Annotated in this window: 46 protein-coding genes and 1 pseudogene (2 of these 47 running past the window's edge); 24 read left to right on the top strand and 23 right to left on the bottom strand. The window is 71.5% G+C overall.

Annotation, left to right across the window (positions count from 1 at the left end; all coding sequences use genetic code 11):
* A protein-coding gene (locus tag ACFPA8_RS20580; protein WP_386450711.1) for a DNA polymerase ligase N-terminal domain-containing protein crosses the window boundary here: on the bottom strand, window positions 1-208 show its beginning. The gene continues 386 nt to the left of window position 1, outside the view; 208 of the gene's 594 nt are visible here — the first part of the coding sequence; its start codon is at window positions 206-208; the stop codon falls past the left edge of the window.
* 393 nt (window positions 209-601) lie between these two features.
* Here ACFPA8_RS20580 and ACFPA8_RS20575 point away from each other — a divergent pair, with 393 nt between their 5' ends.
* A complete protein-coding gene (locus ACFPA8_RS20575) occupies window positions 602-1426 on the top strand; it encodes an LLM class F420-dependent oxidoreductase (RefSeq protein ID WP_386450651.1) in 825 nt (274 codons plus the stop codon).
* Window positions 1427-1438: 12 nt separating this feature from the next.
* A complete protein-coding gene (locus ACFPA8_RS20570; RefSeq protein WP_386450649.1) occupies window positions 1439-1891 on the top strand; it encodes a TIGR03668 family PPOX class F420-dependent oxidoreductase in 453 nt (150 codons plus the stop codon).
* 307 nt (window positions 1892-2198) lie between these two features.
* On the opposite strand, the gene ACFPA8_RS20565 is transcribed toward ACFPA8_RS20570, so the two are convergent.
* Both ACFPA8_RS20565 and ACFPA8_RS20560 read right to left on the bottom strand, forming a co-directional pair.
* Window positions 2199-2747 (bottom strand): hypothetical protein, encoded by a 549-nt coding sequence (locus tag ACFPA8_RS20565; RefSeq protein ID WP_386450647.1) that lies wholly within the window; start codon window positions 2745-2747, stop codon window positions 2199-2201.
* 213 nt (window positions 2748-2960) lie between these two features.
* The gene (locus ACFPA8_RS20560) at window positions 2961-3503 is read right to left on the bottom strand and encodes a TetR/AcrR family transcriptional regulator (protein WP_386450709.1); all 543 of its coding nucleotides are present in this window, start codon (window positions 3501-3503) and stop codon (window positions 2961-2963) included.
* A gap of 197 nt (window positions 3504-3700) precedes the next feature.
* On the opposite strand from ACFPA8_RS20560, the gene ACFPA8_RS20555 reads away from it, so the two are divergent.
* Together ACFPA8_RS20555 and ACFPA8_RS20550 are read left to right on the top strand one after the other, a co-directional pair.
* A complete protein-coding gene (locus ACFPA8_RS20555; RefSeq protein WP_386450645.1) occupies window positions 3701-4645 on the top strand; it encodes an SDR family NAD(P)-dependent oxidoreductase in 945 nt (314 codons plus the stop codon).
* A gap of 287 nt (window positions 4646-4932) precedes the next feature.
* A complete protein-coding gene (locus tag ACFPA8_RS20550; protein WP_386450643.1) occupies window positions 4933-5526 on the top strand; it encodes an NlpC/P60 family protein in 594 nt (197 codons plus the stop codon).
* 152 nt (window positions 5527-5678) lie between these two features.
* Here the strand turns inward: ACFPA8_RS20550 and ACFPA8_RS20545 are convergent, their stop codons facing one another.
* The 4 genes from ACFPA8_RS20545 to ACFPA8_RS20530 all read right to left on the bottom strand — a co-directional run bounded on the left by ACFPA8_RS20545 (window position 5679) and on the right by ACFPA8_RS20530 (window position 10354).
* Window positions 5679-6536 (bottom strand): carbohydrate ABC transporter permease, encoded by an 858-nt coding sequence (locus ACFPA8_RS20545; RefSeq protein WP_386450641.1) that lies wholly within the window; start codon window positions 6534-6536, stop codon window positions 5679-5681.
* 160 nt (window positions 6537-6696) lie between these two features.
* Window positions 6697-7872 carry a carbohydrate ABC transporter permease gene (locus ACFPA8_RS20540; RefSeq protein WP_386450639.1) on the bottom strand — a complete coding sequence of 392 codons (1176 nt, stop codon included), beginning with the start codon at window positions 7870-7872 and terminating at the stop codon, window positions 6697-6699.
* 6 nt (window positions 7873-7878) lie between these two features.
* Window positions 7879-9126, bottom strand: a complete 1248-nt coding sequence (locus tag ACFPA8_RS20535; RefSeq protein ID WP_386450637.1) for a sugar ABC transporter substrate-binding protein — start codon at window positions 9124-9126, stop codon at window positions 7879-7881.
* Window positions 9127-9265: 139 nt separating this feature from the next.
* Window positions 9266-10354: a LacI family DNA-binding transcriptional regulator gene (locus ACFPA8_RS20530; protein WP_386450635.1), complete on the bottom strand. Its 1089-nt coding sequence runs from the start codon at window positions 10352-10354 to the stop codon at window positions 9266-9268.
* A gap of 128 nt (window positions 10355-10482) precedes the next feature.
* Between ACFPA8_RS20530 and ACFPA8_RS20525 the strand changes: the two genes are divergently transcribed.
* Complete coding sequence (locus ACFPA8_RS20525) at window positions 10483-12678, top strand: amylo-alpha-1,6-glucosidase (protein WP_386450633.1); 2196 nt, start codon at window positions 10483-10485, stop codon at window positions 12676-12678.
* Between the two features lie 110 nt (window positions 12679-12788).
* Window positions 12789-13007: a hypothetical protein gene (locus ACFPA8_RS20520; RefSeq protein WP_386450631.1), complete on the top strand. Its 219-nt coding sequence runs from the start codon at window positions 12789-12791 to the stop codon at window positions 13005-13007.
* Window positions 13008-13041: 34 nt separating this feature from the next.
* Here ACFPA8_RS20520 and ACFPA8_RS20515 read toward each other — a convergent pair whose 3' ends face one another.
* Complete coding sequence (locus ACFPA8_RS20515; RefSeq protein WP_386450629.1) at window positions 13042-13740, bottom strand: response regulator; 699 nt, start codon at window positions 13738-13740, stop codon at window positions 13042-13044.
* Window positions 13737-18194 (bottom strand): HAMP domain-containing protein, encoded by a 4458-nt coding sequence (locus ACFPA8_RS20510; RefSeq protein WP_386450627.1) that lies wholly within the window; start codon window positions 18192-18194, stop codon window positions 13737-13739. The genes ACFPA8_RS20515 and ACFPA8_RS20510 overlap by 4 nt, the downstream gene beginning before the upstream one ends.
* A gap of 81 nt (window positions 18195-18275) precedes the next feature.
* Here ACFPA8_RS20510 and ACFPA8_RS20505 point away from each other — a divergent pair, with 81 nt between their 5' ends.
* Together ACFPA8_RS20505 and ACFPA8_RS20500 are read left to right on the top strand one after the other, a co-directional pair.
* A complete protein-coding gene (locus ACFPA8_RS20505) occupies window positions 18276-20123 on the top strand; it encodes a SpoIIE family protein phosphatase (protein ID WP_386450707.1) in 1848 nt (615 codons plus the stop codon).
* Between the two features lie 388 nt (window positions 20124-20511).
* Complete coding sequence (locus tag ACFPA8_RS20500) at window positions 20512-22152, top strand: AMP-binding protein (RefSeq protein WP_386450626.1); 1641 nt, start codon at window positions 20512-20514, stop codon at window positions 22150-22152.
* 18 nt (window positions 22153-22170) lie between these two features.
* On the opposite strand, the gene ACFPA8_RS20495 is transcribed toward ACFPA8_RS20500, so the two are convergent.
* Window positions 22171-23421 (bottom strand): amidase, encoded by a 1251-nt coding sequence (locus ACFPA8_RS20495; protein WP_386450624.1) that lies wholly within the window; start codon window positions 23419-23421, stop codon window positions 22171-22173.
* 310 nt (window positions 23422-23731) lie between these two features.
* Here ACFPA8_RS20495 and ACFPA8_RS20490 point away from each other — a divergent pair, with 310 nt between their 5' ends.
* From ACFPA8_RS20490 to ACFPA8_RS20475, 4 genes are all read left to right on the top strand, one after another.
* Window positions 23732-25255 (top strand): mannitol dehydrogenase family protein, encoded by a 1524-nt coding sequence (locus ACFPA8_RS20490; RefSeq protein ID WP_386450623.1) that lies wholly within the window; start codon window positions 23732-23734, stop codon window positions 25253-25255.
* 100 nt (window positions 25256-25355) lie between these two features.
* Complete coding sequence (locus ACFPA8_RS20485; RefSeq protein WP_386450621.1) at window positions 25356-26633, top strand: alpha-hydroxy acid oxidase; 1278 nt, start codon at window positions 25356-25358, stop codon at window positions 26631-26633.
* Window positions 26634-26815: 182 nt separating this feature from the next.
* Complete coding sequence (locus tag ACFPA8_RS20480; RefSeq protein ID WP_386450620.1) at window positions 26816-27541, top strand: creatininase family protein; 726 nt, start codon at window positions 26816-26818, stop codon at window positions 27539-27541.
* Window positions 27538-28461: a RibD family protein gene (locus ACFPA8_RS20475; protein ID WP_386450618.1), complete on the top strand. Its 924-nt coding sequence runs from the start codon at window positions 27538-27540 to the stop codon at window positions 28459-28461. The genes ACFPA8_RS20480 and ACFPA8_RS20475 overlap by 4 nt, the downstream gene beginning before the upstream one ends.
* A 105-nt stretch (window positions 28462-28566) precedes the next feature.
* Here the strand turns inward: ACFPA8_RS20475 and ACFPA8_RS20470 are convergent.
* The 5 genes and pseudogenes from ACFPA8_RS20470 to ACFPA8_RS20450 form a co-directional block, all read right to left on the bottom strand.
* Window positions 28567-29397, bottom strand: a pseudogene (locus ACFPA8_RS20470) (lysylphosphatidylglycerol synthase transmembrane domain-containing protein); the annotation flags it as partial.
* Window positions 29394-30260, bottom strand: a complete 867-nt coding sequence (locus ACFPA8_RS20465; RefSeq protein WP_386450617.1) for a class I SAM-dependent methyltransferase — start codon at window positions 30258-30260, stop codon at window positions 29394-29396. The pseudogene ACFPA8_RS20470 and the gene ACFPA8_RS20465, both read right to left, overlap by 4 nt.
* Window positions 30257-31381 (bottom strand): glycosyltransferase family 4 protein, encoded by a 1125-nt coding sequence (locus ACFPA8_RS20460; RefSeq protein ID WP_386450705.1) that lies wholly within the window; start codon window positions 31379-31381, stop codon window positions 30257-30259. Before ACFPA8_RS20460 ends, ACFPA8_RS20465 begins: the two co-directional genes overlap by 4 nt.
* A 56-nt stretch (window positions 31382-31437) precedes the next feature.
* Complete coding sequence (locus ACFPA8_RS20455) at window positions 31438-31836, bottom strand: 6-pyruvoyl trahydropterin synthase family protein (protein ID WP_386450616.1); 399 nt, start codon at window positions 31834-31836, stop codon at window positions 31438-31440.
* A gap of 88 nt (window positions 31837-31924) precedes the next feature.
* A complete protein-coding gene (locus tag ACFPA8_RS20450) occupies window positions 31925-32911 on the bottom strand; it encodes a zinc-dependent alcohol dehydrogenase (RefSeq protein WP_386450614.1) in 987 nt (328 codons plus the stop codon).
* Between the two features lie 107 nt (window positions 32912-33018).
* Between ACFPA8_RS20450 and ACFPA8_RS20445 the strand changes: the two genes are divergently transcribed.
* Both ACFPA8_RS20445 and ACFPA8_RS20440 read left to right on the top strand, forming a co-directional pair.
* Window positions 33019-33786, top strand: a complete 768-nt coding sequence (locus tag ACFPA8_RS20445) for a CDP-alcohol phosphatidyltransferase family protein (RefSeq protein ID WP_386450613.1) — start codon at window positions 33019-33021, stop codon at window positions 33784-33786.
* A 108-nt stretch (window positions 33787-33894) separates the two neighbouring features.
* The gene (locus ACFPA8_RS20440) at window positions 33895-34548 is read left to right on the top strand and encodes a GTP cyclohydrolase II (RefSeq protein WP_386450611.1); all 654 of its coding nucleotides are present in this window, start codon (window positions 33895-33897) and stop codon (window positions 34546-34548) included.
* 471 nt (window positions 34549-35019) lie between these two features.
* Here ACFPA8_RS20440 and ACFPA8_RS20435 read toward each other — a convergent pair whose 3' ends face one another.
* Both ACFPA8_RS20435 and ACFPA8_RS20430 read right to left on the bottom strand, forming a co-directional pair.
* Entirely contained in the window at window positions 35020-37245 is a 2226-nt protein-coding gene (locus ACFPA8_RS20435; RefSeq protein ID WP_386450609.1) for an NADP-dependent isocitrate dehydrogenase, read from the bottom strand.
* Window positions 37246-37557: 312 nt separating this feature from the next.
* Window positions 37558-37779, bottom strand: a complete 222-nt coding sequence (locus ACFPA8_RS20430; protein WP_386450607.1) for a hypothetical protein — start codon at window positions 37777-37779, stop codon at window positions 37558-37560.
* A gap of 176 nt (window positions 37780-37955) precedes the next feature.
* On the opposite strand from ACFPA8_RS20430, the gene ACFPA8_RS20425 reads away from it, so the two are divergent.
* On the top strand, window positions 37956-38153 hold the full coding sequence (locus ACFPA8_RS20425) for an SDR family NAD(P)-dependent oxidoreductase (protein ID WP_386450605.1): 198 nt from the start codon (window positions 37956-37958) through the stop codon (window positions 38151-38153).
* 123 nt (window positions 38154-38276) lie between these two features.
* Here ACFPA8_RS20425 and ACFPA8_RS20420 read toward each other — a convergent pair whose 3' ends face one another.
* Window positions 38277-39368, bottom strand: coding sequence for a chitinase (locus ACFPA8_RS20420; protein ID WP_386450603.1), 1092 nt, complete (start codon window positions 39366-39368; stop codon window positions 38277-38279).
* Between the two features lie 235 nt (window positions 39369-39603).
* Between ACFPA8_RS20420 and ACFPA8_RS20415 the strand changes: the two genes are divergently transcribed.
* Complete coding sequence (locus tag ACFPA8_RS20415; protein ID WP_386450602.1) at window positions 39604-40458, top strand: SAM-dependent methyltransferase; 855 nt, start codon at window positions 39604-39606, stop codon at window positions 40456-40458.
* A 99-nt stretch (window positions 40459-40557) separates the two neighbouring features.
* On the opposite strand, the gene ACFPA8_RS20410 is transcribed toward ACFPA8_RS20415, so the two are convergent.
* Window positions 40558-41436 carry an SAM-dependent methyltransferase gene (locus ACFPA8_RS20410; RefSeq protein WP_386450600.1) on the bottom strand — a complete coding sequence of 293 codons (879 nt, stop codon included), beginning with the start codon at window positions 41434-41436 and terminating at the stop codon, window positions 40558-40560.
* Window positions 41437-42114: 678 nt separating this feature from the next.
* Here ACFPA8_RS20410 and ACFPA8_RS20405 point away from each other — a divergent pair.
* Window positions 42115-43137 (top strand): ricin-type beta-trefoil lectin domain protein, encoded by a 1023-nt coding sequence (locus tag ACFPA8_RS20405; RefSeq protein ID WP_386450598.1) that lies wholly within the window; start codon window positions 42115-42117, stop codon window positions 43135-43137.
* 111 nt (window positions 43138-43248) lie between these two features.
* Here the strand turns inward: ACFPA8_RS20405 and ACFPA8_RS20400 are convergent, their stop codons facing one another.
* A complete protein-coding gene (locus ACFPA8_RS20400) occupies window positions 43249-43893 on the bottom strand; it encodes a TetR/AcrR family transcriptional regulator (protein WP_465270240.1) in 645 nt (214 codons plus the stop codon).
* A gap of 386 nt (window positions 43894-44279) precedes the next feature.
* On the opposite strand from ACFPA8_RS20400, the gene ACFPA8_RS20395 reads away from it, so the two are divergent.
* On the top strand, window positions 44280-45521 hold the full coding sequence (locus ACFPA8_RS20395) for a YncE family protein (RefSeq protein WP_386450703.1): 1242 nt from the start codon (window positions 44280-44282) through the stop codon (window positions 45519-45521).
* A gap of 107 nt (window positions 45522-45628) precedes the next feature.
* On the opposite strand, the gene abc-f is transcribed toward ACFPA8_RS20395, so the two are convergent.
* Entirely contained in the window at window positions 45629-47302 is a 1674-nt protein-coding gene (abc-f, locus tag ACFPA8_RS20390) for a ribosomal protection-like ABC-F family protein (RefSeq protein ID WP_386450594.1), read from the bottom strand.
* A 536-nt stretch (window positions 47303-47838) separates the two neighbouring features.
* Window positions 47839-48510, bottom strand: a complete 672-nt coding sequence (locus ACFPA8_RS20385; RefSeq protein ID WP_386450592.1) for a ScbR family autoregulator-binding transcription factor — start codon at window positions 48508-48510, stop codon at window positions 47839-47841.
* Between the two features lie 198 nt (window positions 48511-48708).
* Between ACFPA8_RS20385 and ACFPA8_RS20380 the strand changes: the two genes are divergently transcribed.
* Window positions 48709-49563, top strand: coding sequence for an NAD(P)H-binding protein (locus tag ACFPA8_RS20380; RefSeq protein WP_386450590.1), 855 nt, complete (start codon window positions 48709-48711; stop codon window positions 49561-49563).
* Between the two features lie 91 nt (window positions 49564-49654).
* On the opposite strand, the gene ACFPA8_RS20375 is transcribed toward ACFPA8_RS20380, so the two are convergent.
* Window positions 49655-50641 (bottom strand): ScbA/BarX family gamma-butyrolactone biosynthesis protein, encoded by a 987-nt coding sequence (locus tag ACFPA8_RS20375; protein ID WP_386450588.1) that lies wholly within the window; start codon window positions 50639-50641, stop codon window positions 49655-49657.
* 1284 nt (window positions 50642-51925) lie between these two features.
* On the opposite strand from ACFPA8_RS20375, the gene ACFPA8_RS20370 reads away from it, so the two are divergent.
* From ACFPA8_RS20370 to ACFPA8_RS20350, 5 genes are all read left to right on the top strand, one after another.
* Entirely contained in the window at window positions 51926-52564 is a 639-nt protein-coding gene (locus tag ACFPA8_RS20370; protein WP_386450586.1) for a ScbR family autoregulator-binding transcription factor, read from the top strand.
* Window positions 52565-52994: 430 nt separating this feature from the next.
* Window positions 52995-53825, top strand: a complete 831-nt coding sequence (locus ACFPA8_RS20365; RefSeq protein WP_386450584.1) for an AfsR/SARP family transcriptional regulator — start codon at window positions 52995-52997, stop codon at window positions 53823-53825.
* 104 nt (window positions 53826-53929) lie between these two features.
* On the top strand, window positions 53930-54802 hold the full coding sequence (locus ACFPA8_RS20360) for a 4'-phosphopantetheinyl transferase family protein (RefSeq protein ID WP_386450582.1): 873 nt from the start codon (window positions 53930-53932) through the stop codon (window positions 54800-54802).
* A gap of 193 nt (window positions 54803-54995) precedes the next feature.
* Window positions 54996-56165 carry an N-methyl-L-tryptophan oxidase gene (gene solA / locus ACFPA8_RS20355; RefSeq protein WP_386450580.1) on the top strand — a complete coding sequence of 390 codons (1170 nt, stop codon included), beginning with the start codon at window positions 54996-54998 and terminating at the stop codon, window positions 56163-56165.
* A gap of 291 nt (window positions 56166-56456) precedes the next feature.
* Window positions 56457-57053: the 5' portion of a Vgb family protein gene (locus ACFPA8_RS20350; RefSeq protein ID WP_465270241.1), read on the top strand. The gene runs 300 nt beyond the window's last position; only the first 597 of its 897 coding nucleotides appear in the window; it begins with the start codon at window positions 56457-56459; the stop codon falls past the right edge of the window.

The raw sequence follows: 57053 nt of genomic DNA, 5'->3' as shown, positions 1-57053 counted from the left end.
CCAGCCTCTTCTCTCGCGGATCGGGCGAGGGCCCCTTGGGGACCGACCACGACTTGAGGACGCCGTCGACCTCCAGCCGGAAGTCGAAGTGCATGGTGCTCGCGTCGTGGATCTGGACGACGAAGGAGGCCGCGCCGTCGGGTGCGGCACCCTCACCGCGGGGCTCGGCCGTCCTGCCGAAGTGCCGCTTCGCGCGGTAACGCGTCAGCGCGGCGTCCTGCCCGCCGCCGCTCCCGCCCTGCCGGCCGCCCTGGCCCTTCTCGCCGGCCGAGGCCGCCTGGCCTCCCTTGCCGGCCGGGCGGGCCCTGCTCCTGCCTCCCCCGGCGTTCGGGCCGGTTCCCCCGGCGTTCGGGCCGGTTCCGCTGGTGCTCTTCCGGGTCCTGTCGCTCACCGCCAGCTCCTTCCGGCAGACGGACACACAGGCCGGGTGCCCACCGGAGCCGTGCACCCACATCGGCGGGAACACCTGCGTCCCCGGAGGTGCTGTCATGAAGGCCGCGACAGCGGGTACCTCCGCCTCCGGGGCTGCGGCTGCCGCGGACCCGCGCGGCCCGGGAGCCCCGTTCGCGGGCCCGAAGCACTCTGCCGAGAAGGAGCCACTGTGAAGTTCGGCGTATCGACCTTCATCACCGATCAGGGAATCCGTCCCGCGCCCCTGGGCCGTGCCGTGGAGGAGCGCGGATTCGACTCGCTGCTCATCGCCGAGCACACCCACATCCCGGTGGAGCGCCGCTCGCCCTATCCGGGTGGCGGCGACCTGCCCGAGATGTACTACCGCACGCTCGACCCCTTCGTCGCGCTGAGCGCCGCGGCGTCCGTCACGGAGCGGATCCTGCTGGGAACGGGCATCGCACTGGTGGCGCAGCGGGACCCCATCGTCACCGCGAAGGAAGTGGCCTCTCTCGACCTGGTCTCCGGTGGCCGTGCAGTCTTCGGCGTCGGCGTCGGCTGGAACCGGGAGGAGATGGAGAACCACGGGGCCGACCCCACCACCCGTGGCCGCATGGTCAACGAGCGGCTGCGGGCGATGCGCGAGCTGTGGACCAAGGAGAAGGCCGAATTCCACGGGGAGTTCGTCGACTTCGACCCCGTCTACTCATGGCCGAAGCCCGTGCAGGAGCCGCACCCGCCGATCTACGTGGGCGGCGCCGAGGGCGCCTTCCCGCGCATCGCGGAGCTGGGTGACGCCTGGCTCGCCAACAGGACGACGCCCGAGAAGCTGGCCCCGAAGATCGAGCAGCTGCGCAGCACGGCCGGCCGCGACGTGCCGGTGACGGTGTACGCCGCGAGCGACGACGCCGCGACCGTCGAGGGTTTCAGGGACCTGGGCGTCGAACGGCTGCTGCTCTACCTGCCCACGCTTCCCGAGAGCGAGTCGCTGAAGACGCTGGACCAACTCGCCGCCGTCGCCGACCGGTTCCGCTGAGAAGCCGCGGCGATGCCGAAGATGACGGGCGGCGAGGCACGGGCCTGCTTCGCCAGGGCGCGCGTCGCCACCCTCGCGACGGCCGACGTCTCGGGACGCCCGCACCTCGTCCCCGTCGTCTTCGCCCTGACCGGCGACACCCTCGCCTTCGCCGTGGACCACAAGCCCAAGCGGTCGGCACGGCTGAAACGGCTGGAGAACATCCGCGCCAACCAGGCGCTGTGCCTTCTCGTCGACGCGTACGACGAGGACTGGGACCGCCTGTGGTGGGCACGGGCGGACGGGACGGGCCGCGTGCTGCCGGCAGCCGGGAGTTCCGGGCAGTCCGGGCAGTCCGGGCGGTACGTGGCGCTGCTCGCCGAGAAGTACCGGGAGCAGTACGCCGGGCGTCCGCCGCGGGGACCCGTCGTCGAGATCACCGTCGAGCGGTGGTCCGGCTGGCGGGCGGGGGCGGCGGACGCGTAGGAGCGGATCGGCGCCCGTGCCCGGCTGATGACGACCGGGGCGCGCGCCGGCTCTCCTGCCCGTCCTCGAACTCCTCCACGACTTGCGGCGGTTGGTGAAGGTGCGCCCAGAAACCGCCGTCAGCGCGGGGGTGTTGACCAGTGCTGCTCGCGGAACCGACGAACTCACGCTCCGCGGACTCGAAGCAGGCGCCGCTGTTCAGCTGGTCGTGCAGCGCGGAGAGGCGGTCGAGGCCCCTGTCGGCTCGTTCCGGCAGGTGAGACGGGACGGCGCGGAGACCGGGCCGCGAGCAGCCGCCGCCGGCGGCTCAGGACTTCTCGAGGACGGCCCCGGCCACCTGGAGGTGGAGGTCCTCCAGCGTCTCCAGCTGCCGCCGCGCCCGGTGGAGCAGCTCCGTCAGCCGGTCCGCACCCAGTCCGCCCGTCCGATCCGTGCCCGAGGCCCGCAGCGCCTGCCACATCAGCCGCTTCGCCTCGACGCCCGCGCGCAGCGACTCCAGTTCGACGAGGCTGCTCAACGGCGCCCGGCGTACGAGAAATCCGTTCGTCTTGGCGCGGCCCGCCTTCTCCACCGCCCACCCGATGCCGATCTTGTACCGGCGTACGGGAATCCCGAGGTCGTCCATGATCCGCAGCAGTTCGGCGCGGTCCTGCGCGATCTCGTCGGCCATGCGCACCAGGGCGGCGCCCGCGGGGGTCTGCGCATGCTGCTTCGCCACCCGCCGAGCCAGTTCGCTGCCGCTGGTTGCACCCATCAGGTGGTCGTTGAGGTAGATGGCCAGCGGTTCCCTCATCACGACGGCGGACCGGGAGGCCCCGGTGTCCGCTCGCCGGGTGGCGCTCGCTGCATGCGTCATGAATGGCTCCCGTCAGGGTGTGCCGTGTACGAAGCCCGGCTCGTCCGGCCCGGCGGGCGCCCGGTCCGCGCACCGGGAACATCCGCTGCGCGCACGGGCGGAGGTGGCGCCGGGCACGTACGGCCTGCCGCGTAGGCCGTCTTCTTCTTCAAGGCTCGCACCCGCGGACGATCTGTCAATTCGGGCACGGCCCCGGAGCGACGGGCCGTGACCTCAGCGGGCGCCCGGTGCCCCGTGCCGCAGCCCGTCCATGAGGAGGTCCAGAACGCGGCGGGCCCCCTCACGCTGAGCGGGCTCGCCCGCAGCGAGGCTGACGCCGCTCAGGCTGGTGAGGACGTCCTCCGGGACGACGTCCTGCCGGACGGTTCCCGCCGCGGAACCCGCGTCGAGCAGCGCCGAGATCGCCGATGTGAGGCCCGCGAGCCCTTCCATGCTCCGGGCATGGTGACGTCCGCCGCGGCCCCCGGACGCCATGAGTGCGCGCAGAGCGTCGGCCATGCCGCCCCTTGCGGCCATGCAGTCCACGAACCGGTCCATCCAGGCACGCATCGCCGCTTCGGGGGGCAGTGTCGCGAGCAGTTGCCCGGCGGCCTCGCACAGCAGGGCCATCTCGTCGCGGCAGGTGGCCTCCACGAGGGCGTACCGGGTGGGGAAGTGGCGGTAGAGGGTGCCGATGCCCACGCCGGCTTCTCTGGCGATCGCCTCCAGCGTCACGTACGGGCCGTCCTGCGTGAACGCCCTGACGGCCGCCTCCAGCAGCCGGTCGTGGTTGCGCTGCGCGTCTGCGCGCAGGGGACGGGAAGGGGTGGCAGGCAGGGCTTCTCCTCATCGGCGGGGCACCTTGATGAGCGCGGAGCGCTCCGGTGAAGTGGTCGTAGTGGAGGCTCCTCCGTTTCGGATCGTACGAGGGCGGGTCTCCCACTCCGCACCGACGCGCGAGACGGGATCAGACCATGACCGACACCGCTCCCATCAGCACGCCCTTCACCGCCGACTCCACCGCCGAGGAGGTCATCGACGGCATCGACCTGACGGGTGCGCGGGCCGTCGTCACCGGCGGGTCCTCCGGCATCGGCACCGAGACCGCCCGTGCGCTGGCCGGTGCAGGGGCCGAGGTGACGCTCGCCGTGCGGGACACGGCGGCGGGGAGGGCCACGGCCGAGGACATCGGCGCGAGCACGGGCAACACGCGAGGACGTGTGGCACCGCTGGACCTCGCCGACCGCAAGTCGGTCGCCGCGTTCCTCTCCGAGTGGGAAGGCCCCCTGCACATCCTGGTGAACAACGCAGGCGTCATGGCCTCGCCGGAGACACGCACCCCGGAGGGCTGGGAGCTGCAGTTCGCCACGAACCACCTGGGGCACTTCGCGCTGACCGTGGGGCTGCACCGGGCACTGGCGGCGGCCGGCGGAGCGCGGGTCGTGTCCGTCAGTTCGAGTGCTCACCTGCGCTCGCCCGTCGTCTTCGAGGACATCCACTTCCGTGAGCGTCCCTACGACCCGTGGCAGGCCTACGGGCAGTCCAAGACCGCCAACGTGCTCTTCGCCGTGGAGGCGTGGAGGCGCTGGCAGAGCGACGGCATCGCAGTCAACGCGCTGATGCCGGGGGCGATTCCGACCCGGCTGCAACGGCACGTCGGCGAAGGGGAACTCGAGCGTCTCCGGGCCGAGGCGGGCGCGGAGGCCCCGGCGCTGAAGACCCCCGGGCAGGGAGCGGCGACCTCCGTGCTCCTGGCGACGTCCTCGCTGCTGGAGGGCGTGGGCGGCCGGTACTTCGAGGACTGCAACGAGGCGCCGCCCGGTGAACCGGGCGCCCGTCGGGGTGTCGCGCCGTACGCCCTGGAGCCGGAGGCGGCCGAGCGTCTGTGGGAGGTGTCCGTCGAGACGCTGTCCGTCTGACGGGCGGGACTCACGGCGCCCCCGGGGTGTGCGGCCCCCGGGGGCGCAACAGGTGTGAAGCCCTTCACCTTCAATGGGCCGACCTGCGGAGTCCGCGGCGGAAGCCTGTCGGAAGAAGAAGCCACTTCTGCCTCGATGCCCGGACTCCGCTTGTGCGCATCGCGTGAAGGTCCAACTCCGGGGCGGGCGTGCGCGAGGAGGGCGGCACCAGGATGTGCCTGCTTCCGGGACTTGCCCGGCAGGGCACGTCCGAAGCAATGCCAGACCCCCCACATGAAGGAAGTGACATGTCAATCACGTCCCTCAGCCGGCGCGCGCGCATATCGCTGGCCGCTGTGGCCGCCGGCAGCGCTGCCGTACTGGGCTTCGCGGTTCTGCCGTCCACCGCCACGGCCACCATCGCGGACAAGCCCTCGGTCTCGGCCAAGAGCGAGAAGAGCGCCAAGGCCGATGCCGTCACGCGGGCCCAGATGCTGGAGCGTGCAGCCACCTGGCTGACCGCCAACAACGGTGCGCAGGTGCCGTACAGCCAGACCGAGACCTGGTCGGACGGGTACCGGCAGGACTGCTCCGGCTACGTCTCGATGACGCTGGGGCTGTGGAAGTCCGGACCCAACACCGTCGAACTGGCGAGCAACCGGGACCTGACCACTCCCATCAACCTGGGTGACCTCAAGCCCGGCGACCTGCTCATCGACGCCGACGGATCGAACACCACGCGCCACGTGGTGATCTTCGAGAAGTGGACCGACGACTCGCACACCGCCTACTCCGCCTTCGAGCAGCGCGGCGGCCACGGCACGGACCACCGGGTGCTCGACTACGGCCTGGAGTCCGGCAGCGAGTACAAGCCCTACCGTCCGACGAACCTGACGGACTGACGCAACGCGGGCCGCGCACAGGCCCGTTGCGGCGACGACGCGCTCCCGCCCCCTCCGGGGCGGGAGCGCGTCGTGCTGGGTGCCGCGGCCCGGCCGCCGCCTCTCCGCGGCTTCCCGAACCTCCGATGCCCGGGCCGGCGGACCGGTCTCCGCTACTCCTTGACCGCGCCGGCGTTCGCCCCGCGGATGAAGTACCGCTGGAAGCAGAAGAAGAGCACCGCCACCGGGATCGTCGAGAGCAGGGCGGCCCCCAGCTTCAGCGGATACTGCGTCCCCGCGCCGAGCCCGCCGGAGACGAACCGTGCGAGACCGGTGGTGAGGGTCTCGTAGTCGCTCGACTGGGTCGCCACCAGGAAGTGCGTGAACTCGTTCCACGAGCCCTGGAAGGACAGCAGCGTCACCGTGATCAGCGCGGGCCGCGACATCGGCAGGACGACGTACCAGAAGATGCGCCAGATGCCCGCACCGTCGATCCGCGCGGCCTCCTCCACCTCACGCGGTATCGATTCGAAGAACTGCTTCATGATGAAGATCCCCGCCGCGTCGAACAGCAGCGGCACGATCATCCCGGTGTAGGTGTCGAAGATGCCGAGCGTGTTGAGCACAAGGAACTTCGGGATCAGCAGCACGACCGGCGGTACCGCCATGACGGCGATGACGAACGTGACCAGCACGGCGCGGCCGCGGAAGCGGAGCCGGGCCAGCGCGTACCCGGCTGCCGAGTCGAAGAGGACCCGGCCGAGCGTCACCACCACCGTCACCAGCGTGCTGTTGCCCAGCCAGCGCAGGAACGGCACGCCGTCCCCCGCCTCCCCCGAGCCGCTGAGCTTTTCGAAGACGGCGGTGGTGGGCGCCTGCGGCAGGAGGGCGAGCGGACTGGAGGCCGCCTCCGGGTCGGTCTTGAAGCTCGTCGCCACCTGGATCAGGAACGGCAGCGCGTAGAGCAGCGCGAATGCCAGGAGCAGCGTGTATCCGGCCAGCCGTGCGGGGCGGGGGAAACGGGCCAGCACCGGCCGCTCCTCGGCGGAGGCCGCCGTCACCTTGTCCGCGCCGGTCCTGCCTGCGCGCGTCCTGCCAGCGCCGGTTCTGCCTGCGCCGGTTCCTCCTGCGCCGCTTCCTCCTGCGCCGGTTCCTCCTGCGCCGGTCATGGCCGCGCCCGTCCTGTCTGCGTCAGTCGTGCGCACGGAGCGCTCCCTTCTCCGGCGTGCCCGGGACCTGTCGGCCGCGCGCCCTCCTCGGTCGCCGCGCACCGCGTTCACGCAGCAGCAGACGCTGGACTCCCGTCATCAGCAGGACGATCGCGAGCAGGATGAAGGAGATCGCAGCGCCCTGGCCGAACTCCGCGTTGTCGAAACCGTAGGAGTACGAGAGGAACGCGGGGGTGAGCGTGGTGTTGGCGGGATCGCCCTGCCCCAGCACGTACACCTGGTCGAAGACCTGCCAGGTGGCGATCAGGCCGAGCGTCGTCACCAGGAACATCACGGGGCGCAGCGCCGGCAGCAGTACATGGCGCAGCACGTGGCGGCGTGCGGCGCCGTCCAGCGCTGCCGCCTCCTCCAGTTCGCGCGGGATGTTCTGCAGCGCCGCGAGGAAGATGAGCATGAAGGTGCCCGAAGTCGTCCATACGGCAAGCAGGATGAGGGTGCACATGGCGACGGACGGTCCGGCCAGCCACTCCGACCAGGGCAGGCCCATGAGCCGGTGCTCCGCCAGGAATCCGCCGGGCTTCTCCCCGTCGATGACGCCGGCCGCCTCCAGCAGGACCCACAGGACGCCGCGCGGATCGGCGAACCAGTTCGGGCCCTTGACGCCGATCCAGCCCAGCAGCTGGTTGACGGCGCCGCTCCCCTGGAAGAGGAAGAGGAAGACCGTGCACACGGCGATGGAGCTGGTGACGGACGGGAAGTAGAAGGTGGTCCGCAGCATGCTCCGGCCGCGCAGCATGCGCTGGTTGACGATGATCGCCAGCGTGAGGGAGAGAACGGTCTGCAGCGGCACCGTCAGCAGTACGTAGTAGGTGTTGTTCCGCAGCGACGTCGCCAGCAGCGTACGGGCGAGGCCGTCCTCGGCCAGCAGGCTGCGGTAGTTCTCCAGGCCGACGAAGTCGGCGTCCGGCGTGAAGGGGTTGGACTGCCCGTCCCAGTTCAGCAGGCTGACCCAGGCGGCCATCACGATCGGCAGCGCCATGAACAGCCCGAGCCCCAGGACCATGGGGCTGACGAACAGCCAGCCCCACAGGCCCTCGCGGCCCCGTCTCCCGCGGGACCCGAAGCGGGCGGGTGAGGCCGGGCCGGGCCGCCGCGCGGGGGACGGCGGCGCCGGAGTCTCGGTCGAAGACGTGGACATCCCTGCTCAGTCGCCCTTCTTGAGGACCTGCTCGCCGTTGCGCTGCAGCGTGGAGAGGATGGTGGCGGGCTCGGCCGTACGCAGCGACTGGAGGTCCGAGTTGAACTGGTCGAGGACCTTGGTGAAGCCCGGCACGGTCACGGGGCTCTGTGCGTAGGCCTCGCCCTCGGCCCAGCCGGCCGACTCCGGGTGCTCCTTCGTGAACTCCTTCATCACGCTCTCGCGGCTGGGCATCACACCGATCGCGTCGGAGGAGGCCAACTGCTCCTTCGCCGAGGTCAGATGACGGACGAGGTCGACGGCGGCCTCCTGGTGGGTGCTCTCCTTCGCCACGCCCCAGCAGTTGCTGAACGCCAGCGTGCCCTTGCCCGCGGGGCCTTCGGGCAGCGGCAGAACCTTGTAGTCGACGTCGGGGAAGTCCTGCTCCATGGCGCCCGCGAGCCAGTTGCCCTCGATGATCATTGCTGCCCGGCCCTTGCCGAGGGCTTCGCCGGCCCAGCCGGTGTCGACCTGCTTGGCGTACTTCATGGATCCGGAGCGCAGCAGCTTCTTCGCGAAGCCGAGCCCCTTGGCGTTCTCCTTGCTGTCCGCGGCCATCTTCGACTCGGACGAGTCGGTTATCCAGCCGCCGGCCTGCTTCATGAACACACCCAGCCGCTGGTACTCGTTGGTCGTGACGAGTCCGGTCGTCTTCCCCTCGGTCAGCTTGTCGGCGGTCTTCTCCAGCTCCTCCCAGGTGGTCGGGTAGTCCTTCTCGCTCAGCCCGGCCTCCTTCCACTTCTCCGTGCTGACGACGAGGCCGAGCGTCGAGAAGTCCTTGGGGAGGCAGACCAGTTCGCCCTTGTAGGTGAAGGCCTTGCGCAGCTGCGGGGCGAAGTCCTCCTTGTCGGGGACCTTCTCGCCGTACGCGTGGAGCGAGCCGCCCTTCGCGTAGTTCGCGAACTGGTCGGAGTTGACGTAGAAGGCGTCCGGTGGGCGGTTGCCCGCGAACGCCTGGGCGAGCTGCTGGTCGATGTCCTTGGCGAGCTGAACGGTCACCTTGTGACCGGACTTCTTCTCCCAGGCGGCCGTCGCCTTCTTGACGGCCTTGGTCTCGGCGTCGCCCGAGACCGCGACGAGGACGCGGAGCGACTGGCTCTTGCCGGTGTCCTGCTCGGGTCCGTTCTTGTTCTTGTCGAACCCTGACGAACAGGCTGTCGTGGTGGCGGCGAGCACCGCGCACGCGGTGACGGCCACGGCGGATCGGCGGAACATGCGGGCCTCCTGGGGGAGTCGATGCGGAGTTTCGATGCGGAGATTCGACGCGGAGTTTCGAGGTGGAGATTCGGTGCGGAGATTCGGGGCGGAGATTCGGTGCGGAGTGGTGGCGGTGTGTGCGCGGTGAGCGGCAGGGTCAGCCGAACGGGGGGCCGAGGCTTGCCCGTACGACGAGGGCGGGCGGCAGCAGCACCCGCTCGGGAGGTTTCGCGGGGTCGGACATGCGGGCCAGCACCAGGCGCATCGCCTCCCGGCCCACGTCACTGAGCGGTTGCGCGACGCTGGAGAGGCCGGGGGAGAGGAACGAGGCCGCCGGGGAGTCGTCGAATCCGACGACGGACACCTCGCGTCCGGGTGTGCCGCCCGCGTTGACGACCGCGCGGTAGCAGCCCAGCGCGAGCGTGTCGCTGGCGGCGACGACCGCCGTCACGCCCGCGTCGAGCAGCGGCTGCACGGCACGGGCCGCGGCGCCGACGTCGTCCAGGCAGTCCGCCCGGTGTCCGGGCTCCAGGCCGTGAGCGAGCAGCGCGCGCCGCCAGCCCTCGGCACGGTCGTCCCCGGAGCCGGAACCGGGCGGCCAGCCGAGGAAGCCGATCCGCCGGTGCCCTTCGGCCGCCAGCCGGTTCACGGCGGCCTCGGTGCCCGCGGCGCCGTCGACGTCGACCCAGTCGCCCACATCGTGCTCGGACCACATCCGGCCGAAGGCGACGAACGGGATGCCGCGTTCGTCCAGCCACCTCTGCCGCGGGTCGCCGTGCGCGGTGTTGCTCAGCACGAAGGCGTCCACGCCGTGTTCGCCGAGCAGCTCTTCGTACGCGGCCAGTTCGCGCTGCCCGGAACCGGCGGCGAACAGCAGCAGCCGGTAGCCGGCCGCGTCCGCGGTCTCCGACAGTGCGTGCAGGAACCGGTCGAGCACCAGGTTGCCGGGGCCGGCCGGCTCGATGCCGAAGCCGATGAGCCTGCTGGCGCGCGTACGCAGTGAACGGGCAGCGCGGTGCGGACGGTAACCCATCTCGTCCACTGCGCGGCGGACGCGTTCCAGGGTCTCGGGCCGCAGCAGTTCCGGGGTGTTGAGGGCGTTGGAGACGGTCTGCGTGGAGACGCCCGCACGCCGCGCGACCATCGCCATCGTGACCGAGCCCGTACCCGCGCCCGCACCCGAAGACGCACCCGCACCGGGACCCTGGCGGGGCGCGGGGGGCGTCGGAGTGGAGCGTGACGGCATGAGGTGGGCTCCCGGGAGCGATGGCTGACAAGGGTGGCCGATCTACCGTGCAAAAAGGGCAATTTGAGCCCTTGACCTCTTTGCTATGGTCGTTTTGATCGATCCAATGGCTGAGAGGTTGCGCCCACGTGGAGACAACTGTCAAGACTCACGACGGCACAGGTGCGACGAGTACGTCCGCCCCGCCGGTGGAACTCCAGCCGTTTCTGCACGACGCCTGCCTCACGATCTGCGCGCCCAGCATGGCCGTCTCCAGGCCCGACGGGCAGATCGGCGGCGGCCCCGACGGCTTCTACCACGGCGACCGCAGAGGGCTCTCCCGGCTGACCGTCCTGGCCGAGGGCGTGCCCAACGCGCCCATCAGCGGCGGCCCCGACACCGCTGAGCGCGCCTCGTTCCGTACCGTCCTGCGAGGGCTCGCCGAGCACAGTCCCGATCCCGCCGTCACACTGGAGCGCCGACGCCGGGTGGAGGCGGGCGAGTTGCGGGAGAGCCTCACCGTCGTGAACGCCGGACGCACCGCCGCGAGCGTGCAGTTGACCGTGTGCGCGGCGAGCGATCTGGCCTCGCTGGAGACGGTCAAGGGCGGGCGCCCCTCCCGCTCCGTCTCCCCGGCGCAGGAGGCCGGCGGCCTCATATGGGCCGACGACGAGATGACCGTACGGCTGACCGCGGAGCCCGCGCCCGAAGACGTCCGCTGCGATCCCCGCCGGAGCGGCGGCGAGGACCCGGACGGCGACTCGGGCGACGGCCCTGCGGGCGAACTGCGTTACCGCATCGAACTGGCCGCCGGCGAAAGCTGGACGGCGACTCTGCGCTGCACCGTGGAGGACGCGAAGGGCGCGGCGTTCCGTCCGGCCGAGCCCCGGGCACGTGCCGCTCTCGCCGCCGACGCCGCCCTCGACTCGGCCGACCGCGGGCTCGACCACTGGTTCGCCCGTTCGTGCTCCGATCTCGGCTCGCTGCTGCTGGCCGACCCGCAGGACACCGACGACACCTTCCTCGCGGCCGGCGCTCCCTGGTTCCTGACCCTCTTCGGCCGCGACTCGCTCATCGCGGCCCGCATGCTGCTGCCGCTCGGCACCGGACTCGCCGCCGGCACGCTGCGTACGCTCGCACGCCGCCAGGGCACCCGCACCGACCCGGCCACGGAGGAGCAGCCGGGCAAGATCCTGCACGAAGTACGCCGCGACGGGCTCCAGTTGAGCGACGACCTCGCTCTTCCGCCCTGCTACTACGGCACTGTGGACGCCACACCGCTGTGGGTGACGCTGCTGCACGACGCCTGGCGCTGGGGCATGTCCCCCGAGGAGGTCGAACGTCTCCTGCCCCACGCGGAGTCGGCCCTCGCCTGGATGGAGGACCACGGCGACGCCGACGGCGACGGCTTCCTCGAATACGTCGACAACACCGGACACGGACTCGCCAACCAGGGCTGGAAGGACTCCGGAGACGCCGTACGCCACAGCGACGGCCGCCTCGCCGAACCCCCCGTGGCGCTGTGCGAGGTCCAGGCGTACGCCCACGAAGCCGCCGTCGGCGGAGCGGCGCTGCTGCGTGCCTTCGGCCGGCCGGGCGCCGACCGGTGGGAGGAGTGGGCGGAGCGCCTCAAGTCCCGCTTCCGCGACCGTTTCTGGGTGGAGGACGCTCAGGGCCCCTACCCGGCGATCGCGTTGGGGAGCGACAAGCAGCCGCTGGACGCGGTGACCTCCAACATGGGCCATCTCCTGGGCACCGGACTGCTCGATGCGCGGGAGAGCCGTCTCGTGGCGGAGCGGCTGGCGGGACCGGAGCTCGACTCCGGTTTCGGTCTGCGCACCCTCGCGGAGGGCTCCGGCGGCTACAGCCCTCTCGGCTACCACATCGGAACGGTCTGGCCGCACGACACGGCGATGGCCGTGCGGGGCCTGGCCCGCTCCGGCCACCACGCCGCAGCCGAGTCGCTCGCCGCCGGACTGGTCAGGGCGTCCGTCTCCTTCGACGGGAGACTGCCCGAGCTGTTCGCCGGCCACGGGACCGCCCTCGACGCGAGGCCGGCGCCCTACCCGGCCGCCTGTCGCCCGCAGGCCTGGGCGGCGGCGTCCGCGGTGGCGGTGCTCCAGGCGGTCCTCGGGCTGGACGCGGACGCCCCGGGCGGCCGGCTCAGCGTGCGCCCCGAACTGGCCGCCGGATACCGGCCGTTGCACGCGCGTGGGCTACGGCTGGGGGAGAAGCGGTTCGCGGTGGAGGTGGACGCCGGCGGAACACCGCACGTCACCGGCCTGCCGGACGTAGCCGTGACGGCTGCCGGGCCGGAGTCCGCCGGGCGGCCGGAATCCGACTAGGGTGCGTCGTCCGGAACTTCGCGGGTCCGCGAAGTCCCGGACGACGTGCCCTGGCCCGGAAAGGGCGGGATGCCGGAGAATGGGACCCCAGTGGACTTGGGGGGGGACCCATGGTGACTGTTCTCGCACTGATCGTTGGAACGGTGTCGTCGATCGGCTGGCTGACGGCCGTCCTCGTCCGCCGGGAGCGCCGGCGGGGTGAGACGAGCGCGGAGGGCCTGCGCATCGAGTCGGCGGCGGGTGCCGGGGTACTGGAGGCACGCAGGCGGGCACGGGTCGGGCGCGATCTGACGACGGCCTCCACGGACGTCTTCCTGCGGGACCGCTGAGAGCACCGGCCCGGCCGGAGGGAGGGCGGAGGAGCTACGCCCCGCCCCCTGCCGGGTCGAGGCCGCGGACCGTGGCCTCCAACTCGGCGATACGGTCCGCGAGTCCGGTCCTGTCCGGCTGCTGCGCGTCGCGCAGCAGCACCTCTATCTCGGTCAGCTTCTCGGTGATCTCCGCGAGACGCTCCGCGCCGCCCGTCCCGGCGCCCATGCGGCCGGACCCGCTGGAGGGCGTCCCCTCCAGCGGCCCCTCCGCCGCGGGGCCGCCCGTTCTGCCCGGGGCCTGCTCCGCGACCAGAAGACGGCGCAACTGCTCTGCCTGGACGGCGAGTTGACGGTTCTTGCGGTCGAGGTCGAGGAAGACGTTGACCTTGGTGCGCAGTACCCAGGGGTCGATGGGCTTGGAGAGGAAGTCCGCGGCACCGAGGGCGTAGCCGCGGTAGGCGTAGTCCGCGTCGACGTCGGTCCCGGTCAGCAGGATGATGGGCACGTCCTTGGTCTGGTCGAGCCGCTTGATGTTGCTCGCCGTCTCGAAGCCGTCCATGCCGGGCATCAGGACGTCCAGCAGGACGACCGCGAAATCCTGCCGGAGCATCGCCTTGAGCGCGTCCTCGCCGGAGCGTGCGGTCACCAACTGCTGGTCCAGGGGCCCCAGTACGGCTTCCAGTGCGACGAGGTTCTCCTGCATGTCGTCGACGATCAGAATGCTCGACCTGTCCGGTGTGGGCGCACTCATGGCGTCCGTCCGGGCGGGTCGGCGTTCTCGTCGCCGGGATGGTCCGTGCCGTGCTGCGCCGGTCCGCTCCCGTCGGGGGAGGCCGCGCCGCCGTGCGGAGCGGTGGTGTCCCCGTCCGGCCGGGAGCCGGAGGCGGGTCCGCCGGCCGGATCGCCGGTGTCCGGCTGCGGATCGCCGCCGTCGGCCCGGCTCCGCGACTTGAGCAGCTCGTACATCGACGCGAGCAGCTTGTCGACCTCCACAGGCTTGGCGACGTACAGGTCGGCACCGCTGTCCAGGGCCTTCTGGCTGTCGCCGGACATGGCCTTCGCGGTCAGCGCGATGACGGGAAGCCCGGCGAGCCGTGGTGTGTTGCGGATGGTGCGGATCGCCTCGTAGCCGTTCATCTCCGGCATCATGATGTCCATCAGAACCAGCGAGACCTCGGGCGAACGGTCCAGTACGTCCAGGCCCTCGCGGCCGTTCTCGGCGTACTTCACGGAGATCCCCACGCGGCCCAGTACGTGGGTGAGGGCGAAGACGTTGCGGATGTCGTCGTCGACGATCAGGACGTTGGCACCCGAGAGGACCTGGCCCTGCGGACCGCTGAGCCACCGTTTGAGCTGCGTCGTCTCCGGCCACATGTCGTCGTGGGCGCCGGTGCCCCGCTCAGGCTCGTAGGTGGTGGCCCGCCCCGGCGCGACGGGCTCCGCCGGCCGTGAGGGCTCGGGCCGCCCCGGCGGGGTGTCCGGAGGGGCGGGCGGCCCGGAGTGCGTGGCCTCCGGCCAGGCCGCCGCGGTGGTGCCCGCCCCGCGTTCGGGCCGTTCGGCGGAGGGTGCCGCCTGGATCTCGCCTTCGGCTCCGGGCTCCAGCGGCGCGGGAGGCGAAGGCTCCGGGAGCGCCGCCGGTACGGGTGGTGACGTGACCGCTCCGGCGGTGCCTCCCCTGCCGGAGGGCGTCCGTGTCACTGACGCGGGCCCCTGCTCGGCCGAGGGCGTGCTGCCGGGATACACGGCGGGGATGTAGAGGGTGAAGCGCGAGCCCACGCCCTCCTCGCTCTCGACGTCGATCCGGCCGCCGAGCAGCCCCGCGATCTCCCGGCTGATGGACAGCCCCAGACCCGTGCCGCCGTACTTGCGGTTCGTCGTGCCGTCGGACTGCTGGAACGCCTCGAAGATCACCGAGAGCTTCTCGGGCGGGATGCCGCTGCCGGTGTCCTTGACGGAGAAGGCCAGTACGGACTCCGCAACGCGCAGCGCCGCCTCCTCGAACGCCCTCGTCGACACGCGTTCGACGCGCAGTTCGATGCCGCCGGAGGGGGTGAACTTCACCGCGTTGGAGAGCAGGTTGCGCAGGATCTGCTGCAGCCGCTGCTCGTCCGAGAACAGCTCGCGGGGTACGTTCTCGCCGACCGCGATCTCGAAGGCCAGGCCCCTGTCGATGGTCATGGGGCGGAAGGTCGCGTGCACGTAGTCGAGGAGCTTGCTCAGCGGCAGCTTCTTGGGCCGTACGTCCATACGGCCCGCCTCGACCTTCGAGAGGTCGAGGATGTCGTTGATGAGCTGCAGCAGGTCCGATCCGGAGCGGTAGATGGTGTTGGCGAAGTCCACTTCCTGACCGGAGAGCCGGCCGTCGGGGTTGTCGGCGAGCAGCCGGGCCAGGATGAGCAGCGAGTTCAGCGGAGTGCGCAGCTCGTGCGACATGTTGGCCAGGAACTCCGACTTGTACTGCGAGGAGGTGGCCAGCAGAGCTGCCTTCTCCTCCAGTTCGGCGTTGGTGCGCTGGAGTTCCTCGGAACGCTGCCGCAGCTCCTTGGTCAGCCGCTGCGACTCCGAAAGCAGCACCTCGGTACGGGCGTTGGCGATGATGGTGTTCACCGAGACGCCGATGGTGTGCACGAACTGGTCGATGAAGGTGAGGTAGATGTCGTTGAACTTGCTGAATGAGGCGACCTCGATGACGCCGAGAGCGCGGTCCTCGAAGAGGATCGGCAGGATGAGGATGTTGGCCGCCGGCGCGGCGCCGAGCCCCGACTCCACCCGGACGTAGTCCGGTGGCGCGTCCTCGATGAGGATGCGCTTCTTCTCCTCGACGGCCTGCGCGATCAGTCCGCGCATCGGTCCGCTGGTCTGCGCCTCGGCCTCGCCGGGCCCCTGGGTGCCGTACCCGGCGATGAACTCCAGTTCCTCTCCCGGCGCGGCGCCCGGACCGACCAGGAAGAACGCTCCTGCCTGCGCGTTCACCAGCGGTGTCAGCTCCCGCAGGATGAGGTCGGCGACCTCCACCAGGTCGCGGTGCCCCTGCATCAGGCCCGCGATACGGGTCAGGTTCGACTCCAGCCAGTCCTTGGTGCGGGTGGTCTCGCGCAGGTTGGCCACCATCACGTTGACGTTGTCCTTGAGCTCGGCGACCTCGCCGCGGGCGTCGACGGAGATGGTGCGGGACATGTCTCCCTGCGTGACGGCGCTGGCGACCTCGGCGATTGCACGCACCTGCGTGGTCAAGTTCGAGGCGAGTTCGTTGACGCTGGTCGTCAGGCCCTTCCAGGTGCCGAAGACGCCTTCGACGCGTGCCTGCCCGCCCAGTTGGCCCTCGCTGCCGACCTCGCGGGCGACGCGGGTCACCTCCGAGGAGAAGGAGGAGAGCGTGTCGACCATCGTGTTGAGCGTCGTCTTCAGTTCCAGGAACTCGCCGCGGGCGTCGACGTCGATCTTCTTGGACAGGTCGCCGTTGGCGACCGCGGTCGCGACCTGTGCGATGTTGCGTACCTGCGAAGTCAGGTTCGTGGCCATGAAGTTGACGTTGTCCGTGAGGTCCTTCCAGACCCCGGAGACGCCGTGCACCTGTGCCCGGCCGCCGAGGTTGCCCTCGGTGCCGACCTCGCGGGAGACCCGGGTGACCTCGTCCGAGAAGGCACGGAGCTGGTGGACCATCGTGTTGACGGTGTCCTTCAGTTCGAGGATCTCGCCGCGGGCGTCGACGTCGATCTTCTTGGACAGGTCGCCGTTGGCGACGGCCGTCGTCACCTGTGCGATGTTGCGTACCTGTGAAGTCAGGTTCAGGGCCATGGAGTTGACGCTGTCGGTCAGGTCCTTCCAGACGCCGGACACGTCCCTCACCTGAGCCTGCCTGCCCAGGTTGCCCTCGGTGCCGACCTCGCGGGCGACGCGGGTGACCTCGTCCGCGAACGCCGAGAGCTGGTCCACCATCGTGTTGAGCGTCGTCTTCAGCTGGAGGATCTCGCCCTTGGCGTCGACGGTGATCTTCTGGCTGAGGTCACCCTCGGCCACCGCGGTGGCGACCTGGGCGATGCTGCGCACCTGCGAAGTCAGGTTCGACGCCATCAGGTTGACGTTGTCGGTCAGGTCACGCCACACACCGGACACGCCCTTGACCTCGGCCTGTCCGCCGAGGTTGCCCTCGGTGCCGACCTCGCGGGCGACGCGGGTGACCTCGTCCGCGAACGCCGAGAGCTGGTCGACCGTGCTGTTGACGTTGCCCATCAGCTGACGGATCTCGCCCTTGGCGTCGACGGTGATCTTCTGGCTGAGGTCTCCCTGAGCCACGGCGGCCGACACCTGGGCGATGTTCCGTACCTGCGAAGTCAGGTTCGACGCCATCGTGTTGACGTTGTCGGTCAGGTCCTTCCACGCTCCCGAAAGGCCCCTCACCTCGGCCTGTCCGCCGAGGTTGCCCTCGGTGCCCACCTCGCGGGCGACGCGCGCGATCTCGTCGGCGAAGACGGAGAGCTGGTCGACCATGGTGTTCACGGTGACCTTCAGGTCCTGCAGCTCGCCGGCTGTCTCCACCGTCACCTTCTGGGTGAGGTCGCCGCGGGCGACGGCCGTCGTCACCCCGGCGATGTCCCGGACCTGGCCCGTCAGCCGTTCGGTCATCGAGTTGACGGCCTCGGTCACGTGCCGCCAGTCCCCGGAGAGGGCCCCTACGTCGGCCCGTCCGCCCAGGCGTCCCTCGGTGCCGACCTCGCGGGCGACCCTCGTCACCTCGCCGGTGAACATCGACAGCTGGTCGACGAGGCGGTTCAGCCCGGTCCCGAGACGTCCCAGGTCCCCTTCGAGCCGGTGGCCGTCGCGCAGGTCGATGTGCTGGGTCAGGTCGCCGTCCGCGACGGCCTCCAGGACACGCGTGGCCTTAGTGACCGGCGCAGCGAGCGACTCGATCAGGTGGTTCGCGTCGTCGACGTTCGTGGCCCAGCCTCCGGAGCCCGGGCTCGCAGTGATCCGCTCGTCCAGATGCCCCTGTTTGGACACTCCTTGGCGGACCCGCCTCAGCTCCGAGGCCAGATGTTCGTTTCGGGCAGCAATCTGGTTGAACACCCCGGCGATCTCGCCCAGAACTCCGTCCGCCTCGGTCGCTGTCCGTACGGAGAAGTCCCCGTCGGACAGCGACCGCAGCGCTCCCAGCAGTGGACGCAGATCAGCCGTGCGCACCGACTGCCCAACCGGGTCGTCCATGGCACCTCATTCCCAGCGACCAGGAAGTATGGCCTTTATCCTATTGTAGTGGCTTTGGTGCTATCTCATCCGAGTCAGGAGATACCCGTGCGACTGCCGTTCTCCGGCCTCAGCGATCCCGTATCGCGGACGGCACTGCCCGCCAGCCAGCTCGCACCGTCCAGAGCCCGCACCCTCGTACGGGCGGCGATCATCGAGGGTCCGCCCCTGGCGGCCCCCGACGGCTGGAAACTGGAACGGCTTGCGGAGGACGCCGCCCTCCTGGTCAGCGAACTCGTCACCAATGCCCTCATGCACGCCGGGACAGAGGTCGAGATCGCCTGCGGCCTGGAGACAGCCGGACACGGGCGGGACGGACCGGCGGCCGCCTCGTCCGAGGGGTCCGAGGCCTCGGGGGACGACGGGGACCTCACGGGCGTACTGGTGGAAGTGGCCGACCGGCAGCCCGCCGGCCGGGTGGCCGGAGACGCCTCGGGACAGCGCGGACGCGGACTCGGGCTCCAGATCGTGGGGGCGCTGGCGGAGTCCTGGGGGGTGACCTACCGGCGCACCGAGAAGGTCGTCTGGTTCCGCCTCGCGGTCTCCGAGATGGTGCGCACACCCGCCGGGGCCCTCAGCGACGCCATGCACCGGGAACTGGTCGCCGCCGAGATCTTCTCCCCGTCCGCAGGGGCCGACAGGAGGCGCGTCGCCGAGTGGACCGACCGCGGCGGAGCCTTCCTCGCCGAAGCCAGCGAGCTGCTGGCCGGGCAGCTCGACGAGGACATGGTCGCCGCGCTGGCGGGCCAGCTGCTGGTGCCGAGGCTCGCCGACTGGTGTGCGGTGTGGCTGACCACGGATTCCGGGACGATGCGCCTCTCCCGCGTCTGGCACGCCGACGAGCGCCGCGTCGACGCCCTGCGCTTCGCCATGGAACCGGACCGGCCGCCCCCCACCCTGCGAACGGTCGGCATCCCCTGGCCGTGGCCCGAGGGTGCGGACGACGACGGTACGGGCGGGTCTGCTCTGGCCTTCTCGCTCGTCTCCGGAGGCACCTGCGTCGGCTCCCTCGTGATCGGACGGGCAGGGCCGCCGGAGACGACCGACACCGTGGCCCGCACGGTCGAGGACGTCGCACGCCGAGTGGCACAGGCCGTCGTCACCGCCCGCCAGTACACCCGGCAGACGAGCATCAGCCGCGCACTGCAGCGCAGGCAGCTGCCCCCGTCCCTGGCCAGCCTCCCCGGGGTGGAGTCGGCGATCGTCTACGAGCCGCACGGCAGGGGCCAGACGGTCGGCGGAGACTTCTACGACCTCTTCCCCATGGGCAACGGCCGGTGGTGCTTCCTCCTCGGCGACGTGCAGGGCAAGGACCCCGAAGCGATGTCCGTGACGGGACTGACCCGGCATCTCGTGCGGCTGCTGGCCCGCGAAGGCCACGGCGTCGAGTCCGTCCTCGGCCGGCTCAACGCCGCCATGGCGGAAGAGGGTGCGGAAGCGGTGGCCGTGGGAGGGGAGAGCGCCCAGCCCCGGTTCCTCAGCCTCGTCTACGGCGAGCTGGAGCCGGACCCGGACTCCGGCGGGGCGCGCTGCACCCTGGCCAGCGCCGGGCACCCGCCGCCGCTGAAGCTGTCACCCGGCGCGGGCGTGGTGCCGGTGGCGGAGCAGCAGATGCTTCTCGGCATCGACGACGGCACCGAGTTCACCGCCTTCCCCTTCTACCTCGCCCCCGGGGAGACGCTGCTGTGCGTCACGGACGGTGTGACCGAACGCCGTAGCGGTCACCGGCAGCTGGACGACGACGACGGTCTGGCCGCGATCTTCGCCGGGTGCGTCGGCATGGGGGCGATGGCGGTCGCGGAGCGCGTACGCCAGGCGGCGCACGACTTCGGTCCGGAACCCGTCGAGGACGACCTGGCCATCCTCGTCCTGCACGCGGTGATGGGCTGAGCCTGCCGGGCCGAGCGGCCGTGGGCCCGCCCGCAGGGGAGAGACGTGCCCCGAGGCGGCCCGTGCGGGGGAGCCGGTCCCCTCCGCGGCGGGACGGTCGGGACGCCGGGGCCGCGGCGAGGCTGAACGGGTGACTCCGGCGGCGAGGTCCGGCCCCGCCGTCGTCCGGCTCCTCACCCGCCCGCCGCCGTCCGGCCGTGCTGCGGGACGGCAGACCCGCCCCGTGAGGCGCCGCCGGACCCGCGAAGCTATGCCCGCGCCCGTCAGGGGGTGGTGCGGAGCGGATCACTGGCGCACGATGCCAGGGCACGTCGTCGGGATGCCCGCGGGCACGCGCCGGATCCGGGCGACGGCCCCAGGACGACGGCATCACGACGAGGAGGACCCGGTGACCGGAGACCCGACGGCGCTCTCCTATGGGAGCGGGACCGCCACGACGCCCCTGCTCGGCGACACGATCGGCAGCAACCTCGACCGCACCACAGCCGCTCACCCCGACCGGGAGGCGCTCGTCGACGCCCCCGGCGGGAGGCGGTGGACGTACGCGCAATTCACCGCGGATGTCGACCAGTTGGCGCGCGGACTGCTCGCCCGCGGCATCACCAGGGGCGACCGGGTGGGCATCTGGGCGGTCAACTGCCCCGAGTGGCTGCTCGTCCAGTACGCAACGGCCCGTATAGGCGCCGTCATGGTCAACATCAACCCCGCGTACCGTACGCACGAACTCGCCTACGTGCTGCGGCAGTCGGGCGTGCGCATGCTGATCGCCTCCACCGAGTACAAGACCAGCGACTACCGGGCGATGGCCCGGGAGGTCGCCGGAGAGTGCCCGCAGCTCGCGGAGACCGTGCACATCGGCACGCCCGGCTGGGAGGCGCTCACCGCCGACGGCGACGCCGTCACGGACGCCGAACTGCGGTCGGCGGAAGCACTATTGAGCTGCGACGACCCGGTGAACATCCAGTACACCTCCGGCACCACCGGCTTCCCCAAGGGGGCGACGCTCTCCCACCACAACATCCTCAACAACGGCTTCTTCGTAGGGGAGTTGCTGGGCTACACCGAGCAGGACCGGGTGTGTCTGCCGGTGCCCTTCTACCACTGCTTCGGCATGGTCATGGGCAACCTGGCGGCCACAAGTCACGGCGCCTGCGTGGTCATTCCCGCGCCCTCGTTCGAACCCGCGGCCTCCCTGCAGGCCGTGCAGGACGAGCGCTGCACCTCGCTGTACGGCGTGCCGACGATGTTCATCGCGGAGCTGGGGCTGCCCGACTTCGCCTCCTACGACCTGAGTTCGCTGCGAACAGGGATCATGGCCGGCTCACCCTGCCCGGTCGAGGTGATGAAGCGGGTCGTCGCCGAGATGCACATGGCCGAGGTGGCGATCTGCTACGGCATGACGGAGACCTCGCCGGTCTCCACGCAGACCCGTACGGACGACGACCTGGAGCGGCGCACCGCGACCGTCGGCAGGGTGCTGCCGCATCTGGAGGTGAAGGTGGTCGACCCGGGCACAGGGGTGACCCTGCCCCGCGGCGCTGCGGGAGAGCTGTGCACCCGCGGCTACTCGGTGATGCTCGGCTACTGGGAGGAGCCGGAGCGGACGGCGGAAGTCATCGACGCCGGCCGCTGGATGCACACCGGGGACCTCGCCGTGATGAGGGAGGACGGATACCTCGCCATCACCGGCCGCATCAAGGACATGATCATCCGGGGCGGGGAGAACGTCTATCCACGCGAGATCGAGGAGTTCCTCTACACGCATCCGAAGGTCTCGGACGTGCAGGTGGTGGGCGTCCCCGACGAGCGCTACGGCGAGGAGATCCTGGCCTGCGTCATTCCGCACGACCAGGACGATCCGCCCACCCGCGAAGAGATCGCCTCCTTCTGCGAGGGCCGGCTGGCGCACTACAAGATCCCGCGGCAGTTGCGCGTCATGACGGAGTTCCCGATGACCGTCAGCGGCAAGGTGCGCAAGGTCGAACTGCGGCAGGAGGCGGCCGGGGGGCCGGCGCCCGACTCCGAGTGACCGGTCGTCCCGCCCGGCTCACCCCTGCTGCTGGGCGCTGTCGGCGATCGCGAGTTGCAGCAGCGCGCGGTCCTGGCCGCGCGCTGCGATCGCGCACAGGCCGACGGGCAGGCTTTCGGCCGTCAGGCGCGGGAGCACCACGCAGGGCAGGCCCCCGATGCCCGCCAGGCAGGTGAGCTGGATGGTGCGCCTTCGCATGTCGTCCCGCTCCGCGGAGCCGGAGTCGATGCGCGGTGCGGGGCCCGCCGCGGCGGGCAGCAGGAGCAGCGTGCCCGGGGAGAGCGCCGCGTCCAGGCCGAGCGCGGTGGCGCGGACCAGCTCCCCGGCGGGTTCCGCGCGGTCCGGGGTGACGGAGGAGGCCCATGCGAAGCGCCTGGCGATGTCGGGTCCGAGCGCCTCCGGGTGCGCGTCGACCCATGCCCCGTCGTGTTGCCACACCTGGACGGCCTGGACGGCGGAGAAGGCGTCGGCCCGCATGACGCTGTCAGTGCCCCCCGGCCCCAGGGGCGGGCACTGCTCGATACGCAGCCCTGTCCTGACGGCCAGTTCCGCCACCGCGGGTTCGAAGCTCTCGCGTACGGCGGCGTCTGCGGGGGCGAGCAGGGCGTCGTCGACGAGGGCCGTATGGAAGGGTGTGCCTCCCCCGTGCCCGGCGATTCCCGGCCTCGCGCCCTGCTCCTCGTCGTCCGGTGCGGGTGGAAGCAGTACGTTCCCCAGCCGCAGCAGCGTTCCGGCGTCCCGGGCGAGCCAGCCGACGGTGTCGAAGCGCGGGGCGAGCGGCAGCATGCCGGTCACGGGGACGGCGCCGTGGGTGGGCCGCATCCCGTACAGCCCGCAGTAGGAGGCCGGCACCCGGATCGAACCGGCGGTGTCGCTGCCGAGACCGGCGTCGGCCTCACGGAGGGCGACAGCCGAGGCAGGGCCGCTGCTGGAACCGCCGGGGATGCGGCCGGGGGCGGCCGGGTTGGGCGGAGTGCCGTAGTGCGCGTTGGTGCCGTCGAGGCTGTAGGTCAGTTCGTCGGTCTGTGCGATGCCCGTCACCTCGGCACCCGCGTCGAGGAGAGCCTGGAGCGCCCAGGAGTTGCCGGTCTCCGGTTCCGCTTCCTGGAGCCAGTACGGGTTCCCGGCGCCCATGCGGTGGCCCGCCACGGCGTGCACGTCCTTGACCGCCAGGCGTACGCCGCTGAGGGGGCCGCTCGCTGCGGGTGCGACCAGGGGGGCGCCGCGCTCCCGCCACACCGCCTTCTCCGCGTCGGTCTGCAGGGTCATGCGGGATACGTACCCGCCCGGGTGCGTCGCGGGCCGCGGATCACCTGGGGGCGTGAACGCGTCCGCGGGCCGGAGCGGGGAAGCCCCGGGAGAGACGGGCAGAAAACATTGACACCGCAGCGGAGCGCTTCGTAAGTTGCGCGGGATTCTAGATCACGGAATTGCATTCCGTGTGACGGAATAACTCGGTCCGGCGACGGTGAGGAGGCTCGGTGACAGCCCAGACAGCGGAACGGCACCTCCCGGATGCCCCGGACGGGGAAGGCGACAGCAGTGGGCAGCCGGCGAAGTCCCCTACGGAGGAGCGAACTTGACCGACGGACACACCGGCGGACGCGTCGGCGGGCACGGAGACCGCCGCATCCTGCACCTGGGGCTGGGCAACTTCCACCGTGCCCACCAGGCCCTCTACACGGAGGACGCGGGACGCTTCGGCGACCCCTGGACGATCACGGGGGTCGCCGGGAGCACGCGCGGCGTCGTGGCGGCTCTCCGCCGGCAGCGGATGCGCTACAGCGTCGTCACCCTCGGCCCCGGGCAGACGGACGTCCGCGTGGTCGGGAGCATCACGGACGCGTTCGTCGCCGCCGACGAACCCGGCCGCACCACCGATGAGATCGCCGATCCGGCGACCCGGGTGGTCTCCCTCACGGTGACGGAGAAGGGGTACGGCATCAGCGCCCGCTCCCGCGGGCTCGACCTGGACGCCCCCGGCATCCGTCACGACCTCGCGGGCGGCCCGCCGCGCAGCACGGTGGGCCGCCTTGCCGCGGGGCTGCTCCGCCGCTGCCGTACGTCCGCCGCCCCCGTCACCCTGCTCAGCTGCGACAACCTCACTGCCAACGGCACCACCCTGGCCGGGCTGCTGCGGGACTTCGCCGGTGCCATGCCGGCCCGCGACGGCGCGGAACTGCTGGGCTTCCTCGACGACGCGGTCACGTGCCCCGACACCATGGTCGACCGCATCGTCCCCGCCACGACCGGCGAGCACCGCCGCCTCGCCGCCGAGGCCGGCTTCCACGACGACGTGCCCGTTCCCGCGGAGCCGTTCACGATGTGGGTGATGCGCGACAGCTTCGCCGCCGGCCGTCCCGCGTGGCAGGAGGCGGGCGCGGTACTGACGGACCGCGTGCAGGACTACGAGACGGTCAAGGTGCGCCTGCTCAACGGCACCCATTCCCTCCTCGCCTGTCTGGGGCTGCTCACGGGACACGACCTGATCGCCGACGCCGCCGCCGACCCGGTCATCGCGCGGGCAGCGGCACGGCTGGGCGACGAGTACGAGGCCACGCTCGTCCTCCCGGACGGATTCGACGTCGCCGCCTACCGCAGGCAGCTCGGTGAGCGCTTCGCGAACCGCCGGCTCGCGCACGCCACCGCGCAGGTCGCCGCCGACGGGTCGCTCAAGCTGGCCCAGCGCGTACCGGACGCGGCGCTGTGGCACATGCGCCGCGGCCGCCTGCCCGCCACCCTCGCGCTGACGGTGGCCGCCTGGCTGAAGTGCCTCGCCCACCCGGACCGGTTGCCGGGAGGAGGCGGCCGGGCGCCGGCCGACCCGAACGCCGCGCGGCTGCGGGCACTCGGCGAGCGGGCCGCCGGGGGAGGAACGCCCGCACGGCGGGGGCGCGACCTCGCGCTGCTCTGCCTTCAGGAGGAGGCCCTGCTCGGCCGGGAGCTCGGCGAACGTACGGAGTTCGTCACCGCGGTCGGTGAACTGCTGGCCGAACTGGAGCGCGGGGGAGTCCCCGCCGCCGTGGAGGCGACGAGCGGGTCCGGGCCGTCGGCGGGCGGTCACGGCGGGGGCGGACCCGCGGTCCCGTCCGGAGGCCCGTAGCGCGCGGCCGTCACGGCCGGCGTCACGGACCCGGCGACCGGCGGCGCCGCGAGCGCGACAAGCAGCACGAGGACCACACGCACCAACGGAGAGCATTCCCATGACGACACTCGAACGTCGGTTTCCGCGCCCCAAGGACATCGCGCCCCTGCTGAAGATGAAGCCGAGGCAGAGGAACGCCACAGCGCGGAGGCTGGCGAGCGCCCACACGATCTGGGACCTGCGGCGCATCGCGAAGCGCCGCACCCCCGCAGGCCCGTTCGACTACACCGACGGCGCGGCCGACGGGGAGGTCGGCGTGCGCCGTGCACGGGAAGCCTTCGAGGACCTCGAGTTCAGGCCCGGCGTGCTGCGGGACGTCGCGCACGCCGACACCTCCACGACCGTACTGGGAGAGCGTTCCGCGCTCCCCTTCGGTCTGGCTCCCACCGGCTTCACACGCATGATGCACTCCGCGGGCGAACGTGCCGTCGCCGCGGCGGCCGAGCAGGCGCAGATCCCCTACGCGCTCTCCACCGTCGGCACGACCTCCATCGAGGACGTCGCCGCGTGTGCGCCCTCGGCACGCAAGTGGTTCCAGCTGTACCTGTGGAAGGACCGCGACCTCTCCCGCGAACTGGTGGCCAACGCCAGGGCGGCGGGCTACGAGGCGCTCGTCGTCACCGTCGACGTACCGGTCAACGGCAACAGGCTGCGCGACCTGCGCAACGGCATGACCATTCCGCCGCAGCTGACGCTCAGGACGTTCCTCGACGCCTCCTACCGCTGGGAGTGGTGGCTCAACTTCCTCACGACCGAGCCGTACTCCTTCGCGTTCGACAAGAGCGGCGAAGGCGCTCTCACCGACCTGGTGAGCAAGCTGTACGACCCGACCGTCACTTTCGACGACCTGGAGTGGATCCGCGAGACCTGGGACGGCCCGATCCTCGTCAAGGGCATCCAGACCGTCGCGGACGCCGAGAGCGTCATGTCCCACGGCGCCGACGGAGTGATCGTCTCCAACCACGGGGGCCGTCAGCTGGACCGCGCCCCCGTGCCGCTGCACCTGCTGCCCCGCATCGTCGAGGCGGTGGGTGACCGCGGGACGGTCATGCTGGACACCGGGATCATGAACGGGGGCGACATCGTCGCTGCGCACGCCCTCGGGGCGGACTTCACGCTCGTCGGCCGCGCCTACCTCTACGGGCTGATGGCCGGAGGGCAGGCGGGCGTGACCCGCGCGATCGAGATCCTCGCGGCCGAAGCCGAGCGCACGATGAAGCTGCTCGGCGTCACCCGCGTCGACGAACTGAACCCCGGCCACGTCCGGTTGATGACCAGGAGAGCCCCCGTCGGCGCGGACGTCCTGGACGCTCCGGGCGTCCCGGGCGGACGGTGAAGCGGGGGCATCGCGCGAAGAAAGGGAGAAGGGGAGCAGGCCGGACGTGGGCCTGCTCCCCCTTCTCCGGTGGGGCTGGTGGGTGTGGAGTTTCTGTGCAAGCGTGATCGTGCTGCTGCCGCCGACACCGCCGCCGCAGCGCCCCCACGCTCGACGTACCGCCCCGAAGGAGCATGACACCCATGGACAGCATCGCCTCCCACGCGCTGCCGAAGGAGACGACCGACGACGTAGGGGAGCGCCGGGCCACCGTGGCGGTTCTGCCCGTGGGCAGTTACGAACAGCACGGGTGGTACATGCCGTTGGCCACGGACACACTCGTGGCCTGCGCCGTCGTCGACCGGCTCGCCGCGGCCCACCCGGTGCAGCCACTCCCGCCGCTGACGTTCTCCTGCTCGCAGGAGCACGCGAAGTGGCCGGGAACGGTGAGCATCACCGCCGGCACCCTCATCGCGGTGATCCGCGACATCGCGGCGTCGCTGCGGCGCTCCGGCGTGACGGGACTCGCGATCGTCAACGGTCACGGCGGCAACTACGTGCTGCGCAACATCGTCCAGGAGGCCACGGAGGAGGGGCACCGCATGGTGCTCTTCCCGACCGGCGCGGACTGGGAGGAGGCCACCGCGAAGGCCGGGGTGGAGACACCCGCCCGCAGCGACATGCACGCGGGGGAGCTGGAGACGTCGATCCTTCTGCACACCCGGCCCGAAGCCGTGCGAGAGGGCTACGAGTCGGCGGACTGGCTGTGCGACGACCGCAGACATCTGCACTCCCTCGGACTCGGCCCGTACACCTCCTCGGGCGTCGTCGGCCGCCCCTCCCTGGCCTCCGCACGCAAGGGGGACGACGTACTCACCGCCCTCTGCGGCGCGTTCGGGGACCACCTGCGTGTTCTGGAGGCGCTGTGACGGCCCCCCGCGGGCGCGACCTCCCCGGCTCGCCCGGCGGCACCGGCAGCACCGGAGACCTCCGCGGGCACGAGGCGTGGGAGCGGCTGCTGCGTGTGCGTACGCCCGAAGAGGCCGCCGAGGCCGGGCTGGAGCAGGGCCCGGACGGCGGGTGGCGGTGGTGCGGCCCCGCCTCGCCGGAGGCGGCGGTCCTCGCTTCCCTGTACACGCCGCTGTGCCTCGCCGGCTCCGACTGCGCCTTCGCCCAGCTCGGCCAGAGCCTCGACGGATTCATCGCGACGAGGACCGGTCACGCCAACTACGTCACCGGCGAGGAGGACCGCCTCCACCTGCACAGGCTGCGCGCCCTGTCCGACGCCGTCCTCGTCGGAGCGGGGACCACCATCGCCGACGATCCGCGGCTGACGGTGCGCGCCTGCCCGGGAAGCAACCCCGTGCGGGTGGTGCTCGACCCGCGCGGCCGGGTCTGGGAGGCGACGCGCGAGGCTCAGATCTTCACCGACGGAAAGGCACCCACCCTGCACGTGATCGGCGCGGACGCTCCCGGCTCCACGGACACGGACACCGACGCTTCCGTCTCCGGCGGCACCGGCGCGCCCGTCGGCGCCGACGGCGTCGAGGTGCTGCGGCTCCCGCGCGGCGAGGGCGGCTTCGAACCGCGAGCGCTGCTGGACGCCCTAGCGCAGCGCGGTCTGCGCCGGGTGATGGTGGAGGGCGGGGGAGCGACCGTGTCCGGGTTCCTGCGCGCGGACGTGCTCGACCGGCTCTACGTCACGGTCGCGCCGCTCCTCCTGGGAGACGGGGTGCCCGGGCTGCGGTTCCCGGGACCCGTCCGGATGGGGGAGGCCCTGCGGCCGCCCACCCGCGTCTTCCCACTCGGCGAAGACGTGCTCTTCGAGCTGGACCTCCTCGCGGCGTGACCGCCGGGCCGCCACCAGGCGGAGTGCCAGCACCCCGGCGCCGGGCAGGCTGGAGAGCAGCGCGAGCGCCCCGTAGACGACTGCGGCGGCAAGACCTTGAGCTGCTCCCAGCCCTGCGACGCCGAACGCCAGCGCGCACACCCCCTCGCGGGGTCCCCAGCCGCCGACGTTGACGGGCAGGGCCATCACCAGCAGGGCGAGAAGGAGCGGGGGTGCCAGCACCGCCAGCGGCGCGCTCGACCCGGCGACCCGTGCGGCGGCGAGGAACAGACTGAGATGGCCCGCCAGGGCCAGTACCGAGAGCCCCAGCACCCCGGGCCAGCTGTTCCGGGCGAGCAGTGCCGTACGGGCGTCCGAGCAGAAGGCGGCCAGCGACCGCTGCCACCTGGAGCGCTCCGTGCCGGAACGCCGGGCACGCACCACGCACACCGCGGCCACCGCGCCCAGCACGGCCACGAGCACGGCGAACGCCGCCAACTGGACGCGGTACGCGGCCAGTACCGGAAGATACGAGGTGCCCGCGCCGAGAACCGCGAGGGAGGCGGCGACCACGACGACCTGGCCGGCGCTGCGCTCCAGCAGCACCGCGCGTACGCCCCGCCCGACGTCGCCGGTGTCCTTGCCGTGCCGCACGGCACGGTGGACGTCGCCCAGCACCCCCGAAGGAAGCGTCGCGTTGAGGAAGAGCGCCTGGTAGTAGTCGGCGACCGCGGTGCGCAGCCGCATCCGTACGCCCAGCCGCCGGGAGACCATCGCCCACCGTCCGGCGCTGAAGACGGTGGCGGGAACGCTGAAGGCGAACGTGAGCAGCACGGCCCGGGCGTCTATGCGGCCGAGGGCGTCCAGCAGCGCGGAGGTCCCCAGCCGGTACACGACCGCGACGAGGATGCCCACGGCTATCGGTACGCGCAGCCGGCGCCACAGTTTGCGCGTCATACGCGCTCGTCCGGCTCGGGGAGCGCCAGCAGATCGCGGTGGTGCACCACGGCGCGCAGTCCGCCCGCCTCGCACGTCCCGAGTCTGCGGCGCAGGTAGTCATCCCCTGCCGCCCGCAGGTCGGGGCGTTGGGCGAGAGCCGCTCCGACCCAGCCGCGCAGCCACTCGGCGGTCAGTTCTCTGTCCTGCGGGCCGAGACGCCACGGGCTGAGGTGGGTGCGGACGGTGGCGCCGTGCAGTTCGAACGCGGAGGTGGCCGCCTCGACGGCGTCAGGGCCGAGCAGCCGTCGTCCGTCGACGGTGCGGCGCTGGTGGGCGTTGAAGGCCGCGGTCATCTCACCGTCGAGCGGGTCGGCGGGGTCGAGTTCGACCCTGCCCTCCACGGAGAGGGCGAAGAGCACGGCGCAGCCCGCGTCGGTGCAGGCGGCGGCGGTACGGGCCACCTCTTCCGCGGTCAGCAGGTCCAGCAGGGCCGAGGCGACGACCACGGAGGTGCCCGCCAGGTCGCTGCTCGTCAGGCCGGTCACGTCCCGCTCCTGCGGGACCACCTCGACGGGGCTGCCGTCGGCGGCCTCGTCCGGCATCCGGGAGGCGATGCCCGCGAGCAGGTCGGGGTCGCGGTCGTACATGATCCAGCGCTGCGGCCCGTCCAGCCGGGAGGCGAGCCAGCGCCCCATCGAACCCGTGCCGCAGCCCAGGTCGCGGATGGTGAGCGGGCCGGTGCCGCCGCCCCCGGCAGGAGGCGGGCCGGCCAGGAATGCTCGCAGCGGCTCCAGCAGTTCGGACGAACGGGCCTGGACGTCGGCGCCTTCACGCAGGGACAGCCATTCGGGGGCGTAGCGGGAAGCACCGACAGCGTTCAAGGAGTTCTCCGGTCTTCGTGTCGTGCCTCGCGGCCCGGCGGTGCGGACGATTCAGGCACATCGGGTTGTTCGCCGCGAAGACTCTCCAGTACCTCGTCAAGGCGGTGAGAGGCTCCGGGCCAACCTTGCAGTCCGTCACGGCGTCGGCGTGCGGATGTTGTCACAAGACGACGAATTGTGGGCTCGGTCAGCCAGCTGCGCAGGGCTCCGGCCAGGGCGTCGCCGTCACCGGGAGGCACCAGGATGCCGGGGACGCTTCCGTCGGGTGCCGCTCCCACGGTGTCCCGTACGGCGCCCGCGGCGGTGGCCAGGACCGGGATGCCGCGTGAGAGCGCCTCCGTGAAGACCATCCCGTACGTCTCGGCGTGCGACGCGAGGACGAAGAGGTCTGCCGCGTCGTACGCCTCGGCGAGGGGCCGGCCCGTGAGAGGCCCCGAGAGCCGCACGCGGTCACCGAGCCCGGAGCGCCGCACGACGCCGCGCAGTTCCTCCGTGTAGCGGGGGTCCCGGTCGAGCGAGCCGACGAACTCGCAGCTGAACGGCAGATCGGCGACCTCGGCCAGGGCGCGGGCCAGATCGGCCTGCCCCTTGCGAGGAGTGACGGCGGCGACGCAGAGCAGCCGGGAGGCGCCGTCGGTGCCCCGGGCGAGCGGCGCCGGGTCCGTGCCCGGGCACACGGTGTGCACGCGTCCGGGGTCCACGCCGTGCCGACGGCACACGTCACGGGCCGCCCAGTCGCTGGTGGTGACGACCGCCCGCACGGCACGCAGTGTCCGGCCCTCCAGCTCCTCCAGCTGTGCGGCGAGGTCCGGGTCGAGCCCTGTCTCGTCCGCGAGGGGAAGGTGCATCAGGACCGCGACGCGCAGCCGCCGGGTCTCGGGCACGACGATCTCGGGCACCCCGCAGGCCAGGAGACCGTCGACGAGTACGACGGCTCCGTCGGGCAGCCCGGCCAGTTCACGTGCCAGCGCGGCCCTGGCCGCCGGGGCGGGCCTGGGCCAGCCGCCCGGGAGGGCGGCCTCGCTCACCGGCCGCCCGGCGGCGGCGAGTTCGCGGCACATGCGGCGGTCGTAGGCGTTGCCGCCGCTGGGGGACGCGGGATCGTCCACGTCGCCGGGCATCAGGAAGTGCAGGGGTGACGCCCTGGTCGCGGCTCCTCCCGTACCGTCCGCAGAGCTCACAGCGAACGCTCGTAGCTGGCCCACGCGACGTGCGACTCGTGCAGTGTCACCACGATCGAGTCCAGACCGCGTGCGTTCTCGCCCAGCGCGCCCCCGTGGACCTTCTCCGCGAGCCGGTCGGCGACGACCTTGGCGAGCACCTCGGTGGAGGTGTTCATGCCGGTGAAATCGGGTTCGTCGTCCAGATTGCGGTAGTTGAGGGCGGAAAGTATGCCGTTGAGCTCCTGGGTCGCGGCGCCGATGTCGACCACGATGCCGTCGGAGTCCAGTTCGCGGCGGCGGAAGGTGGCGTCGACCACGAAGGTCGCCCCGTGCAGTCGCTGCGCGGGTCCGAAGACGTCGCCGCGGAAGCTGTGGGCGATCATCATGTGGTCACGAACGGTGATGCTGAACATCGGTCACTCTCCGGTGGTTCCTGGTGATGGTGCCGGTCGGGATGGTGGTCGGGGCCGGGGTCGGCGTCGGGGCGGGTGGCCGTGACTGTCAGGTCGGCTCGTCGCCGTAAGTGATGAGATGGCACAGGGCGGGCAGCCGGCCGCTCGCGATCTCGGGCATCACCTCGGGGAGTTCGTCGAAGGCGGAGGTGCCGGTGATCAGCATCTCCAGTGCGGGGTCCTGGAGCAGGTCGAGTGCGAGGGCCATACGGTCGGCGAACGTACGGCGCGTACGCATGGCCGGCGGCAGCGCCCCGACCTGGCTGCTCCTGATGGCAAGACGGCGTGAGTGGAAGAACTCCCCGAGCGGAACGCTGACCTTCTCCTCGCCGTACCAGCTGAGTTCGACGATGCGTCCGTCCGGCGCCAGCAGCTCCAAGGACCGGGTGAGCCCGGCCTGGGTGGCGCTGGCGTGCACCACGAGATCGCAGTCCGTCGCGGCCTCGTCCGGCAGGGCGAAGCCGACGCCCAGCGCTTCGGCCGCCTCGGCGCGCGAGGGGTCAGGGTCGATCAACTCCACGCGGGCGGCCGGGAAGCGGCCGAGGATCGCCGCGACGCTGCATCCGACCATTCCGGCCCCGACGACGGCGATCCTCTCGCCGAGCATCGGCGCCGCGTCCCACACCGCGTTCACCGCGGTCTCCATCGTCCCCGCGAGCACCGCCCGCCGCGAAGGCACCGCGTCCGGTACGGGAGTCACCGCGTCCGCGGGGACCACGTAGCGGGTCTGGTGCGGGTAGAGGCAGAAGACCCGGCGGCCCAACAGGGCATGATCTCCCGCTTCGACGATCCCCACGTTCAAATAGCCGTACTTGATGGGTCCGGGGAAATCGCCCTCCTGGAAGGGGGCCCTCATGACATGGTGCTGGCTTTCAGGCACCCGGCCGTGGAAGACGAGGCTCTCGGTCCCGCGGCTGACGCCTGAGCAGACCGTACGCACGAGCAACTCGCCTTGGCCGAGGGAAGGAAGGGTGACGGGGTGGATCTCGCCGAATCCCGGGGACCGGAGCCAGTAAGCCCGAGCCGTGCGCTCCATTTGTGCCCTCCAGGCAAGGTGGCAACTGCAATTTCTTCACATCTCACTGATCACTCGTACCATAATCAGCCCCATCCGGCTCCGCTACACCTGCACCAGGGGGCGCGATGATCACGCAAGTCGGGCGGGTGACCGGCCAGTTGGAGCGGCAGACCGCGCTGGGGGTGGCGGCTCAGCTCCTTCTTCTCGCGGTCCTGTGGTCGACGGTGGGGCTCGGTCCGGTGGGCTGGCTGACCGGCACGCTCTTCGGTGTGACCGTCTGCGCCGTGCTGCTGCGGTCCCGCAAGCCCGCGCTGGGACCGGCCGACAAGGTCACGCTGACCCGGGCCACCCTCGTCGGCGGCATCACGGCACTCGTGACGGATGCGGGCGGCGACGCGCATATCGGCGCAACCGTGACGATGACCGCCTTGGCGCTGATGCTGGACTTCGTCGACGGTCTGGTGGCCCGGCGCACCGGAACGGCGTCCTCGCTCGGGGCGCGTTTCGACATGGAGGTCGACGCCTTCCTCCTTCTTGTATTGAGCATCTATCTCGCCTTCGCCCTCGGGCTGTGGGTGATAGCCATAGGCGGCATGCGGTACGCGTTCGTCGCGGCCGCGCGAGCACTTCCCTGGATGAACGCCCCTCTCCCGCCGAGCTTCGCCCGCAAGACCGTCGCGGCACTCCAGGGCATCGTCCTCCTCGTCGCCGCGGCCGGTATTCTGCCCGGATTTGTCAACATCGCCCTGGTCGCCCTCGCGCTGACCTCGCTGGTGTGGTCCTTCACACGTGATGTCGTCTGGCTGTGGCAGTCCCGTCCGCGCTGTGGGAGAGTCGGCTCCGTTCCGGCCGCCCGGTATCCCGCCGAGCGTTCCCGCGCGACACTGCCCTGACTGTGCTCTTCACTCCACCTCGCGCATTCAATTCCGAATCTGCGCACGTTGATTCAGCTTTTTCAGCAAGAGCCCGATGAATGGTTGTACGGGAGGTACGCTCAGCCCATGGCAGACCTTGAATCCCTTGCAAACGGCGCCCCGCCGCGATCTGCTGTCGAGCGGGTGGTCGAGGTCCGGCTGCCCACGGTGCACGGAGATTTCCTGGCCCTCGGGTACTTGGACCGGGACAGCGGAAAAGAACAAATAGCGCTCGTACACGGCGAGATCACCCCACACGGGGCGCTCACCCGTGTTCACTCCGAATGCCTGACAGGAGAAGTCTTCGGGTCGACGCACTGCGAGTGCGGTGACCAGCTGGGCACGGCCCTGGAGATGATGGTCGCCGAAGGCGCAGGCATCCTGGTCTACATTCAGGGCCACGAAGGCCGCGGCATCGGGCTGCTGGCCAAGCTGAAGGCGCTGAAGCTCCAGCAGGCCGAGGGACTCGACACGGTCGAGGCCAATCTCGCGCTGGGACTCCCCGTCGACGCACGCGAATACGGCGTCGCCGTCGCGATCCTGAACGACCTGGGCGTGGAATCCGTCCGCCTTCTCTCGAACAACCCGAGAAAGCGCAACGCTCTCGAAGCCAACGGGATCGACATCTCGGAGCGTATCCCGCTGCTGATTCAGCCCAACAAGGAGAACTTCGACTACCTGTGGACCAAGCGGGAGCGGCTCGATCACAGCCTGCCGCATCTGGACGGTCTGCCCGGCTGAGTCAGGACCGGCGTGCCGCGCCCGGATTCCGGGTGTAATGCCGGACGTCATTTCCTCGCCGGACTCGTCGGGCCCGCCGGACGAGCCGGAACAGCCGTGAATTGCCGTATTCCCGCTGCCGCACCGTCGCGGCGCGACGGCCGGAATGCCGGAAGAGCGATGTCCGCCCGGACGATCGCCGTAGGCCGGTAAGAGTCCCGTACGGCGGCCGGAGGAGCCGACGCTCCCGCCGGCCGCCCGGGACGGCCTCGCAGCCCGGACCGGCGGGCCGCGCGGACCGCATCAGATGTCGCCGTCCGGCTTCCCGCTCTCAGCGTTCTCTCCGTCCCTGCCTCTCCGCATCGCGGAGCGTGCCAGCCCGTCGTGGTCCCCGCCAGGCCGCGGAACGGGACGCGGGCACGCGTCAGGGCTCCGCCCCACCGGAGTGGAACGGAGCCCTGAACAGCGCGGCCGGGACCTATCGCCTGGACGTCATCCGCGGCCGAGGCCGGCCAGCGCCTCGTTGAAGGTCTTCGACGGACGCATGACAGCCGTCGTCTTCGTCTCGTCGGGGTGGTAGTACCCGCCGATGTCCGTCGCGGAGCCCTGCACCGCGATCAGTTCGTCGATGATCGTCTGCTCCTGCTCGGACAGCGTCGCGGCGAGCTCCGAGAAGGCGCCGGCCAGTTCGGCGTCCTCGGTCTGCTTCGCCAGCTCCTGTGCCCAGTACAGCGCGAGGTAGAAGTGGCTGCCGCGGTTGTCGATGCCGCCCAGCTTGCGGCTGGGGGACTTGTTCTCCTCCAGGAACGTGGCCGTCGCACGGTCGAGGGTGTCCGCGAGGATCTGGGCACGCGGGTTGTCCGTCCGCTGCGCCAGGTGCTCGAAGCTGACCGTGAGCGCGAGGAACTCGCCCAGGCTGTCCCAGCGGAGGTAGTTCTCCTTGACGAGCTGCTGCACGTGCTTCGGGGCGGAGCCTCCGGCACCCGTCTCGAACAGACCGCCGCCGTTCATCAGCGGAACGACGGAGAGCATCTTCGCGCTCGTGCCGAGTTCGAGGATCGGGAAGAGGTCCGTCAGGTAGTCGCGCAGGACGTTGCCCGTGACGGAGATCGTGTTCTCTCCGCGGCGGATGCGCTCCAGCGAGAACTTCATCGCGTCGACCGGGGACATGACCTGGATGTCCAGGCCCTCCGTGTCGTGCTCGGGGAGGTACTGCTCGACCTTCGCGATGAGGTTCGCGTCGTGCGCGCGGCCCTGGTCCAGCCAGAAGACGGCGGGGTCGCCCGTCGCGCGGGCGCGGCTGACGGCGAGCTTGACCCAGTCCCTGACCGGGGCGTCCTTGGTCTGGCACATGCGGAAGATGTCGCCGGCGCTGACGTCCTGCTCCAGCAGGACGGTGCCGCTGCCGTCGAGCACCCGCACCGTGCCGGTGGAGGGGATCTCGAAGGTCTTGTCGTGGCTGCCGTACTCCTCCGCCTTCTGCGCCATCAGGCCGACGTTGGGCACGGAACCCATCGTCGACGGGTCGAAGGCGCCGTTCGCACGGCAGTCGTCGATGACGACCTGGTAGATACCCGCGTAGCTGCTGTCGGGGATGACGGCGAGGGTGTCGTCCTCCTCGTCGTCCGCGTTCCACATGTGGCCCGAGGTACGGATCATCGCCGGCATGGAGGCGTCGACGATCACATCGCTCGGCACGTGGAGGTTGGTGATGCCGCGGTGGGAGTCGACCATCGCCAGCCGGGGGCCGTCGGCGAGCTCCGCCTCGAAGGACTCCTTGATCTTCGCGCCCTCGGGCAGCGACTCCAGCCCCTTGAAGATGCCGCCGAGACCGTCGTTGGGGGACAGGCCGGCAGCGGCGAGCGTCGGACCGTACTCGGCGAACGTCCCGGGGAAGAACGACCGGACGGCGTGACCGAAGATGATCGGGTCGGAGACCTTCATCATCGTGGCCTTCAGGTGGACGGAGAACAGCACGCCTTCGGACTTCGCCCGCGCGACCTGCGCCTTGAGGAACTCCCGCAGCGCCGCGACGCGCATGACGGCGGCGTCCACGACCTCGCCCTCGAGCACCGGCACCGACTCGCGCAGCACGGTGACGCTGCCGTCGTCGCCCGCGAGCTCGATGCGCAGCGAGCCGGCCTCGGAGACGACGGCGGACTTCTCGGTGGAGCGGAAGTCGTCGCCGTCCATGTGCGCGACGTTCGTCTTCGACTCCGGCGTCCAGGTGCCCATGCGGTGCGGGTACTTCCGCGCGTAGGACTTGACCGAGGCGGGAGCACGGCGGTCGGAGTTGCCCTCGCGCAGTACGGGGTTGACGGCGCTGCCCTTGACCTTGTCGTAGCGTGCGCGTACGTCCCGCTCCTCGTCGGTCTTCGGGTCGTCCGGGTAGTCCGGCAGCGCGTAGCCCTGCTCCTGCAGTTCGGCGACGGCCGCCTTCAGCTGCGGGATCGAAGCCGAGATGTTCGGCAGTTTGATGATGTTCGCCTCGGGCCTCTTCGCCAGTTCGCCGAGGTGGGCCAGCTCGTCGTCGATGCGCTGGTCCTCCCGGAGACGCTCGGGGAAGCCGGCGATGATGCGCGCCGCCAGGGAGATGTCACGGCTTTCGACACCGACGCCGGCCGTCGAGCCGTAGGCCCTGATGACGGGCAGGAACGAGTACGTGGCCAGGGCCGGCGCCTCGTCGGTTTGCGTATAGATGATGGTCGAGTCAGTCACCGATACTCCGCTTCACGTCTACGTCGTCTCGATGTCAAGATATCTCCTGGGTGCCGCTCCCGGACACCGCCCCCTGGAACGGGCGCCCGATCGCAGCCGGGGATTCACCGCGCACGCCTCAGGCGTGCGGCTCCCGTGCAGCCCGGCAGGCGTCTGCCCTGCGGGCCGCCCGAGAAGAACGCGCAGCTGAGCGCGTGCGGCAACGCGAGACCTGCCGAACGGCTGCCCGGCCGGTACGCGGAGGGACGCAGCCGCAGACAACTCGCCGCACGGCGCCGCTGGGGCACCGCCGGTCGGAGGCCGCTCAGCGCGTCAGAGCTTGTCCATCGCCGTGTACGGGCTGGGGATGCGGGCCTGCCGGGAACCGAAGTCGACGAGCATCGCGATCCCCTCCTCCACGCCGATGATCCTGCCGAGGCCGTACTGGTCGTGTGAGACCCGGTCTCCCAGGGTGAACTGCTTGGCGAGCGGAGCAACGGGCGCCTTGAAGGGACTGGTGGGCAGGTGGCGCCGGGGCGCGGAACGCTTCGTCATCGTGAGGTCAGTATGCTCCGCATCGCTCTCGACTGCCAGGCCCGGGGGACACGGCGAACGGCCGGCGCGTTCCCTCCGTCCTCTCCGTCAGCCTCGGCGCCGCTCCCGGAACCGCTGGTCAGCGGCCTGCGAAGCGGCGAGGGGGAGTGAGGGCGGGCGCCTGGTGCCCGGGGGCGATGAGTGACAACGCACCCCTCGCAGTCGTGACCGGCGCGTCCCGGGGCATCGGTCACGAGCTGGCCGGGCAGTTCGCAGCGCACGGCTTCGACCTGGTGATCAACTCCGAGGACGACGCACTGGCCGCCGCCGCGGAAGAGCTCCGCGCCGCGCGCGTCGAGGTCCGTGCATCGCCGAAGCGCTGCGGGAGGAGCTGAAAGGGACGGGGGTGAGCCTCACGTCCGTCATGCCGGGTCCCACGGAGACGGACTTCTTCCGCTGGGCGGACATGCTGGACACCCGGCTCGGGCAGGAAGGCCGGCTGACGCCGGAGGTGCCGCTCAGCCCCCGAACGCCTCGGCGAACTCGTGAGTCGAGTCCCCGGTGCTCGAACACGTCGCCTGGGCCTTGGTGTTGGGGCCGCTGGGACAGGGCCTGTCCCGGGTGGCCGACCACATCGACAGCCCTCCCAGGCCCTTCTCCTCCGCGAACTTCCGCAGCTCGGTGGCGTCTTCGGGGCGGAAGACCTCGACCTTGACGTCGTTCACGCCGATCATCGGCGTCACCGACACCGTCCGCCACGCCTCTTCCTGGTCGCGGACGCCCAGTACCGACCTCACCTGCTTCTGGGTGGCGGTGGCGGCCTTGACGGCGTACTCGCCCATGTCGCCGTCGTAGTAGGTGCCGTAGTCCATGGCCATGATGTTGACGGCCGAGACCCGCGCGCCGTTCTTCTTCGCGCTCTTCAGCACGGCCAGTGCGTCGCGGTTCAGCCCCGCCGGCATGACCGGGAGGGTGAACGAGACGTCCAGCTTGGGGAGTTGCTTCTGCAGCCTGACGATCGCCCGGGCGCGCAGCTCGTTGGCCCCGGCGTCGGTGAGGGCGGGGCCCTCGATGTCGAAGTCGACCTTCGTCAAGTCGTAGGTCTCGACGACCTCGGTGTACGCCGCGACCAGCTCGTCCACGGAATCGCAGGCCCTGGCCAGTTCGTTGCCGCTCTGCCCGCCGAAGGAGACCCGTACGTCGCCGCCCGCCTTCCGCAGTTCGGCCGCCTGCCGCGCCACGGGGTTCTCCCGCAGCTTCTGCCGGCCGCCCCACATGGGCGTGCACTTGCCGCGCCCGGGAGAGACGAAGGCCAGGTTGTACTCCTTCACGCCGGTCCGGCGGGCGTTCCGGAGCAGGTCGTAGGAGGGCTTGAGCGAGGTGTCGACGTACGGCGCGAAGGCGACGGGCTTCTTCTCCGGCTCCTTCGCGGAGCCGTCGCCGTCCTGTTGCGAGGGCGCCGCCGGCCTGGAACGCTCCGGCTTCTCCTTCTCGCCGCCCGAGCAGCCCACGAGCAACGACGCGGCGACCGCCCCGGCCGTCACCACGGCGCGGGCCCGCTTCAGCGAGCGGCTCCTGGGGGAAGCGTGTGCCTGGGCGCTGTTCGTCATCGTCGGGCTGTCTCCTTGGGCGGGGGGACGTCGGGGCCCGGCCGGGATGCCGGCGAGCCGCCTCGGGGAAGGCGGAGCCCCCACGTCAGGAAACCATGCCGGCGCTCGGCCCCGGAACGGGGACCGGGAGCCGGCCGCCGTGGCCGGATAGCGCAGGGGGTGTCTGCAACATGGCTAGGATCGCCCGGAGTTGGGGCGGCAGGGCTGGACGCCGAGGGTGACTGAGAGGCCGACGATGGATGAGACGAGCGCCGCGTGGACGGACGCGGGCCCGCAGCCCCTCGTCGATCTCCAGGTGGACCGGCCGCACGGCGCCCGCGTCTACGACTGCCTGCTCGGCGGCAAGACCCACTACGCAGCCGACAGGGAACAGGCCGAGAAGGTCCTCGCGACCATCCCCACGGCCGAGGCGAGCGCGAGAGAGAACAGGGCCTTCATCCACCGGGCGGCGCGGCACCTCGTCGCGGAGCGGGGCATCGGGCAGTTCCTGGACATCGGCACCGGCATTCCCACCTCGCCCAATCTGCACGAGGTCGTGCAGGCCGTCGATCCGGCGGCACGGGTCGTCTACGCCGACAACGACCCGATCGTGCTGACGCACTCCCGTGCCCTGCACATCAGCACACCGGAGGGCGCGACGGCCTACATCCAGGCCGATGCGACGGAGCCGCAGAGCGTCCTGCGGGCACCGGCGCTCCGCGGCACCCTCGACATGGAGCGGCCCGTCGCCGTCACCCTCTGCCTACTCCTGCACTGGCTGCCGCCGGACTACGACAGCTACGGCATGGTCCGCACCCTCATGGACGCCGTGCCCGCCGGCAGCGCCCTGGTGGTCACCCACGTCACGGCCGACTTCGACGAGCGGGTCAGCCGCATAGAGGAGGACTTCGAGGACACCGGTTCGACGGTACGCACCCGCACCAAGGAGCAGGTGGAGCGCTTCTTCGACGGCCTGCAGCTCCTGGAACCGGGCTTGACGCCCCCGCAGCGCTGGCGTCCCGAGCCCGTGACGATCGAGGCGGGCGACCGCGAGGCGCTGCGCGACCACGACGTGCCGATCTGGGCGGGCGTGGGCCTCAAGCCCGCCTGAGACGACCGGGCCGCCCCGCCACCGGCAGGCACGGGAGCGGCTCCGGGCCGCCGGGCGGCTCGCGCGGGACCGCCGGGCGGCCCGAACCGGCGTGCCCCGTCAGGGGAGTCGGCCGAAGGTGTGCGTGATGTGCTCGGTGAGCGTCTGCAGGCCCGGCTGGGGGCGGCCGAGTGCGGCTGCGGTCTCCGGCACGGAGCGGTTCTCCAACTCCCAGCCGAGCCGCTCCAGTTGCGCTTCGACGGGCTCGCGCTCCCCCTCGGGGAAGAGGGAAGCCACGTCGATGCCGAGTTCACCGGAGCGGTCCCTGAGAAGCGGGTCGGCGGCCAGGCGGGCGATGTCGTCCATGCGTTCCACCGCGAAGCGGCTGCCGGGCGCCGAGAGACGGCTGATCTCCCGGAAGAGCCGGTTCTCGGCAGCGGGAGGCAGGTACGGCAGCAGGCCCTCGGCGAGCCAGGCGGTCGGCCTCGAGACGTCGAGACCCGCGGTCTGGAGGACCGCGCCCCAGTCGTCGCGCAGGTCGACCGGGACCGGCCGGTGGTCACAGCCGGGCCTCGCGCCCTCCTCCTTGAGCGTGGCCGCCTTGAACTGGAGTACGGCAGGCTGGTCGAGTTCGAAGCACACTGTCCCGGAGGGCCAGTCCAGCCGGTACGGGCGGGTGTCGAGCCCCGAGGCGAGTATCACCGCCTGCGTGATGCCGTCCTCGCCTGTGGACCGGAAGTAGTCGTCGAAGACGCGGGAACGCAGACCCACGTACTCGGCGGTGCTGGCCCACAGTTCGTCGTCCAGCGGTTCCGTCTCCCCGTCCCCCGAGGAGAAGGGGAAGGGCGCCGCCGGCCGGGCGGCGGCGACGAGGCGGGAGGCGTAGGGGTCGGTCATCAGCGCGTCGGGACGCGCCGACTCCGCCGCTCTCCCGGCGGCCACCGCCAGTGCGGTCAGTCCGACTCCGGTGACGATGTCCCACTGCTGGTCCGTACTCAACGGACACCTCCGTGTTCAAGGGCGTACTGGTCGGTCGCGGAACACGAACCCCCGGCCGGTACGCGGCCGTTGGTGCCAGTGAGAGCGACCCCGACGGCTTATCAGCAGGTGGTATGCCAGGGCAACTAACTGCCTGCGGCGACCGCCACTTCCGGCCGTTCGCACGCCGCTGCCGAAGAGGCGGTGACGCGCGCTGTTCCCTGCCCGGCTCCCGCCCGGGCCCTGCCTGTCCACCGCCCGGTCCCCGTCCTCCCGGCCCGGAGCATTCCGGGGCGGCCGGAGTGCTGCCGCCCGCGTTTCCGCGAATACATCCTGAGACTTCCCATAAAGGAGCCGTGGAGGGAACGTCTGCGGGAAACGTCTCATCTCGTCGGCGCACCAGCCGTGTTCAGGCCGTTTTCCTCCTCAGCCGCTTTCGTCGGCCGGCCGTTTGCCTGTTGACTGGTGAGGGCGGGCGACCCCCGCACCGACCATCACCCGCGGCCGGACGTCCGACGGGGCGACACCACTCGGGGTCCTCCGACGTCCGGCACCACCGGTGTACGAGAACGTCGAGGCGCAGACCACCCGCTGCCGCGCCTCGGTGCGCGCAACCGTCATGCCGTCACCGGACTGCGGGCCGGCCGGCGCCTGCCTTCCGGCCCTGTCTCCTTTCAGCACGGCTCCCGAAAGGACGCGATGACCGACCCCGCCGACCCCGCCGGTCCTGCCGAACTCGCCGAACTCGCGGACTCCTTCAGCTCTTTGGACCCCGCGCACCGGATCGCGCCGCCCCCGGCCCCCGGGGAGCGCGAGGACGTGCCGCTGGGCTTCGCGGAGAGTTCCGGCGCCCGCGCCCGGGACGACTCGGAATCCGCAGGCAGAATCGTCACGACGGTCAACCCCCGTATCGTTCCCGCCGGTTCGAGGAACCCCGAACCCTCCGCGCCGTCCGGGCACACCCGCAGGACGGTGCTCGTCGCGATCTCCGCCCTGACCGTGCTGGGGCTTCTGACCGGCGCGTTCGCACTGTACGGCGGCAGCGACACCAGGCAGTCGACGGGGACGGGAGCCGCTCCGGGCCCCGAGTGGAACGGCGGCCGTGAGAACGAGGCGCCCGGGTTCGGCGAGCCGTCCGCAGGCGGCTCTCCCTCCGACGACGGCAAAGAGGGGGAAGGGGACGGGGACGAAGGCAGCGGCGAGGGGGACCGGCCCGGTTCCGGGTCGCCGGGCGAAGAGGGCGACGGGAAGGACCGTCCGCCGCAGGACGACGGCGCGGAGAGGCCGACCGCGCCGGCGCCTCCCCCCGGCGGTTCCGGCGGCGGAGGCGGCCCGGACGGCGCCGTCCGGCTCTGGAGCCACAACTCGGATCAGTGCATCCACGTCCCCGGAGGCGAGGGGAGGGACGGAACGCCCCTGCAGGTGCGGACGTGTTCGGGGTCCGGAGCACAGCGGTGGAGCATCGAGGGCGACGGCACGGTGCGTGCCCTGGGTCTCTGCATGGACGTCGCGAACGGGTCCGTCGAGAACGGGGCAGTGATCCAGCTCGCCCGCTGCAGCGGCAACCCCGCCCAGCAGTTCGTGCTGAGCGAGGCCAGCGATCTGGTCAACCCGCAGGCCGACAAGTGCGTCGCAGTACGGGACGGCGACGTGCAGAGCGGCACCCCTCTCCAGTTGTGGGAGTGTTCGGGCGAGGACAGCCAGAAGTGGAGCCCGGCCTGAGTCCGCCGGCAGGCGGCGCCGGTGCGGAGGCCCCGGCATCACCGTCTGAGGCCCGGCCGGTCGCGGGAGATCCCGGCGGTACGCCTGCCGCCCGTACGGAGGGGCCTGCCGTCACTCCGCGGACCGCAGCAACGCCAGCAGGAGCCGCACGAGTTCGTCCACGACCTCGTCGAGTGTCGCGTCCACCCAGCCGGCGGCCCAGTCGTGGAGCAGGCCGTTCACGCTGCCGATGAATGCGGCTGCCGCGAGGCGGTAGTCGCGGTCGGCGGCCTCGCCTCTGCCCACGGCCGCCGCCGCCTCGGTCCGGATCAGGTCGATCCAGCGGGCCCGCCGGGAGAGCCGCTGCTCGTCCATGCGGGGACCGACTCCGACGATCTCCGTGAAGGTGATCCGGATGCGGCGCGGGTCCTCGGCGATGCTTGCCGCGTACGCCCTGAACACGGAGCCGTAGCGCTCGGCGGCAGGCAGGTCCCCGGTCTGTGCGAGGGCGTCCAGCACGGCTCTCTCGGCGTAGTCGTTGACCTCCAGATGCAGGACGGCGAGTACGTCTTCGAGGGTGCGGAACTCCTCGTAGAACTGCCGGGTCGACAGTCCGGCCGTCTCACAGAGAGCGGCGACGGTCGTCGCCTGGTAGCCGGGCCCCGCCCCGAAGAGTTCGAGTGCCGCATCGAGGAACTTCCGGCGCCGCTCGGCGTGCCGTTCAGTGGCCGCCTTGCCTGCGTAGCGACCGGTGGACCGCTTCAGTCGCTCCGTCAACCCTTCTCCCTCGCTCGTGCCCCCGGCCATCTTCTCCCGCCCGAGGGGTTGAACAACCGTGGTCCTGTCGTTACTTTCAAGTAGCCGAATGTGAAGTGCAGTGTTTTCACTTTGTGGGGCGGGGCACCCCCGCACGGCAACGCGTGACCGAACAGCGCGCGGCGCATCTCGCACCGGAGACCGCGCCCGCTGCCGGGTCGTCCCAGGGCCGCCGCGCCTCCCCGGAGGGTCCGGCACAGCTCATGCCGCATCAGCTGCTCGCACCCCGACGGTCGCGAGCCGCCACGTGAAGGAGAGCCGTGGACGTGACCAGGAAGAATGACGCGGACGCCCGAACCCCCGCCCCCGTACCGCCGCGGCCCCCGCACGCGAGGCGCCGCCGCCGGCTGCCGGTCGCGCTCGCGGCGGCGCTCGCAGCCGTGGCCGCGACGACGGTCACCGCCGGTGCCGCACCCGCACCGACGGGCCCGCAGGCGGACCTGCGGGAGGTGATGTTCGTCGGCAACAACTGGGACGGAACGGCCGACGTGATCGAGTCCAGCGGCTCCTTCGCGAAGCTCGGACGCATCAACGTCGTACCCGACAAGCAGGAGCGCCTGGACGAGATCTACGCCGACCCGATCAGGCTGCTGTTCTTCCTGGGCATCAGGAACGGTCCGGGGGAGGGGCACGACCAGTTCGTGGACGACATGTACTCCACCCCTGACGGGAAGTCGATGGTCGTCTCCCGCCCCAGCTTCGCCGACGTCGTCTCCATCGACGTGGCGACGGGGAAGCTCAACTGGCGTTTCCCCGTCTCCGGTTTCCGCTCCGACCACATGGCGGTCTCTCCCGACGGCAAGCGCGTGGCCGTCTCCGCGTCCACGTCCAACACGGTCCACGTCCTCGACATCGGGAGCGGCAAGGAAGCCGGGTCCTTCAAGACGGGCGACAAGCCCCACGAGAACGTCTTCACCGGCGGTGGGAAGTACATCTGGAACATGTCCATCGGCGACGTCCAGACCGCCACCGACGCGCCGTGGCTCGACTGGACGAAGGGCGACCGCAAGATCACCGTCGTGGACGCCGAGACCTTCGAGGAGGTCAAGGTCATCGACATGCGCGAGCGGCTCGACGCGTTCGGCCGCAAGGACCTCTCCGACGCCGTACGGCCTGTGGCGTTCACGCCCGACGAGTCCAAGCTCTACTTCCAGGTCTCCTTCCACAACGGGTTCCTCGAGTACGACGTCGCCGACGACAAGATCACTCGCGACAAGACCCTCCCGAAGAACCCCGACACCAGCGAGGACCGCACCACCTGGGTCAACGACTCGCGCCACCACGGAATGTCGATGAGCCCGGAGGGCGACCGGCTCTGCGTCGCCGGAACGATGGACGACTACGCCACCGTCGTCGACCGCGAGACCCTCGAAGAAGGCCCGCTGGTCCCGGCGTCGAAGCCGTACTGGGCCACGGTCAGCGGCGACGGCAAGTCCTGCGTCATCTCGGAGAGCGGAAGCGACCAGGTCACCGCCATCGACTTCGCCACCGGCGAGAAGACGGTCTCCGTGCCGGTCGGCGACCACCCGCAGCGCGTCCGCCTCGCCCATGTCCCGACCGGCTGGACCAGCCCGCCCGCAGGAGGGTGAGCCGGGCGGACGGCTGACACCGGACCGCGGTCGTCCACGGTGCTGTTCAGGTCCCGAGGAGCATCACGTCGTCCAGCCGCCCGGCGGCGATCACCTTGCGGAGGAGCTCAGCCCTCTCGTCCCGCCACGCGTTGCCGGGCCCGTCCCGCAAGCCGGGACGGACGGAGGGCTTCCGTGCCGGCCGCCGACGCAGGGCCGAGGGAGACGTGCGTGCCCTGCCAGCGGGCGCGGACGCGGCGGTCGTGCGAGACCAGGACGAGTGTGCCCGGGTAGCTGCTCAGGGCCTCTTCCAGCTCTTCGGCGAGGGCAGGGGAGAGGTGGTTGGTGGGCTCGTCGAGCAGGAGGGTGTCGGTGGACCGGGTCAGCAGCCGGGCCAGGGCGAGCCGCTGGCGCTGGCCGGTGGACAGCTGGGTGACCTGGGCGGTGAGGCGGTCGGGGGTGAACAGGCCCAGGGACAGCAGATGTTCGGCGTGCTCTTCGGGGGCACCGGGGCGGCCCGCGGCGAACGCTTGCAGGAGTGTTTCGCCGGGGTGACCGGGATGGGGTTCCTGGGGCAGGTGGCCGATGCGGCCGCGGCGGGTGACGTGGCCGGCGTCAGGGGTGAGGTCTCCGGCGAGGACGCGGAGCAGGGTGCTCTTGCCGGCGCCGTTGCCGCCGGTGATCAGCAGGCGGTCCCCGGCCTCGACGGTGAGGTGGGTGTCGGGAAGGCGTCCGCCGACGGTGACGCCCACGGCGTCCAGGACGGTGCCGCTGAGCCGTTCGGCCTGCAGGACCGGCGTGAAGCGAAGGGGCTCGGGCGGAGCGGGCACGGGGTCCGCGAGGAGGCGGCGCAGACGTTCCTCGGCATTGCGGACGCGGCTGGCGAGCGACTGCTGCACGCGGCCGGCCGCGCGGTCGTAGGCCATCTTGTTGCCGTCGGTGATGGAGCGGCCCGGCGCGACGCGGCGGGCGGTCGTCTCGGCGGTCTCGCGCAGTGCTGCCACGTCGGCCTTCCAGCGGACGTGGCTCTCCTCCCAGCGCTGACGGGCGGCGGCCTTTCCTCTGAGGTAGCCGCTGTAGCCGTTGCCGTAGCGGGTGACGGTGTGACGGTCGCCGTCGACCTCCAGCAGCGTGTTGGTCACGCGTTCGAGGAAGGTGCGGTCGTGAGACACGGCGACGGTCGTGCCCCGGCGGGTGCGCAGATGCTCTTCGAGCCAGGTCAGAGCCTGATCGTCGAGGTGGTTGGTGGGCTCGTCGAGCAGCAGGACCTCGGGAGCGGCCGCCAGGAGGGCCGCCAGGCGCAGCCGGACCTGTTCACCGCCGGCGAGGTCGCCGACGGTCCGGTCGCGGGGCAGGTCGACCAGCCCGAGGCCGTGCAGCGCGCGCTCCACCCGTGCGTCGGCCTCGTAGCCGCCGCGCAGTTCGAAGGCGGTCGTCACCTCGCCGTACTCGGCCAGCGCGGACTCGTCCTCGGCCAGGAGCTTCTCGAGCCGGCGCATGCGGCTTTCGAGCGCGCGCAGCTCGCTGAGCGCGACGTCGACGGCCTGCTGAACGGTGTGGTGGGGAGGGAACGATCCCTCCTGCGGGAGATAGCCGATGCCTCCGTCGGCCTGGACGACGACTTCGCCCTCGTCGGGCTCCTCGACCTGCGCGAGCAGGCGCAGCAGCGTGCTCTTGCCCGAACCGTTCTCGCCGACGATTCCGGTGCGTTCGCCGGTGGTGAGGCTGGAGGTGACGGAGTCCAGGACGAGTCGGCCGTTATAGGACTTCGTGACGGCGCGACAGCTGATCTGAGTGGGCATGCGGGTCCTTCGGGGCGTTCGACGGCTGGACGGCCGCTGTGGGCCGAGAGGTTCGGTGAGCGCCCGGGAAGAGCATGACCACTCCACTGCTGCGACGACAGTTGCGTTCGGACGCTGCCACGGCGGCGTCGGTGAGGGCAAGCGGGTTTCCCCGGCGCGTCACCGGTTCCCGGCCGGCCGGCGGGCGCTCGGTGCGGTGCGGACGCCACCGGACAGGCCGGGGCGGGACGCGTCCGGAACGGCGCAACTGTGCGACGTCGAGCGGTGTTCGAGGTCTCCGCCGCCGCCGGGGCCCGGCCGGGACGGGGGACCGTGGGGTGTGCGCGGGCAAGCCATGATCGTCAGTCAACCGCGTGGTGCCGGGCGCGGCCATCGCTCTGGAGCAGGGCTCGAGCGGCTCTGTGGCACCGCGCGAGGCGCGCGGCGCCTGGCGCCCGTACCTTTCGGTCCCGGTGCGGCGGGGCCGTGCGCGGCGGGGTCCGCCGCCCCGTCCGCCACGGTTCTCCGCGGCGTCGCGACGGGCTGACGACGGCCGGTCAGCCGCCGATTGCTTCGAGCTGCTGTTGCTCTGCTCCGGCGGCGATCTCCGCACTGACCTTCGTACCGCGGTCGCCGTCGAGCGCCACCGACGCGAGGACGGAGGAGATGACCACGTTGGGCAGGACGTGCCGCAGCAGCTCGGCGATCCTCTCGCCCAGATCCTCGTAGTCGCTCAGGGTCTGGGACATGGCCTGAACACCGGCGAACGCACCCACGATCACCCGCGCCGTCTCGGCCGGTTTCACGTGCGGCAGCAACTCGCCCTGTTCCCGCGCCGCTTCGAGCAGTTCGGTCAGGGTCTCGCTCCAGCTCAGGAACGGCCCGCTGCGGTCGAGGTCCACAGCCTGCTGGTTGAGGGCCAGCCAGACGCCCGCACGCACCATCGAGTCGGTCTGCAGGCGGTGGACGTAGATCATGATCATGTCCACGAGCTCCTGCGCCTTGCAGGTGCGGGAAGGAACCGGGTCCTGTCCCTCCTGAGCGCTGAGCACGCCCTGGGCCAGCTGCTCCTTGGAGGCGAAGTGGAAGTACAGGGCTCCCTTGGTGACGCCCGCGGTGGAGAGGATGTCGGCGATGGTCGCGGCCTGGTAGCCGCGGTTCCCGAAAACCGTCGCCGCCGCCTCGAGGATCTTCCGGCGGGTGCGAATGGCCCGGTCCTGCATAGCCATGCCCCTCTCCCCTCTGTGTGGCCGGCGGATCCGCGGGACCCCCTGGCAAATAAACCGACGAGTTTGTATCTTACCGGCCCGTATTGTGTCTTCACCCAGAGGGTCTGTCAGGGCCCCTGTCGCTTCGGGGGGATCAGGGATGTTCACGATGGCGCTGTCCGGTACGGGCGGTGCGGAACGACTCCCCGGGGCGGGTCCGTGATCCTGGTGACCGGTGCCACCGGCACGGTGGGGCGGGAGGTCGTTCGCCGGCTGCCCCCCGACGGACCGGTCCGCATCCTGACCAGGCGGCCGGACCGGGCCGGCGACGTGGCGGATCACATCGAGGTGGCTGTCGGGGATTACGGGGAGACGCGGTCCCTGGAGCGTGCGCTGCGCGGCGTGCGGCGGGTCTTTCTCGTCACGGCCGGGGTGGGCGGCGACGACGACGAGCGGTTCCTGCGGGCGGCGCGCGCCGCGGACGTACGGCTGATCGTGAAGCTGTCCGCAGCGGCCGTGACCAACCCCGGGGCGGACGACGCGATCACCCGGTGGCAGCGGCGGTGCGAGGCGCTGCTTCGGGCATCGGGGACGGAGTGGACGCTGCTGCGCCCGCGGGCCTTCATGTCGAACACCCTGGCCTGGGCGCCGCTGATCGCCTCCGGCCGTCCGGTGTCCGCGCTGTACGGCACCTCGCTCAACTCGTGCGTGGACCCGCGGGACATCGCGGATGTAGCGGTGCGCACCCTCACCGAGGAGGGGCACGAGGGCAGGGCGTACACCCTGACCGGCCCCGAGGCGGTCAGCGCGGCCCAGCAGACGGCCTGCCTCGCCGAGTTGCTGGGACGGCCGGTGCCTTTCGAGGAGCTGGACCCCGCCCGGGCCAGGGCGGCGTATCTGCGGCGGTATCCCGAACACGTGGCGGAGGCGCTGCTGCTCGGTGCGGAGCAGCAGCGGGACGGGGCCAAGGCGCGGGTGGAGCAGACCGTGCGGGAGGTGACGGGCAGGCCGGCGCGGTCGTACGCGGAGTGGGCCGCGGACCATCTCCGGATGTTCGGGAGCGGCGTTCCCTAGGTGTGCGTCCGGCCCGGCCGGGCCGGACGCACAGACGGGCATCTCCCGCGCCTCGGCCCCCAAGTGGGTGCGGTGGTGCGGCGCTTCGCCGTCAGGCCCGTGCCGCGGCGAGGGTGGTGCTGAAGAGCTGCTCGCGCCCTTGCTCGGCGGTGACGAGGACCGTGTCCAGGGACGACTCTCCCGTCGGCAGTTCCCGGGCCTCGATCATGCAGGGAGCGTCCAGCTCGGCATAGCGGTCGAACCTGCTGCGAGCGGAGACCAGGAGCGGAGTGCGTCCGAGCAGGGCGTGTGCTGCCTGCCGCCCGGCTTCGAGAAGCACCATGCCGGGGATGTGGTCGACCGGGTGGTCGAAGAGGACGGGGTGCCGGGTGTCCGCCCGCAGCAGCCACCGGTCGGTCTCGCCGACGGAGGAGAGGACGACGTCCATGGGCGAGGTGCGGCCCACGTGCTGAGGGGGGAGGGGTGCGGTGAGCGGGAGTTGCGCCTCGTCACTGCTCGGACGGTTGCGGCGCAGCCGGTCGTGCACCTCCGGTCTCGTGCACGTGAAGGAGGCGCCGCCGGTGGCCACGGTCTGCCCGTCCTGGCGGAGCACCGCCTCGTACCGGAGACCTGCCAGAGCACCGCCGGAGCGGCGGTTCACCTCTGTGCAGAGGACGTCTATGTCGAGGCTCGCCGGCGCGCCCGCGATCCGGAGCTGCTCGGGTACGACAGTGAACTGGAGATCCCACATCAGGAACTTGTGGCCGAGCGGTACGTCGAACCCGGTGTGGGCGATCAGCGCGCCGATCTGACGGATCGTCTCGGCGGCGAACATCGGGTCGTAGCGGCCGCCGACCGGAGCGAAGTAGCTGTGGCAGCGCGGCCACTGCGCGGTGACCCGGAAGCTCGTCTCGCCCCGGCGGGCCCAGCTCGTCAGCAGGACCTCGGCGACTGCGGCCCGGTGCACGAACTCCTTCGGGACGGTGGTCGTCAGCGGCGGGAAGTGGGACAGGGCCTGGCTGAGGTGCGCCGGGTGCGAGCCGCCCCCTCCCGGTATCCCGGACATGCAGGACGTGAACTGGACAGTGCTCGCGATCATGATTTTCCCCATTGACTGCAGCAGAAGTTACAGATTAGGGGTGTTGATCAGCGGACCCCTCGCTGCCGTAAGATACATACCACCCGGTTTACTTTCTACAGATTCCGTGTACTCGCGGGGGCGAGAACCGGCCGGGTTCCGGAGTGGGCGCAAGGCGGCTCCGTGGGGCTGCCGCAAACGGGGCCGCCCCCGGCCGAGCGCGCCGGGCCGATTCTGCGGGGGTCCTCGGAGGCGGTGCGCCGCACTGGCCGGAATGCTGCGGTCGCGGAGCGGTCCAGGGCTCGCGGGCCCCGGCCGTGCGCAGAGGGCTGCGATCCCGCACCCAGCCCTCGGCGTGCGCTCCGGACGCAACTCCCGCTGCCGGCCCGTCTGTTCGGGCTCAGAGCTTCGAGCGTCACGCGAGCTGTCCTTGAGCTGCGCGCAGGACCGTGTCCGGAAGCCCGGGGCCGCACACGGGACGGCGCGGCCGGGATCGCGGCATGTGCATCACCCGCCGCGCAGACGGGGTCGACCGAACCGGATCGCAGCAGCGGCCCGCGCCCGCCGCCGTGAGCGATGCCGGCGCTCGTCCTTGACCGAGCTCCACAGAAACCGCACATGCGGTTTGTTAGCGTGGGGCGGATCTCGGCGACCTGTCTGACGGAGGGGAGGAAGGAGCTGTGATGTTCGCGGCGACTCCGGGGGGTGGCCTCCGCGGAGCCCGCAGACGCCTCTGCCCGAGCGGCCGGGATGCCTCCCGTGCGAAATCGGGCGCCGCGGCGTCCGCACGAGTGGATCCGGGCCACGGCCCCGGGGTGCACGTGCGGGCACGTGTTCCGGCCCGGCAGGGCGGTGTCTTCCCGCGTGACTTCCGTGCTTCACGTGTGCTCCCGCAGTCTCCGGCCGCTCCGCCACAGCGGGCGGGAGGGTGAGCTTCCCGGTTCCGGCGCGCTCCGTGTCCACGGTGGAGACGCCTCCCGGCATCCGTGCACGGTCCGGACGTTGCGCCGGCGGTGCCCGGCGCGCCCGTACACGGCACGGACCGGACGGCCCGGATGTGCGCACGGCCGCGCAGGCCTGCCGGTGAGACGTCCGGTATCCGAATCGTGCGGGCGGAGGACCGGGGAGAACGCGCAGGTGGAGAAGTGTCACGTTCCAGTCGGCCCGGGCGGACGTGTGCCCGCTCGGGCCGGCCTCAGCGGAAGGCGCCCGCGAGTACGGCACGCGCCGAGTGATCGAGGAGCTCGCCGGTACGGCCCGGCGCGGCGACCGGTACGCAGACTCCCTGACGTCAGGAGACAACCGATGGTGAAGCAGGAACGCGCAGCGCGGACCAGGCGGCTGCTGTTGCAGGCGGCCGCCGAGGTGTTCGTGCAGGAGGGCTACGCGCGTGCCTCGCTCAGCACCATCAGCGGCCGGGCGGGGGTGAGCAACGGAGCCCTGCACTTCCATTTCGAGACGAAGAACCTGCTGGCGGAAGCCGTCGAGCAGTGCGCGGCCGTCACCCTCCGGCGCATCGCTGCCACGGCGGAGGACGCCCCGGGCAGTGCCCTTCAGTGCCTGGTGGACGCGACGCATCAGCTGATGACCGGCCTCCAGCAGGACGTGGTGGTACGCGCGGGGTTCGAGCTGTGCGATGCGAGCGGGCGCCGCGGAGACGGACTCGACCTGCGCCGCGAATGGCAGGACTGGGTGGAGAAGATGCTCGCGGAAGCCGAACGGCGGGGTGACCTCGCCGAAGGTGTCACCGCCGCGGACGCCGCGACGGCCGTGGTGACGTCGACGGTCGGCTTCGAGATGCTCGGCTCCCGGGACCGCGCCTGGGTCGCCCGGGAGACGGTGTCGCGCTTCTGGGAACTGCTGCTGCCACGGCTGTCCGACCCGGGGGTGCTCGGCAAGCTCAGCGCCCGCGGTACCGACTCCGGCGAGTCGGCGCAGCTCTAGCAGGCAGCAGTCGTTTCGGGCATATAAACCGTCCACGCGGTTTCTTAAACTCCCTCTTTCGGACTTCCTCAGGGATGTCCTGTCGTATCCGTCGGCAGTGCTCCAGTGTTGTGCAGGAGTGCTTGACGACCACTCAAGAATGCCACAAGTGCTGCTGGACATCGCAGTGTTGAGGAGGTTCCGTGGAGTGGTGCCGGGTGCTCGACGGACCGGTGTGCCAGTCGGCTGCGGCGTCATCGGGGCCGACCACTGTTGTCTCTTGAAACAAACCACGTGAACGGTTTTATATTGACAGACAGTGCGCCCTGTTCTCTAATCAGGACCCTCGCACCGGGAGAAGTCCTTCGGGTACGAGACGACCCCGCAGCAGCAGAGATCGAGCCGTGCAGGGCTCGATGCGACCAGACCAGGCAATCAGGGGGAAGACGGCGTGGACATTGGTGTACTCGGTGCGCTGGCAGTGCGGCACAACGGCATTTCGATCACGCCGACGGCGCCCAAGCCCAGGCAGGTTCTGGCTTTGCTGGCGCTCCACGCGGACCGGGTGGTGCCGGTCTCCGTCCTCACCGAGGAGCTCTGGGCGGGCACACCGCCCCGCAGCGCCCGGACCACGCTCCAGACGTACGTGCTGCAGCTGCGCGAACTCATCGCGGCCGCGCTGGAAGAGGGTGAAGCCTGCGGAGGCCCGCAGCTCAGCGCCAAGGACGTGCTGGTCACATCGCCCGGCGGCTACATGCTCAACACCGCCGGGGGCACCAGTGACGTGCGGGAGTTCGAGCGGCTGGCGGGACTCGGGTACCGGGCGATGGACGCCGAGGACTACCAGGGCGCGGCACAGCAGTTGAGGGCCGCGCTGGACCTGTGGTCCGGCTCCGCGCTCACGGACGTGCACGCGGGAACGCAGCTCGAGACGGAGATCCGCCGTCTCGAGGAGAGCCGGCTCTGCGCCCTCGACCAGCGCATCGAGGCAGACCTGCGCCTCGGCCGGCACCGCGAACTGCTCTCCGAACTGACCGTTCTGGTCAGCCGGTACCGCACTCACGAGAACCTGCACGCCCAGTTCATGCTCGCTCTGCACCGCTCCGGACGGCGCGGCGACGCCCTCGAGGTGTACCAGCGGCTGCGCGGCACGCTGGTGGGCGACCTGGGGCTCGAACCGTCCGCGGGGCTGCGCAGGTTGCAGCACTCCGTCCTCATGTCCAACGCCGAGCAGCCGGCAGCGGCCCAGGACGACAGTCAGCGCCTCGTGCGCACAGCCTGACCCGGACCGGGCGCTCCCCCGCCCCGTCCGACCCGGCACCCCCGGCCCCCCGGCGGGGGTGCCGGGCTGCGGACGGCCGTGGCCCCGGGCAGGAATCAGCAGATATGGAGCCTCCGTCGACGGACGACGCGGCGGGCGGGGCCGCACCCGGACAGCAGTCCGGGACCGGTCGGCTGCCCCCGGTCAAACTGTGGTTCTGCGCCGACGACGAGCTGACGCCCTCGCTCGCCGGTGCGCTGGCCGCCCACTGGCTCGACGAGTACGAACGGGACGTCGCCGGCCGCTTCGTCTTCGAACGCGACCGGCGCCAGTACCTCGTCGCCCACGCGCTCCTCCGCCGCGTCCTGTGTCTCGAAGTGGGGCTGCCCGAGGGCGAATTGACCATCCGCCGGTCCTCGCGCGGCCGGCCCTTCCTCCGGCGTCCCCCGGGTGGCCTGCCCCGCGGACGGCACCGACTGGACTTCAGCCTCGCGCACGCCGGCGGCTACAGCCTGCTCGGAGTGGTGCGGCGGCACCGCATAGGCGTCGACGTCGAGAGCCTCGACCGGGGTGGACGGAGCATCCAGACAGTCGCGCGCACCTTCACCGCCGAGGAGCAGGCCTGGGTCGCCGCCGAAGCTCCCGGACGGCGGCGCGACCACCGGGTACTGCGGCTGTGGACCCTGAAGGAGGCCTACACCAAGGCCCGCGGCCTCGGCCTGTCACTGGCCTTCGACAGCTTCTCCTTCACGCTCGCCGCGCACGGCGTCACCGGTTTCCGTCCCCCCGCGGACGACTCGGCGGGCCGGTGGCAGTTCATGGAGCTCGAGCCCGTTCCGGACGTCCTCGTCGCCGTGGCCGTACGGGCCGGGGCCACCGCCGAGCCGCTCGTCGAACTGCACATGGGATTCCCCTGGGACCGGGCGGCTCCCCGCCTGGTGGCTCTGCCCCGTCCACCGGGCACGCCGGCCGCCGCGGGGCCGGACGGCTTCCGGTGATCCGCACGTCTGCGGAGCGACGCGCAGCGGTGCCCGGCACGAGTGCCCCGCCGGGTGCTGGTGGGCCGCTCGAGACCTGCCGGACCGGCGCTGGAGCGTCCTTTACAGCTTTCGGCGCCGGCCGGAAAACTCCCCGTGCCCGCTCCGTCGCCCCCCGGGGCGGCGGAGCAAGTCCAGCAGAAGGAGACCCTCGGTGAGCACATGGGATGCCGACGTCGCAGTCGTCGGTCTGGGCGCCTGGGGCTCCTCCGCCCTGTGGCAACTGGCCCGCAGGGGCGTGGACGCGCTGGGCGTCGAGCAGTTCGAACCGGGCCACGCCCTCGGCTCCTCGCACGGCGGTTCCCGGATGTTCCGCGTCACGTGCCTGGAACACCCCGGGCTCGTCCCGCTGGCGCGCCGGTCCCTGGAGCTGTGGCACGAACTCGCCGACGCCTCGGACACGACGCTCTTCGAGAACCTCGGCGGCCTGCTCATCGGTCCCGAGGACGGGCGGATCGTCGGCGGCACACTGCGGGCCGCGAAGCAGCACGACATCGACGTCCAGCGCCTGAGCCGCGCGGAGTTGGCCGAACGCTACCCCCAGCACGCCGCGCTCGACCCGCGGGACGTGGCCGTGTGGGAACCGTCCGCGGGCATCCTGCGGCCGGAGGAGTCCATCCGCGCCGCCGTCCGCCTCGCCCGCTCGGCGGGCGCCCCGGTGTTCACCGGTACCCGGGTGCACAAAGTGGGCCTCGTCGACGGCGGCGTCGAACTGGAGATCGGCTCCCGCGTCCTGCGGGTGCGGCAGGCCGTCCTCACTGTCGGCTCCTGGCTCACGTCGCTCGTGCCCGGCCTCCCGCTGACCACCCTGAGGATGCCCATCACCTGGTTCCGCTCCCGCGCCGGCGACGAGCGCCACGCCCTCGGCCGGTTCCCGGTGTTCATGCGCGACCTGCCGGGCGGCGAGGTGCTGTGGGGCAACGGCAGCGACGGCCCGCACGACGTCAAGCTCGGCCTGGAGGTCCACGGCCGCACGCCCCGTGCGCTGGACCCCGTCACCGACGACCGCTCTGTGGTCGCGCAGGACTGGGCCCACCTGACGGGCGTCCTCGGCACGTACCTGCCGGGGCTCGAACCGGCCCCCGCCAAGGTGTCGGTGTGCATGCTGACGACGACTCCCGACGGCCAGTTCGTCCTGGGCCGCCCCGGCGGGGACCCCCGGCTCGTGCTGGCGGGCGGCTGCAACGCGCACGGCTTCAAGCACGCCACGGGCATCGGCGAAGCCCTGACCGACATCGTCACCGGGACCGCGACCCGGATGCCCCTGGACTTCGCCGCTCCTGACCGGGCGGCGCTGCGCGGCGCGGCCCCAGCCGTGCGCTGAGCGCGGGCGTACGTACGGCGTGACGGCACACGCCCCGGCACTGCCCGCTCGGGCCCTCCACCTCCGTGGCCCCTTCGGGTGAATCTGTCGCTCGCAGAGGTGAGCGGCGGGCGGCCGGGGTGTGCGGAACAATCATGCTCTCGTGGTCAGAGCAGGCCCGGCCGGGTGGCGCACACCTCCCCGCGCGGGCCCCGGCACCACGACGGGAGCAGCGCCTTGCCCACCGAGCACCACCGCACCGGAACCGTCCCGCCGCGCACCGGGAGCCGGCCGCCGGACTGCTCGACCCGGGTGGTTCCTGTTCCGGGACGGGGACCGTACGCGGTGGCCGCAGACGCGGACGGTGCGTTGTGGGTGACGCTCGCCGGGTCCGGGCAGATCGTCGAGATGACGGACCGTGGGCCGGCGCGGCTGCATGCGGCGGGCGGCCCGGACGCCAGGCCGACGCTCGTCGCCGCCGGGCCCGACGGGCGGACGATGTGGTTCACCGAGTTCCTCGCCGGCCGCGTCGTGGGCATCGGTCCGGAAGGTGGGGCAGTGCACGTGCCGCTGCCCGCCGGGGACGCGGGACCGTACGGCATCACGGCCGGGCCGGACGGCGCCATGTGGTTCACCGAGCTGAGCGCGGACCGGATCGGCCGGATCGTGCCCACCGGAGACGGGCCCGGCCGCGAAAGGCCGTACACGCTGGAGGAGTTCCCCCTGCCCGTCTCCGACGGCTGTCCCGCGGGGATCGCTGCCGGGACGGACGGCGGGCTCTGGTTCGCACTCAGCCGGGCCGACGCCGTCGGCCGCATCGACCCCGGCGGAACGGTGGCGGTGCACCGGCTGCCGACGGCCGGGGCGCGGCCGGTGAACATCGCCGGCGCCGCCGACGGGACGATGTGG

Origin of the sequence: Streptomyces ovatisporus, assembly GCF_042653885.1 — a bacterium.
In the GTDB taxonomy this organism is placed as follows: Bacteria; Actinomycetota; Actinomycetes; order Streptomycetales; family Streptomycetaceae; genus Streptomyces; species Streptomyces ovatisporus.
The sequence above is the reverse complement of the archived record's forward strand: the minus strand, read 5'-3'. Positions and strand labels throughout refer to the sequence as shown.

Excerpts from the sequence above, each read along its gene's own strand:
- ACFPA8_RS20495 (WP_386450624.1), bottom strand. The coding sequence starts at position 23,421 with ATGACCCTGCAGACCGACGCGGAGAAGGCGGTGTGGCGGGAGCGCGGC.
- ACFPA8_RS20360 (WP_386450582.1), top strand. The coding sequence starts at position 53,930 with ATGGAGCCTCCGTCGACGGACGACGCGGCGGGCGGGGCCGCACCCGGA.
- ACFPA8_RS20385 (WP_386450592.1), bottom strand. The coding sequence starts at position 48,510 with ATGGCTATGCAGGACCGGGCCATTCGCACCCGCCGGAAGATCCTCGAG.
- ACFPA8_RS20535 (WP_386450637.1), bottom strand. The coding sequence starts at position 9,126 with ATGTTCCGCCGATCCGCCGTGGCCGTCACCGCGTGCGCGGTGCTCGCC.
- ACFPA8_RS20485 (WP_386450621.1), top strand. The coding sequence starts at position 25,356 with ATGACGACACTCGAACGTCGGTTTCCGCGCCCCAAGGACATCGCGCCC.
- ACFPA8_RS20430 (WP_386450607.1), bottom strand. The coding sequence starts at position 37,779 with ATGACGAAGCGTTCCGCGCCCCGGCGCCACCTGCCCACCAGTCCCTTC.
- ACFPA8_RS20375 (WP_386450588.1), bottom strand. The coding sequence starts at position 50,641 with ATGATCGCGAGCACTGTCCAGTTCACGTCCTGCATGTCCGGGATACCG.
- ACFPA8_RS20370 (WP_386450586.1), top strand. The coding sequence starts at position 51,926 with ATGGTGAAGCAGGAACGCGCAGCGCGGACCAGGCGGCTGCTGTTGCAG.
- ACFPA8_RS20405 (WP_386450598.1), top strand. The coding sequence starts at position 42,115 with ATGACCGACCCCGCCGACCCCGCCGGTCCTGCCGAACTCGCCGAACTC.
- ACFPA8_RS20555 (WP_386450645.1), top strand. The coding sequence starts at position 3,701 with ATGACCGACACCGCTCCCATCAGCACGCCCTTCACCGCCGACTCCACC.
- ACFPA8_RS20440 (WP_386450611.1), top strand. The coding sequence starts at position 33,895 with ATGGCAGACCTTGAATCCCTTGCAAACGGCGCCCCGCCGCGATCTGCT.
- ACFPA8_RS20420 (WP_386450603.1), bottom strand. The coding sequence starts at position 39,368 with ATGACGAACAGCGCCCAGGCACACGCTTCCCCCAGGAGCCGCTCGCTG.
- ACFPA8_RS20455 (WP_386450616.1), bottom strand. The coding sequence starts at position 31,836 with ATGTTCAGCATCACCGTTCGTGACCACATGATGATCGCCCACAGCTTC.
- ACFPA8_RS20480 (WP_386450620.1), top strand. The coding sequence starts at position 26,816 with ATGGACAGCATCGCCTCCCACGCGCTGCCGAAGGAGACGACCGACGAC.
- ACFPA8_RS20425 (WP_386450605.1), top strand. The coding sequence starts at position 37,956 with ATGAGTGACAACGCACCCCTCGCAGTCGTGACCGGCGCGTCCCGGGGC.
- ACFPA8_RS20540 (WP_386450639.1), bottom strand. The coding sequence starts at position 7,872 with ATGTCCACGTCTTCGACCGAGACTCCGGCGCCGCCGTCCCCCGCGCGG.
- ACFPA8_RS20550 (WP_386450643.1), top strand. The coding sequence starts at position 4,933 with ATGTCAATCACGTCCCTCAGCCGGCGCGCGCGCATATCGCTGGCCGCT.
- abc-f (WP_386450594.1), bottom strand. The coding sequence starts at position 47,302 with ATGCCCACTCAGATCAGCTGTCGCGCCGTCACGAAGTCCTATAACGGC.
- ACFPA8_RS20520 (WP_386450631.1), top strand. The coding sequence starts at position 12,789 with ATGGTGACTGTTCTCGCACTGATCGTTGGAACGGTGTCGTCGATCGGC.
- ACFPA8_RS20515 (WP_386450629.1), bottom strand. The coding sequence starts at position 13,740 with ATGAGTGCGCCCACACCGGACAGGTCGAGCATTCTGATCGTCGACGAC.
- ACFPA8_RS20415 (WP_386450602.1), top strand. The coding sequence starts at position 39,604 with ATGGATGAGACGAGCGCCGCGTGGACGGACGCGGGCCCGCAGCCCCTC.
- ACFPA8_RS20565 (WP_386450647.1), bottom strand. The coding sequence starts at position 2,747 with ATGACGCATGCAGCGAGCGCCACCCGGCGAGCGGACACCGGGGCCTCC.
- ACFPA8_RS20445 (WP_386450613.1), top strand. The coding sequence starts at position 33,019 with ATGATCACGCAAGTCGGGCGGGTGACCGGCCAGTTGGAGCGGCAGACC.
- ACFPA8_RS20570 (WP_386450649.1), top strand. The coding sequence starts at position 1,439 with ATGCCGAAGATGACGGGCGGCGAGGCACGGGCCTGCTTCGCCAGGGCG.
- ACFPA8_RS20530 (WP_386450635.1), bottom strand. The coding sequence starts at position 10,354 with ATGCCGTCACGCTCCACTCCGACGCCCCCCGCGCCCCGCCAGGGTCCC.
- ACFPA8_RS20450 (WP_386450614.1), bottom strand. The coding sequence starts at position 32,911 with ATGGAGCGCACGGCTCGGGCTTACTGGCTCCGGTCCCCGGGATTCGGC.
- ACFPA8_RS20460 (WP_386450705.1), bottom strand. The coding sequence starts at position 31,381 with ATGCCCGGCGACGTGGACGATCCCGCGTCCCCCAGCGGCGGCAACGCC.
- ACFPA8_RS20510 (WP_386450627.1), bottom strand. The coding sequence starts at position 18,194 with ATGGACGACCCGGTTGGGCAGTCGGTGCGCACGGCTGATCTGCGTCCA.